At 50.4% G+C, this 56,703-nt stretch carries 60 protein-coding genes and 2 pseudogenes (1 of these 62 only partly in view); 38 read left to right on the top strand and 24 right to left on the bottom strand.

What is annotated here, in order from left to right:
- The 6 genes in view from AB5062_RS04415 to AB5062_RS04390 are tightly spaced (at most 34 nt apart) and all read left to right on the top strand, a layout consistent with a single transcriptional unit that may run on beyond the window.
- Window positions 1–85: the 3' portion of a hypothetical protein gene (locus tag AB5062_RS04415; RefSeq protein ID WP_004293575.1), read on the top strand. 848 nt of this gene lie to the left of the window's left edge; 85 of the gene's 933 nt are visible here — the last part of the coding sequence; the start codon falls outside the window, past its left edge; its stop codon occupies window positions 83–85.
- On the top strand, window positions 82–975 hold the full coding sequence (locus AB5062_RS04410) for a hypothetical protein (RefSeq protein WP_004293574.1): 894 nt from the start codon (window positions 82–84) through the stop codon (window positions 973–975). Before AB5062_RS04415 ends, AB5062_RS04410 begins: the two co-directional genes overlap by 4 nt.
- Entirely contained in the window at window positions 965–1,525 is a 561-nt protein-coding gene (locus AB5062_RS04405) for a hypothetical protein (protein WP_117974423.1), read from the top strand. Before AB5062_RS04410 ends, AB5062_RS04405 begins: the two co-directional genes overlap by 11 nt.
- A 6-nt stretch (window positions 1,526–1,531) precedes the next feature.
- The gene (locus tag AB5062_RS04400; RefSeq protein ID WP_117974425.1) at window positions 1,532–4,114 is read left to right on the top strand and encodes a hypothetical protein; all 2,583 of its coding nucleotides are present in this window, start codon (window positions 1,532–1,534) and stop codon (window positions 4,112–4,114) included.
- Window positions 4,115–4,116: 2 nt separating this feature from the next.
- Window positions 4,117–4,329 carry a hypothetical protein gene (locus AB5062_RS04395; protein ID WP_191835317.1) on the top strand — a complete coding sequence of 71 codons (213 nt, stop codon included), beginning with the start codon at window positions 4,117–4,119 and terminating at the stop codon, window positions 4,327–4,329.
- A gap of 34 nt (window positions 4,330–4,363) precedes the next feature.
- Entirely contained in the window at window positions 4,364–4,723 is a 360-nt protein-coding gene (locus AB5062_RS04390) for a hypothetical protein (RefSeq protein WP_224241394.1), read from the top strand.
- Window positions 4,724–4,831: 108 nt separating this feature from the next.
- Here the strand turns inward: AB5062_RS04390 and AB5062_RS04385 are convergent, their stop codons facing one another.
- A complete protein-coding gene (locus tag AB5062_RS04385) occupies window positions 4,832–4,990 on the bottom strand; it encodes a hypothetical protein (RefSeq protein WP_008672739.1) in 159 nt (52 codons plus the stop codon).
- 14 nt (window positions 4,991–5,004) lie between these two features.
- On the opposite strand from AB5062_RS04385, the gene AB5062_RS04380 reads away from it, so the two are divergent.
- From AB5062_RS04380 to AB5062_RS04290, 19 genes are all read left to right on the top strand, one after another.
- Window positions 5,005–6,264 carry a hypothetical protein gene (locus AB5062_RS04380; RefSeq protein ID WP_004293566.1) on the top strand — a complete coding sequence of 420 codons (1,260 nt, stop codon included), beginning with the start codon at window positions 5,005–5,007 and terminating at the stop codon, window positions 6,262–6,264.
- A gap of 74 nt (window positions 6,265–6,338) precedes the next feature.
- Entirely contained in the window at window positions 6,339–7,406 is a 1,068-nt protein-coding gene (locus tag AB5062_RS04375) for a phosphoesterase (RefSeq protein WP_004293565.1), read from the top strand.
- On the top strand, window positions 7,394–9,718 hold the full coding sequence (locus AB5062_RS04370) for an AAA family ATPase (RefSeq protein WP_117974427.1): 2,325 nt from the start codon (window positions 7,394–7,396) through the stop codon (window positions 9,716–9,718). The genes AB5062_RS04375 and AB5062_RS04370 overlap by 13 nt, the downstream gene beginning before the upstream one ends.
- The gene (locus AB5062_RS04365) at window positions 9,693–10,178 is read left to right on the top strand and encodes a crossover junction endodeoxyribonuclease RuvC (RefSeq protein WP_004293563.1); all 486 of its coding nucleotides are present in this window, start codon (window positions 9,693–9,695) and stop codon (window positions 10,176–10,178) included. The genes AB5062_RS04370 and AB5062_RS04365 overlap by 26 nt, the downstream gene beginning before the upstream one ends.
- A gap of 144 nt (window positions 10,179–10,322) precedes the next feature.
- A complete protein-coding gene (locus AB5062_RS04360) occupies window positions 10,323–10,925 on the top strand; it encodes an RNA polymerase sigma factor (RefSeq protein WP_004322848.1) in 603 nt (200 codons plus the stop codon).
- Window positions 10,903–11,520, top strand: coding sequence for a hypothetical protein (locus AB5062_RS04355; RefSeq protein WP_008672745.1), 618 nt, complete (start codon window positions 10,903–10,905; stop codon window positions 11,518–11,520). Before AB5062_RS04360 ends, AB5062_RS04355 begins: the two co-directional genes overlap by 23 nt.
- A complete protein-coding gene (locus AB5062_RS04350; RefSeq protein WP_004293560.1) occupies window positions 11,517–12,872 on the top strand; it encodes a DnaB-like helicase C-terminal domain-containing protein in 1,356 nt (451 codons plus the stop codon). The genes AB5062_RS04355 and AB5062_RS04350 overlap by 4 nt, the downstream gene beginning before the upstream one ends.
- Before the next feature lie 634 nt (window positions 12,873–13,506).
- On the top strand, window positions 13,507–14,547 hold the full coding sequence (locus AB5062_RS04345; RefSeq protein WP_004293559.1) for a toprim domain-containing protein: 1,041 nt from the start codon (window positions 13,507–13,509) through the stop codon (window positions 14,545–14,547).
- Window positions 14,544–16,301 (top strand): PHP domain-containing protein, encoded by a 1,758-nt coding sequence (locus AB5062_RS04340; protein WP_004293558.1) that lies wholly within the window; start codon window positions 14,544–14,546, stop codon window positions 16,299–16,301. Before AB5062_RS04345 ends, AB5062_RS04340 begins: the two co-directional genes overlap by 4 nt.
- Window positions 16,267–17,034, top strand: a complete 768-nt coding sequence (locus tag AB5062_RS04335; protein ID WP_009316563.1) for a site-specific DNA-methyltransferase — start codon at window positions 16,267–16,269, stop codon at window positions 17,032–17,034. The genes AB5062_RS04340 and AB5062_RS04335 overlap by 35 nt, the downstream gene beginning before the upstream one ends.
- A complete protein-coding gene (locus AB5062_RS04330; RefSeq protein WP_004322855.1) occupies window positions 17,027–17,569 on the top strand; it encodes an HNH endonuclease in 543 nt (180 codons plus the stop codon). Before AB5062_RS04335 ends, AB5062_RS04330 begins: the two co-directional genes overlap by 8 nt.
- Window positions 17,566–19,743 (top strand): DNA polymerase III subunit alpha, encoded by a 2,178-nt coding sequence (locus AB5062_RS04325; protein ID WP_009316564.1) that lies wholly within the window; start codon window positions 17,566–17,568, stop codon window positions 19,741–19,743. The genes AB5062_RS04330 and AB5062_RS04325 overlap by 4 nt, the downstream gene beginning before the upstream one ends.
- Window positions 19,744–19,749: 6 nt before the next feature.
- Window positions 19,750–20,517, top strand: a complete 768-nt coding sequence (locus AB5062_RS04320; protein WP_008860772.1) for a PolC-type DNA polymerase III — start codon at window positions 19,750–19,752, stop codon at window positions 20,515–20,517.
- The gene (locus AB5062_RS04315; RefSeq protein WP_009316565.1) at window positions 20,514–20,873 is read left to right on the top strand and encodes a hypothetical protein; all 360 of its coding nucleotides are present in this window, start codon (window positions 20,514–20,516) and stop codon (window positions 20,871–20,873) included. Before AB5062_RS04320 ends, AB5062_RS04315 begins: the two co-directional genes overlap by 4 nt.
- Window positions 20,842–21,363, top strand: coding sequence for a hypothetical protein (locus tag AB5062_RS04310; protein ID WP_009316566.1), 522 nt, complete (start codon window positions 20,842–20,844; stop codon window positions 21,361–21,363). Before AB5062_RS04315 ends, AB5062_RS04310 begins: the two co-directional genes overlap by 32 nt.
- Entirely contained in the window at window positions 21,344–21,502 is a 159-nt protein-coding gene (locus AB5062_RS04305; RefSeq protein ID WP_008860769.1) for a hypothetical protein, read from the top strand. The genes AB5062_RS04310 and AB5062_RS04305 overlap by 20 nt, the downstream gene beginning before the upstream one ends.
- Window positions 21,503–21,505: 3 nt before the next feature.
- Complete coding sequence (locus AB5062_RS04300) at window positions 21,506–21,805, top strand: hypothetical protein (RefSeq protein ID WP_004322861.1); 300 nt, start codon at window positions 21,506–21,508, stop codon at window positions 21,803–21,805.
- A gap of 7 nt (window positions 21,806–21,812) precedes the next feature.
- Window positions 21,813–22,034: a hypothetical protein gene (locus tag AB5062_RS04295; protein WP_009316567.1), complete on the top strand. Its 222-nt coding sequence runs from the start codon at window positions 21,813–21,815 to the stop codon at window positions 22,032–22,034.
- A complete protein-coding gene (locus AB5062_RS04290) occupies window positions 22,027–22,620 on the top strand; it encodes a DUF6549 family protein (RefSeq protein WP_008860767.1) in 594 nt (197 codons plus the stop codon). Before AB5062_RS04295 ends, AB5062_RS04290 begins: the two co-directional genes overlap by 8 nt.
- A 553-nt stretch (window positions 22,621–23,173) precedes the next feature.
- Here the strand turns inward: AB5062_RS04290 and AB5062_RS04285 are convergent.
- Together AB5062_RS04285 and AB5062_RS04280 are read right to left on the bottom strand one after the other, a co-directional pair.
- On the bottom strand, window positions 23,174–23,524 hold the full coding sequence (locus AB5062_RS04285; protein WP_009316569.1) for a WG repeat-containing protein: 351 nt from the start codon (window positions 23,522–23,524) through the stop codon (window positions 23,174–23,176).
- A 50-nt stretch (window positions 23,525–23,574) separates the two neighbouring features.
- Window positions 23,575–23,970, bottom strand: a complete 396-nt coding sequence (locus AB5062_RS04280; protein ID WP_009316570.1) for a hypothetical protein — start codon at window positions 23,968–23,970, stop codon at window positions 23,575–23,577.
- 135 nt (window positions 23,971–24,105) lie between these two features.
- Here AB5062_RS04280 and AB5062_RS04275 point away from each other — a divergent pair, with 135 nt between their 5' ends.
- From AB5062_RS04275 to AB5062_RS04265, 3 genes are read left to right on the top strand one after another with little or no spacing between them, the layout of a single operon-like run.
- Window positions 24,106–24,714 carry a DUF4948 family protein gene (locus AB5062_RS04275; protein ID WP_009316571.1) on the top strand — a complete coding sequence of 203 codons (609 nt, stop codon included), beginning with the start codon at window positions 24,106–24,108 and terminating at the stop codon, window positions 24,712–24,714.
- 10 nt (window positions 24,715–24,724) lie between these two features.
- Window positions 24,725–25,006 carry an Imm17 family immunity protein gene (locus tag AB5062_RS04270; protein WP_009316572.1) on the top strand — a complete coding sequence of 94 codons (282 nt, stop codon included), beginning with the start codon at window positions 24,725–24,727 and terminating at the stop codon, window positions 25,004–25,006.
- 4 nt (window positions 25,007–25,010) lie between these two features.
- The gene (locus AB5062_RS04265; protein ID WP_018665652.1) at window positions 25,011–25,406 is read left to right on the top strand and encodes a hypothetical protein; all 396 of its coding nucleotides are present in this window, start codon (window positions 25,011–25,013) and stop codon (window positions 25,404–25,406) included.
- On the opposite strand, the gene AB5062_RS04260 is transcribed toward AB5062_RS04265, so the two are convergent.
- Window positions 25,390–25,758 carry a hypothetical protein gene (locus AB5062_RS04260; RefSeq protein WP_018665651.1) on the bottom strand — a complete coding sequence of 123 codons (369 nt, stop codon included), beginning with the start codon at window positions 25,756–25,758 and terminating at the stop codon, window positions 25,390–25,392. The two genes, AB5062_RS04265 and AB5062_RS04260, sit on opposite strands and share 17 nt — an antisense overlap.
- A 61-nt stretch (window positions 25,759–25,819) precedes the next feature.
- Entirely contained in the window at window positions 25,820–26,650 is an 831-nt protein-coding gene (locus tag AB5062_RS04255) for a hypothetical protein (RefSeq protein ID WP_009316574.1), read from the bottom strand.
- Between the two features lie 274 nt (window positions 26,651–26,924).
- Between AB5062_RS04255 and AB5062_RS04250 the strand changes: the two are divergent.
- Window positions 26,925–27,685 (top strand): annotated as a pseudogene (locus AB5062_RS04250) (ParA family protein).
- A 4-nt stretch (window positions 27,686–27,689) separates the two neighbouring features.
- Window positions 27,690–27,947 (top strand): hypothetical protein, encoded by a 258-nt coding sequence (locus AB5062_RS04245; protein ID WP_004328504.1) that lies wholly within the window; start codon window positions 27,690–27,692, stop codon window positions 27,945–27,947.
- A gap of 187 nt (window positions 27,948–28,134) precedes the next feature.
- Here the strand turns inward: AB5062_RS04245 and AB5062_RS04240 are convergent, their stop codons facing one another.
- The 3 genes from AB5062_RS04240 to AB5062_RS04230 are packed head-to-tail and all read right to left on the bottom strand — an operon-like array spanning window position 28,135 to window position 31,466.
- Window positions 28,135–29,274, bottom strand: a complete 1,140-nt coding sequence (locus tag AB5062_RS04240) for a fimbrillin family protein (RefSeq protein ID WP_368326827.1) — start codon at window positions 29,272–29,274, stop codon at window positions 28,135–28,137.
- Between the two features lie 45 nt (window positions 29,275–29,319).
- A complete protein-coding gene (locus AB5062_RS04235; protein WP_004328506.1) occupies window positions 29,320–30,240 on the bottom strand; it encodes a DUF5119 domain-containing protein in 921 nt (306 codons plus the stop codon).
- Window positions 30,237–31,466, bottom strand: coding sequence for a DUF3575 domain-containing protein (locus AB5062_RS04230; protein ID WP_270757165.1), 1,230 nt, complete (start codon window positions 31,464–31,466; stop codon window positions 30,237–30,239). Before AB5062_RS04230 ends, AB5062_RS04235 begins: the two co-directional genes overlap by 4 nt.
- Window positions 31,467–31,760: 294 nt before the next feature.
- On the opposite strand from AB5062_RS04230, the gene AB5062_RS04225 reads away from it, so the two are divergent.
- Entirely contained in the window at window positions 31,761–32,819 is a 1,059-nt protein-coding gene (locus AB5062_RS04225) for a LuxR C-terminal-related transcriptional regulator (protein ID WP_018665648.1), read from the top strand.
- A 218-nt stretch (window positions 32,820–33,037) separates the two neighbouring features.
- Here the strand turns inward: AB5062_RS04225 and AB5062_RS04220 are convergent.
- From AB5062_RS04220 to AB5062_RS04165, 12 genes and pseudogenes are all read right to left on the bottom strand, one after another.
- Window positions 33,038–34,242: pseudogene (locus tag AB5062_RS04220) on the bottom strand (IS256 family transposase).
- A 466-nt stretch (window positions 34,243–34,708) separates the two neighbouring features.
- The gene (locus tag AB5062_RS04215) at window positions 34,709–35,641 is read right to left on the bottom strand and encodes a hypothetical protein (RefSeq protein ID WP_004328511.1); all 933 of its coding nucleotides are present in this window, start codon (window positions 35,639–35,641) and stop codon (window positions 34,709–34,711) included.
- A 6-nt stretch (window positions 35,642–35,647) separates the two neighbouring features.
- On the bottom strand, window positions 35,648–36,388 hold the full coding sequence (locus tag AB5062_RS04210) for a toxin-antitoxin system YwqK family antitoxin (protein ID WP_004328512.1): 741 nt from the start codon (window positions 36,386–36,388) through the stop codon (window positions 35,648–35,650).
- A 151-nt stretch (window positions 36,389–36,539) separates the two neighbouring features.
- On the bottom strand, window positions 36,540–37,163 hold the full coding sequence (locus tag AB5062_RS04205) for a hypothetical protein (RefSeq protein ID WP_004328513.1): 624 nt from the start codon (window positions 37,161–37,163) through the stop codon (window positions 36,540–36,542).
- Window positions 37,164–37,184: 21 nt separating this feature from the next.
- The gene (locus AB5062_RS04200) at window positions 37,185–37,610 is read right to left on the bottom strand and encodes a tol-pal system YbgF family protein (protein ID WP_004328514.1); all 426 of its coding nucleotides are present in this window, start codon (window positions 37,608–37,610) and stop codon (window positions 37,185–37,187) included.
- Between the two features lie 6 nt (window positions 37,611–37,616).
- Window positions 37,617–38,747, bottom strand: a complete 1,131-nt coding sequence (locus tag AB5062_RS04195) for a VWA domain-containing protein (protein ID WP_004328515.1) — start codon at window positions 38,745–38,747, stop codon at window positions 37,617–37,619.
- Between the two features lie 14 nt (window positions 38,748–38,761).
- A complete protein-coding gene (locus tag AB5062_RS04190; RefSeq protein WP_004328516.1) occupies window positions 38,762–40,984 on the bottom strand; it encodes a DUF5682 family protein in 2,223 nt (740 codons plus the stop codon).
- Between the two features lie 28 nt (window positions 40,985–41,012).
- Window positions 41,013–42,092 carry an AAA family ATPase gene (locus AB5062_RS04185; RefSeq protein WP_004328517.1) on the bottom strand — a complete coding sequence of 360 codons (1,080 nt, stop codon included), beginning with the start codon at window positions 42,090–42,092 and terminating at the stop codon, window positions 41,013–41,015.
- Between the two features lie 14 nt (window positions 42,093–42,106).
- A complete protein-coding gene (locus AB5062_RS04180; RefSeq protein ID WP_004328518.1) occupies window positions 42,107–43,582 on the bottom strand; it encodes a DUF5691 domain-containing protein in 1,476 nt (491 codons plus the stop codon).
- Between the two features lie 293 nt (window positions 43,583–43,875).
- On the bottom strand, window positions 43,876–44,895 hold the full coding sequence (locus AB5062_RS04175) for a hypothetical protein (RefSeq protein ID WP_004328553.1): 1,020 nt from the start codon (window positions 44,893–44,895) through the stop codon (window positions 43,876–43,878).
- Window positions 44,896–44,910: 15 nt separating this feature from the next.
- Window positions 44,911–46,500: a phage terminase large subunit gene (locus tag AB5062_RS04170; RefSeq protein ID WP_004303996.1), complete on the bottom strand. Its 1,590-nt coding sequence runs from the start codon at window positions 46,498–46,500 to the stop codon at window positions 44,911–44,913.
- A 5-nt stretch (window positions 46,501–46,505) separates the two neighbouring features.
- Window positions 46,506–46,940, bottom strand: a complete 435-nt coding sequence (locus AB5062_RS04165) for a DUF5675 family protein (protein WP_004293512.1) — start codon at window positions 46,938–46,940, stop codon at window positions 46,506–46,508.
- A 136-nt stretch (window positions 46,941–47,076) separates the two neighbouring features.
- Here AB5062_RS04165 and AB5062_RS04160 point away from each other — a divergent pair, with 136 nt between their 5' ends.
- Complete coding sequence (locus AB5062_RS04160) at window positions 47,077–47,358, top strand: HU family DNA-binding protein (RefSeq protein WP_008142902.1); 282 nt, start codon at window positions 47,077–47,079, stop codon at window positions 47,356–47,358.
- A 23-nt stretch (window positions 47,359–47,381) separates the two neighbouring features.
- On the opposite strand, the gene AB5062_RS04155 is transcribed toward AB5062_RS04160, so the two are convergent.
- The 4 genes from AB5062_RS04155 to AB5062_RS04140 all read right to left on the bottom strand — a co-directional run bounded on the left by AB5062_RS04155 (window position 47,382) and on the right by AB5062_RS04140 (window position 51,173).
- Complete coding sequence (locus AB5062_RS04155; RefSeq protein WP_009316603.1) at window positions 47,382–47,618, bottom strand: hypothetical protein; 237 nt, start codon at window positions 47,616–47,618, stop codon at window positions 47,382–47,384.
- Window positions 47,619–47,914: 296 nt separating this feature from the next.
- Window positions 47,915–48,091 carry a histone H1 gene (locus AB5062_RS04150; protein WP_009316604.1) on the bottom strand — a complete coding sequence of 59 codons (177 nt, stop codon included), beginning with the start codon at window positions 48,089–48,091 and terminating at the stop codon, window positions 47,915–47,917.
- Window positions 48,092–48,269: 178 nt separating this feature from the next.
- Window positions 48,270–49,547 (bottom strand): phage integrase SAM-like domain-containing protein, encoded by a 1,278-nt coding sequence (locus tag AB5062_RS04145; protein ID WP_004293508.1) that lies wholly within the window; start codon window positions 49,545–49,547, stop codon window positions 48,270–48,272.
- Between the two features lie 279 nt (window positions 49,548–49,826).
- Window positions 49,827–51,173 carry a threonine/serine exporter ThrE family protein gene (locus tag AB5062_RS04140; protein WP_005845982.1) on the bottom strand — a complete coding sequence of 449 codons (1,347 nt, stop codon included), beginning with the start codon at window positions 51,171–51,173 and terminating at the stop codon, window positions 49,827–49,829.
- 149 nt (window positions 51,174–51,322) lie between these two features.
- Here AB5062_RS04140 and AB5062_RS04135 point away from each other — a divergent pair, with 149 nt between their 5' ends.
- From AB5062_RS04135 to AB5062_RS04110, 6 genes are read left to right on the top strand one after another with little or no spacing between them, the layout of a single operon-like run.
- Window positions 51,323–51,964: a PASTA domain-containing protein gene (locus tag AB5062_RS04135; protein ID WP_005845984.1), complete on the top strand. Its 642-nt coding sequence runs from the start codon at window positions 51,323–51,325 to the stop codon at window positions 51,962–51,964.
- Between the two features lie 18 nt (window positions 51,965–51,982).
- Window positions 51,983–53,056, top strand: coding sequence for an RluA family pseudouridine synthase (locus AB5062_RS04130; RefSeq protein ID WP_005850827.1), 1,074 nt, complete (start codon window positions 51,983–51,985; stop codon window positions 53,054–53,056).
- Window positions 53,053–54,027, top strand: coding sequence for a D-alanine--D-alanine ligase (locus AB5062_RS04125; protein WP_005845987.1), 975 nt, complete (start codon window positions 53,053–53,055; stop codon window positions 54,025–54,027). Before AB5062_RS04130 ends, AB5062_RS04125 begins: the two co-directional genes overlap by 4 nt.
- Window positions 54,028–54,055: 28 nt before the next feature.
- Complete coding sequence (locus AB5062_RS04120; RefSeq protein ID WP_005845989.1) at window positions 54,056–55,213, top strand: 1-acyl-sn-glycerol-3-phosphate acyltransferase; 1,158 nt, start codon at window positions 54,056–54,058, stop codon at window positions 55,211–55,213.
- Between the two features lie 58 nt (window positions 55,214–55,271).
- Complete coding sequence (locus AB5062_RS04115) at window positions 55,272–55,922, top strand: NigD-like protein (protein ID WP_005850825.1); 651 nt, start codon at window positions 55,272–55,274, stop codon at window positions 55,920–55,922.
- Window positions 55,923–55,951: 29 nt separating this feature from the next.
- Window positions 55,952–56,350, top strand: coding sequence for a rhodanese-like domain-containing protein (locus tag AB5062_RS04110; RefSeq protein ID WP_005845993.1), 399 nt, complete (start codon window positions 55,952–55,954; stop codon window positions 56,348–56,350).
- Window positions 56,351–56,703 lie beyond the last annotated feature (353 nt).

Raw genomic sequence — 56,703 nt, 5'->3', positions numbered from 1 at the left:
ATGGGTCATCCTGCACGAGGAGGCCTGGAATGAGGGTGGCGCGTGGAAATTCATTATCGACGATATAACCTATACAGTGGAATGAGCCGGACGATTAAGGAGATATACAATGAAGCCGTGCAGGAACGCAACCGGCGGCTGGAACTGACGGAGTTCGCCAGCGACTCGAAGCTGTCTGTCATGAACGGTATCCTATGGACCGTAGCCGCTGTCATCTACAGTTTCGAGACGCTGCTTGATGTCTTCGCGGTGGATATCTCGGAAGCCATCAACAACCGGATCAACGGCACGCCGGACTACTACGCCAATGCGCTGCTGCAATACCAGCAGGGCGACGAGCTGACCGTCCGCGAGGACGGACTGGCTTTCGGGTATGCCCAGGTCGATGAGACCAAACGCATCATTACGCAGGTCTCCTATGTGGAGAGCACGGACGACAGCAACCTCGACAGCAAGCTGGTACTGAAAATCGCTACCGGCACGAAAGGACATCTGGAAGCTATTCCCGCCGAGGAGCTGGTGCCCATCAATGCCTATATCGGCAAGCTGAAATTCGCCGGCACACGCATCGAGGTCATCTCGACCAAAGGCGACGTGCTGGTGCCGCGTCTTACGGTCTTCTACGATGGTGCCGTTCCCGAGGCGGAGATGTACGACAGCATCGAGACCCGTATCCGGGACTACATTATGGGCATCGACTTCGACGCTGCGGTCTATGTCTCCCGCCTGACGGATGCCATACGCCGTGCCGAACACGTTACAGACGTCTATATCGACGAGACGGCAATCCCCGAGCAGGGCGTGTTTATTGCTTGCCACGATACGGACGGGCAAATCCAGCCCCTGCAACGTGTCGGCCGCATGACATACACCGCCTCGGGCTACCTGAAAGAGTCCTCGCGCAAGGACGAGGAGTCGGAACTGCCGACCTTCCGGGAAGCCATCACGCTCAAAGTCGAAAACCATGAGATATAAGCTGCCCATAGACCGTTCGGTGAACCGGCTCGTGCCGCACTACCTGTCGGGACGGCGGTTCATCCTCTTCGTGCAGAGCTGCCTCTATCCCTTGCAAAGCCTGAACGAACGGTTCCGTACGTTTGCACGGGAACGGCATATCGAGGCGCGCATGACCTCGCAGGTCATCTACTTCGAGTGGTATTTGAACTACAAATTCGGAAAGTACCTCAAAGACGACAGAGACCGTATCTTCATCCGGGAGAGCGAAAGCATCGGCGTGGATCTTTACCACGAGTATGCCCAGTACCAGCGGCCCTGTACCGTATGGTATAACGGTGAGGAGATCACGGCCACGGACGAGGCGGAACTTCCGCGTCCGTTTTACCGGCTCGCCGAAGAGAAACCAATCAACAAGGTCAGTTTCATGGTCTGCGTGCCGCCGGTCGCGATACCCGCGAGGGAGTTCGTCTACATGCTGTCGTACGTGGTGAACCGTTATAAGATTGCAGGCAAGACCTATCTGATAAAAATCGATAGTGAAGAATATGAACCCAATCACAATGCATAGAATAAGATGAAAGAATATGTAGCCGAAACCGGCGGACGTTATACCTATTCGGACGACATCCTGAACTTGCAGGAGCTTACCCTGAGCCTGAGTGCCATCTTCGACGGCTGCTCGGACTTCATCATCTCCGGATGCGAGATCGAGGGTCCCCGCGTCTCCCCGGGTTATGTCTGGCTCGGCGGAAAGGTACGCCGTTTCGACGGCTGCGCCGATGCTGTCTATCCCTATTATATATACGAAATCAACCGGCATGAATCGGTGGTCTACGCCAATGAGGTCAACAAGCGCGGGCGTACCTGTTATCTCTGTGCCGGAGCCAAGGCTGTCCCGGATACGGTCGATCCGGTTACTGACAAACTGCCGGCGGCCATCGAGGTGACGGAGAGCTATGCACCCCGGTTCATCGACAAGTTCTTCGGCCGCTATGCTGTCCTGCTCGATACACCTTTTGCCCGGCAGACCGTCAAGAAGGATCTGGTGCTGGCCGGAACGTTCACCGGGCAGAAAGAAATCAGCTCCAAGACCGCCGTCTCCGTCAGCGGCGGGAACGGCTACATGCTCAAAGGCATCGTCAAGGCGGACGGCCATGCCGCCATCGGTGCCTACCTGCACGGTCTGCTTGTCAACGAGATTGTCATCCGGACGGACGGCACGTTCAGTTTCATGAAACAAGGCAAGGAACTGGCCAGGGTTACGGAAGACGGCATATCCTGCGGTACTTCGCTGAATGAAAACGCCCGGATCGGGGCTGTCCGCATCAAGGGATACGACATCTATAACACCTCGGATGTGACGGATGAGGGTTGTATCCGTATCAATTACCACGGCACGGAGGGCGGCGGAACAAAATACCGTGACTTTGCCGTGCATGACGGAAAAGCCTGCACCACACCTGTTTTGAAAGTCATCGGGCGTACCGCCACCCTGCAGGTCGGCGGACTGCTCTCCCTGCAAAGCACCGGACGGGGTATCGATATTCAGAATACCGCCTATACGAAAGACAATGCCAGGCTGACAAACCTGATTACCTGGCGCGACAGTGCCGCCGCGCTGCTCGCCACCGTCGGCTTCGACACCGCTGACAGTTTCCGTTTTGCGCTGAGGAACGCTCTGGGCGACATCGTGCTTGCCCCTTTGGGAGCGGTGGATGTGCTCGGTACGCTTAAAATCAACGGAAAATCCGTGTCCGACACCTATGTGACCGTCAGGGCCTTTACGGAGGCGATGGGAAAGAAAGTGGATGTGGTAGAAGGCAAACAGCTCTCTACCGAAGACTTCACGACCGAATACAGGAAGAAACTGGCGGCTATCACTACCGGAGAACTGACGGAGGGCGACGAAGGTTATGTCACATCGGGAACCGTCGCGGCGGCTTTGAAAATGAAACTCTCCGCCGACGGGAACCTTTCCGATGTCATGGACAAGGCTGCCGCCCGGAAGAATATCGATGTCTATTCCAAAGCGGAAGCCGGGGAGGTATTTCTGGAAATCTCCGAAGGATTGAAGGAGCTGGTGCGCCTGACGGCGGACGAGATCAGCGGGCTGACGGCAGAGGAAGCCGCCGAACTGAAAGCAAAGCGGCAGGCGGCCGTCAGGGATACCCTCGATGCCGAAAAGAAAGGTACCGGGGAGCTGAAACTGGCCAAGACCTCGAACCTGTCCGACCTTCCGGACAAGGGCAAGGCACGCAAGAACCTCGAAGTCTATTCCACGGCCGAGATAGACCGGATGATGGACGGCAAGCTCGGGACTGACTCCGCTTACGAGGGCATTGTCTTCACACCCGAACTCAGGGACAAACTGCTGGAAATCAAGACCGGTTCGTTCGCCTACATAGATGAAGGCGGCATTTCGCACGCACAGGTCGAGGGATACGTGATGACCTCGCAGGTTGTCAGGGAACTCAAGAAAAAGGCGGAACGGCTGATGGGCGGCTACAACGCTTCCGAAAAGGATACCATCGCCACCAACCTGAACCTGTATACCAAGGCCGGGGCGGACGCCCGCTTCGCCGCGCTTGAAAACCTGTTCCAGGATTACATCGACTTTTTGACCGGGCAAGGAAAATCCCCCATGGAAGCCCGGCAGCTCCTGCGGAACAAGTTGGACGTGCTGTCCAAAGACGAAATCGTCAAGGACTACCTGCGCAAGGACGGCAAACTTTCCGACCTGTCCTTGCCGACAGCGGAGGCGAAACGGCAGGCCTGCCGCGCTATCGGAGCCGCCTATGCGGAAGAATACCAGCCCCTGCTGGCGGATACGGGATGGATGCACATGGAGAACAGCGGCTCGGGAACAGATACCCAGGGGCTGTTTATCCGCCAGATCGGGAATATCGTGTCCATACAGGGGTATATCAATACCGCACGCAGGGACGGCAGCAACTGGGGCGGCATCGTTGCCGTCATCCCGAACAAGATACAGCCCCCGAGATACAGCGTGCGCTGCAGCGCCGCTGACTGGAACGATGACCACAAGTACAACCGGGGCTCCTCGTTCACCATCTACGGCGGTTCGCGCAGGATACAGCTTTACGAGCGCGGTATGTACAATGTCAATGTAGAACTCAACTTCACCTATTTTGTATAGTCATGAAACATAAACTCAATGTAAACGGCGATATTGAAAGCCGCCGGAGGATTGCGGAGCGCAGGAACGTTCCCGTCCGTGAAACCGTACAGCAAACCATTCAACCGCAACATCATGAAACAGAAGAAAATCAGGCGGCAGCCGCAGAAGAAACCGTCTCCCCGGCAGCAGAAGCCCCGAAAGCGAGAAGACGGAAGACCGCAGGGGACGCTTAAGCGCTTTCCTTTCGACGAGACACGGATAGGCTTCATGCTCCGGTATGAGATGCCGGTAGTCTATCATCTGCTCCGCAGGTTATGCGCCACGCAGCAGCCCTTCGAGCCGGACTGGCAGGTCATACGGTCGGTGGCGGAGGCATCGAAAGACCCTTCCTGCGGCAAGGCGAAGTTCCGCCGCTACCTGGACGAGTACCGCCGGGACGGGGTCTATTGCCGGCGCGGGAAACGGCTCACGCCGGAGCGCAAAGCCTACTATGAAGGCATATGCCGCCGCAAGAGAGAAGAGTATATCCGCCGGAACCGCAGGAGGCTGCTTGCCGAAGCGCGGAACGCGCCGGGCGGCGACAGACTGCTCGGGGAGATTAAAAGCATTCTTAAAATGAAACGGTAATGCGCTGAAGGACAATGCCGGTGAGAAACATTCATGTACATGTATGGCTGTTCCGGGTAATTTGCCTAATTTTGTATTCCACGGTCGCTGCAAGACCTTTCCATATTGTCAAATGAGTATCCTCTTTCGGGATACGGTCAGCGAGACATCCTCTCCCAATTTTATCAGTTGAACGCGGACGGTGCAACCGAACCCGTCCGTCCTGTTACCAGTTTCTTTGCGATGCGGGTATACCGTGTCGCATTCTTCGGGCATTTTTAAATCCATAAAACAAAGCGTTTATGCAAGAAGAAGAAAAGAACAACGGCATGGAAGGCATGTCTGTCGAGGAAATGTTCCTCGGCGTTCAGGAATCTTATCAGGAGGCACAGTTGCGTGCCCAGGAGGAGAACAGGGCGTTCGCCCGTACGGAGTTCTTCCGCATGGACAAGTTCGGGACTTACCGTCTCCGTATCCTGCCCATCGCTCCCAATCCGGACGGCTCGCCGACACGTCCGGGCTATGAGTATCCCGTCCACCAGCTGCTTCTGGAGCTGGAGAAACCCGCTACGGGGAACAAGCCCCAGAAGATGTATGTCACTGTCACCCGCGCTACCGATGCCGGATATAGCGTTGATCCCATCGAGACTTACCGCCGCATGGCCGTCGAAGCCGCAAAAGAGGACGGGGACGACAAACTGGCGGAAAAGATTGCCGGGGGCTCGTTCGGAGGCGGTCTGAAATACAGTTACGGCCACTGTCTCTATGTATTCGACCTGGGTGAACGAGCCAAAGGCGTGCAGATGATGACCCTTTCCCATGCCCAGTTCAAGGATCTGGATGAGAGGAAGTTCAAGCTGTGGAGCAAGAAACTGGCCAAGAATCCGTCTTACCCGTGCCCGATTTCCTCGGTGTATGACGCCTATCCGGTGGAGATTGAAAAGCGCAAGAACGGAGCCAAGACCGAGTATGTCATTTCCATTGACAACGAATCGGAACCGGTACCGTTGACCAAGGAGGAGCTGACCGCCCTGATGGGTGCGCCGCGTATCCCGGAAATCATCTACCGCTACACCCGTTATCATCTGGGAGCCACCGTCGAGTTCCTCAAACAGTGCGACGGTATCTACGGCATGTCGCTCATGGAGACGGATGAAATGAAGACGGTCATCGACACGCTGGACGGTGAACTGCCCAAGGAGGATATATCCGCGTTCTCGTTCGACCGCCGTACGAAAGATAACAGAGAAAACGGGCGTGAAGGTGGAGGCATCTCGCTGGACGACCTTTTCGAACGTTATGACGAGCTTCAGCGGCAGGAACTCGGTGAGAAGACCGAGGAAGGCCAGGAGCTGCGTGCGATGATCCGCGGCTACATCGAGCAGGAAGGGCTCTCCGTGCGTGTTACACGCTCCACGAGCAACCGGGAACTACTCGACCTGATCGAAAGCGAGATGGAGGGTCCGAAGCCCAGTGACGAACCGGAGGATGTCCCCGGGGAGGAAGAAGAGCAGCCGGAGGAAACGGAAGAGCGTGCCGGGCGTCCCCGCCACCGCAGATAAGCCTTTCACAAGTTCTTGAATTCTAATCCGACGGGAGGCATCCGGGCCTCCCGTCCTAATCACAATCACTTAGTATGAAAGAGAACAAACCCTGCCTTTTGTTATTGAATGACATCCACATCTCGAAAGACAACATCCCTGCATTCCAGGCCAACTGGCAGGAGGCCATGGGAATTTGCAGGGAACGGGATATCCGGGAAGTGGTTGTCGGAGGAGACCTGTTCTTTTCCCGTGCCGCCCAGACACTCGATGTCCTGCTGGCCGTCAGGGATATGCTTGTATCCGCCGCGGACCATGACATTCATGTCACGCTGGCGGAAGGGAACCACGACAAGGTGAACCAGGAATCCCTGCGCGGATATTGTCATGTCTTCGACCGGCATCCGAATGTGACTGTCGTGGATGAGTACCTGACCCTGTGCCGCCCGGAATGGAAGTTCGCGCTCCATGTAATGAGCTATTTTCCGGAAGACGGCTCTTTTGCCGAAAGGCTCGGACGATTGGCTGCGGAAGCGCTTTCCGGAGAACCGGAGCACTTCCTCTACATCCATGAGGGTATCAACGGGGCATTGGCACAGCCTTCGGAAAAGGAACTGCCTGCCAGGATATTCTCTCCTTTCGACAAGGTCTTTGTCGGCCATTACCACAACCGTACCGTCATTCCGGGGACGGGAATCGAATATATCGGTTCCTCGCGCCAGCATAACTTCGGGGAGGACGAGGAGAAAGGATACACGGTGCTGTATACGGACGGCACGTACGAGTTTGTCAAGAACCGCGTGAACATGCGGTACCGTGTCATGGATATGCCGGCGGAACGTGCCGGGTTGCACCTGATGGACGAGCTGCGTGAAATGGAGGCCGATGGTCGCTACAAGGTCAAGGTGCGTGTCCATGCACCTGCCGCCGCGATGAAATCGGTGGACAAAGCCGCCTTGCTGGAAGCCGGAGCGGCGAAGGTAGAACTGGTTGCCGATGACGAGCAGCTGCCGGAGGCGGTATCCTCTTCGCTCTTCGAGAAATTCGACAGCCGCCGCATCCGGGAAACCTACGAGGACTTCTGCCGGGAGAAACAGATCGAGGATGTGTCGATGGGATTGGAGTATTTATCTAGAATAGAAAACAGATCATGTGGAAATTAAAGACGATAGAAGCCGAAAATCTCTGCGCCTTCCGTTCGCTGTCCTACATGCTGCGGCAAGGCGTGACGACATTGATTTTCGGCGATAACCGGGACAATGAGTCCCAGCAGTCGAACGGGGCCGGCAAGTCTGCCCTGTTGGAATGCATTGCCGTGGGTATCACGGGCAGCCCGCTTAGAAAGATACGCTCGGAGGAGATTATCAACGATGCAGCGGAAGAATGCCGTATCGCTTTGCGTTTCATCAACGATTCCGCCGCCGAGGAACTGCTCGTCAACCGCCGTATCCCGCGCAAGGGGGCTTCCTCTGTCAGCTGTACGCTTTACCGTGGCGGCAAGCAGGTGGTAACCGATGAAGCGGTACAGCCTTCGGTGGATGCCTATAACCGGTATATTCTTGACAAACTGGGTATCACACGCGACGAGCTGCTCAACAATTTCATCCTTTCCAAATACCGGTATGAGGATTTCCTCTCGTCATCGGACAAGGAGAAGAAAGAGGTCATCAACCGCTTTTCCAACGGTATTCTGGTGGATGAAGCCATCGCCAAAGTGGAGGAAGACATCGTGCCGCTCTCTGAAAAGAAACGGCAGGTGGAACTGGAACTGGCCGGGTTGGACGGGCGTATCGGGATGTTACAGGAGCAGATACGCAAGGAGGAGGAAGCCGGAGCCGAGCGGGGGCGTACCCGTGTGGAACGTATCATGGGACTGGAAACGGCCATAGCGGCCAAGAGGGAGCAGATCCGTACCGGGCACGAGAACGTGGACAGGCTTGAGGAACAGCTTGCCGGAGTGCAGCGGGCGGACGAGGCTTTGCAGGAACTGGAAGCCGGAGATACCGCATTGGAAGCATGTCTGGAAAAGATAGCGGAAATGATGTCCCTCTTTCCCGATGCCCGGCAGACGGACTGGGACAAGGTCATTGCCGAAAAGAAAGGACGGTTACAGACCGCCACAGAGCGGCTGAAGGATTGCGATGCCATCTTGAAGCAGGCGGAACAGGAACTGAAAAACAGGACTGACGGCTGGGAACAGTTCAAGAAGGAGTATGCCGCATTCTGTGAGGCATACAGGGATCAGTCCGATACGACTGCGGAGAGACTGCGGGAAATCGACATCCGTCTGCGCGACCTGTCCGGCAGCATCGAGGAACTGCGTCATAAACGGCGTATCGTTTCTGCCGGTATTGACGGCCTCTCGAACAAACTGGCCGGCTCCATCACCTGTCCTTTCTGCGGGCATGAGTTTCTGGTGGCAGAACCACAGTTCGACATCGAGGCCGGCATGAAGGAACTGAAGCTCCGTCAACGGCAGCTCACGGAAATCAACGGCCGTATCGATGAGAAGCAGGAGGAGACGGATGCCGTGGAGTTGCAGCAGAACCGGCTGAACCATGAGCGCCGGATATTGGAAGGCAGACGCACCGGATGGGAGGAGCAGCTGGCCGGGCACGAACGGGCCATCAGGAATGCCACCCGCCACGTGGAAGAGGTGGAAAGCGGGCATAAACGCATCGCTTCCGAAATTACCGCCCTGCAAAGTGAAATCGAAGGTGTCCGCCGCAAGGTATTCGACGAGGTGTTCGGATTCATAGACGAGCGCAATGCCGCACTGAACCGCGGCATACGGGTAGGCAAGGAAGATATACAGGCTGCGGCCTGCGCCATCGACACTTTGCAGGCCACGATCCGGGAGCTGGATGAGGCGGCTTCACCCGACCTCATACAATCGCTCAAGGACACTCTCCGTGAAACGCGCGGGAAGTCCAGCGAGGCGGCAGGGCGCAAGACGGCCGTCGATGCCCGGGTCCGTGCCCTGGAGATACAGCGGGAACGGTTCGTGCAGTTCAAGACCTATCTGGCCAACACGAAAATCGAGGCGCTCAGCCGTATCACCAACGAGTTCCTGCAAGACATCGGCAGCGACATCCGTATCCGCTTCGACGGGTATACCGTCCTCAAGAGTGGTAAGGTAAGGGAGAAAATCTCCATCTCACTGCTGCGCGACGGCATGGACTGCGGCTCGTTCGGCAAGTTTTCGGCAGGCGAAGCCGCCCGTGTGAATTTGGCGACCATCCTTGCCATGCAGAAACTCGTGAACAGCAACTGCGACGGGGACAAGGGACTGGATCTGCTCGTGCTGGACGAGATACTCGAGGCGGTCGATGAAGCGGGGCTGGCCTCCATGTTCGAGGCGCTGAACTCGCTCGGCGGTACCGTGCTGGTAGTCTCGCACGGGAATGTGGCTGAAGGGTATCCGCATAAACTGGTAATCGTGAAAGAGAATGGCGAATCGAGACTCGGAGAATAGCGTACTGACCCGGGAGCAGGTACTGGCGCTGGACATCGCCACGCATACCGGATACTTCTCCCTGCATGAGGCCGGGACATGGAACTTCACCGAAAGCAAACGGCGCAACGGCAACAAGATGCACGGCGCTTTCAGGACTACGCTGCTCTCGCTGCTCCGTCGTTACGGCATCCGCCGCGTCGTGGCCGAGGATGTGAGCGTGAACCGCCATTTCTACGACATGCGGCGGCTCTCGGAACTCAGGGGTATCCTGCTCGAAGTGTGCGATGAACTGGATATCCCGGAACCGGAGTTCGTCAACCCGGCTGTCCTCAAGAAATGGGCGACGGGAGACGGACACGCCACCAAGACGCAGATGGTCGCGGCCTGCAAGGACAGATACGGTATTGTCCCGGTGGATGACAATGCGGCGGATGCCTGCCACCTCTTCTACTATTACATCCGCAGGCACAGGCTGTGACAAGCCGACAACGGTTTGGATTTTTTCCGGGCGGCGGTAATGCTGCCGCCCGTTTTTTCAATTGACGCTCACGGTAGCTGACAGATTAGGACATGAGATTCATTATCAACCTTTTCAGTCAGTGGAAACGTGGAAAAGAAAGATGTGTTTATTGCGGTTCTCCAGCCTGAAGACGAATCCGCGAGACAGAGGGCGGAACTTCTCAGAAAATATGTGATGCCGCACAAGAATCTGATATACAGCATTTGTATCAAATATACCTATAACCAGGAGGACATCGAGGACAACTACCTCGAGGCGTTGGCCAACTTCTTCAAGTATATGGACAGTTATGACCCGGCCCGTCCGGTAAAGACCTGGATCTATGCCGTGACCAAACGGCTTGTGGCGGACCTGAACAACCGCAACAGGAACCGCATGCCCCCGGACGACAATATCGACATTTCGGAAATATCCTCTTCGCTGTCGGATGAGGACGAACCGTCGGGAAACAGCATGGGGATGGACAACTACCGCGAGTTCTATAACGATGACATCCTCTGGGCACTGGACCGGCTCAAACCGATTTACCGGGAAGCCCTGCTCTTGCAGCAGGCTGGTTACAAACTCGGGGAAATCATGGAAATCACCTATAACAACGGTACTTTGCAGACCAGGAACGTAGAAACGGTAAAAAGCCGCATCTTCCTAGCCAAGACGCAGCTGCGCAAACTATTGACACGCGATGGAGAGAAAAGAATGGATTGACGGATGCCGGAGGCTCTTTACACGGCTGGTCCGCACCACGGTGTGGGCGGATTTTGTGTTCCCTACCGGCGGCAAGTCGGACAGGCAGCTCGGGATGTGTTTCGACGGCTTGTGCCGGGAGGTCGTCTCCGTCAGTGCGGAACGCCTGTCCGACTTCTGTATCTGCCAGACATATGCCATTTCCGGATATGATACCGCGTATCGCAGGAAATGGAACGTCTCCCATTCATTCGGAAAGAAAGCCATCGGCCGCTATCTCCGCTCGGGAAAGGAACGCCGCTACCGGGAGGACCGGTGGCTGAAGAGTTTCGGGCTGTCACGGCATGATTTGGCGCGGGCAGTGGAAGACCGCCGCAGCCATCCGTTCGGGCGTTTTATTTATCCGGAATACGAGGAGACGACCAAGCGGCGACTGCTCTCCACCGAAGCGGGATATCTCGTCTGTGCGCTCTCCACGCTGATGTGGACGCCTTTCTCCCCGTCATGCTCAAAATGTGCGAAAGCGGAGCCATGCCGCAGAAGGACACAGGCGCGCTATCCGGAACTGTACCGTATCCGCTGTGAGGCGTGGCGGAAAAAGGAGGCGAAGCCATGAGTGCCGTCAATCCGCTCAGTGCCGAGTTCCTGTATGAACTCTATGCCACGGCGCTCAGACAGGAACCGTTGTGTGCTGTCCTAGCCCGGCATATGCGTAAGGAATACCTGCCGGACCGTTCGTTCCAGCAGGTACAGGAGGCGATAGCCGTACACTTCAAGACATACAAGACACCGCCGTCGTATGCCGTGCTGGCACAGACCTTCCATGAGGATTACGACGCCATCGAGCTGATAGACACTTTCCGGGAGTATGACGAGGGACAGAGTGCCGAGGTGATGACCGACATGCTGGAGTCCTACATCAAGGGGGTCCGGTTGCAGTCGGTCTATGCGGAGGTCGGGAAACTGTATAACGAGAACAAACAGGACAAGGCGGAGAAGACTCTTCGGGAATATGCCGAGTGGCTGGCAGGGTTCACGCTGAAGAGTTCCTCGTTCGTCGATGTGGCCGCGACTTTCAAGGAGCGTTTCGAGAGGAACCGCCGGCGCGAGGAGGAAGAGGAACGCTCGGCCGCCCCTCGTGTGTCCCGCTTCTACATCCCGTATCTGGATGCGCTCAATGCCGGACGTAACCTGCGAGGTCAGCTGACCTGTTTCCTGGCCAGCACAGGCGTGGGAAAGTCGCACATCGCCAAATGGATCGGTGTCAGGGCGGACATCGATGACGGGCTGCATGTGCTGCATTTCCAGCTGGAAGGTTCGGAAGAAGAGGCGTTGAACGCCTATTCCGGCGGACTGATTTCCAGGAACGCCTACTATTACGAGCGGGGAAAGATTTCGGATACGGAGATGAGACATCTGGAAAAACTGGTCGCCTCGTATGCCGGAAGCATCACGGTGCGCAGTTACCCGCGTTTCAATGCCCAGGTCTCGACACTCGACATCAAGAACGGCATTTCGGAATACAGGAAGCTCAAAGGATATAATCCGGACATCGTGATTGTGGATTCGATGGACTTGCTGACGGATGCCAACCGCCGTTCATGGGGAGCCGACCATGAACGGGCGAAGCGTATCGCGGTGGCTAATGACCTGAAGGACCTGGCGGCGGACGAAAAGGTATGGATGGTGGTGACTTACCAGTCTACCATCGAAGACCGGGAGTGGCTGAATGACGAGCGGAACGTGCTGACCGAGTACAACTGTTCGGAGGCCAAAGGTCTGGCCCGCCCGTGCACGCACCTTGTTTCGCTCAACCAGTCATCGGCTGAAAGAAAGGAGAACGTTATGCGCCTGCACGTGGCCAAAAGCCGGTTCTTCAAGAAAGGAGACACTATCAGGATTGCCACCGACTACGACAATGAGGTGTTCTATGACGGGCAGAGGACACTGAATCTGAACAGGGAATAAAAAGCCATCGATCCGGATGCGGCGTGTCGGTGGCTTTTTGACTTGTAACGACTGGAATGTTGAGAATATATGGCAGCTTACATGCGTAAAACCAATTCCGGACAGATACGATTTTTATTGTATGCCCTTTGTATTCCGCCATATCGTCCGTTCCCCATGTTATCAACAGCAGGTTTTCACATTTCAATTCCTCTGCCGCCTCCAAGACTTTCAGTTTCCGCTCACGGGTCTTGGCGTTCGAGATATCATACGACCTTTGTTCGAGGAAAGTTCGAATGACCTCGCAAATACAAATCCGTTATTTGTAGTAATTGGAAAACGATACTTTTCATTCAGTATGTTTATTGTACTGCACAAAAAATACGCTTTTTTTATGTAGAGAGTGATCATTTTAGAAAAGTACATCTCTACACCTGATAATCAGCCAATGCTGATTATCAATCTCCTTATTTATATATTGTTTTATCGATTAGACAAAAGCAGTCATTTTTTGTCCAGCCGGGAAGACAATTTCTCTTTTCCTTTGGGTGGAAAGACCTTCCATGATTCTGCCGGTCTATTTTTATTGGGCTAATCCGGATTCTTTTTCCAAACATTTCAAACCAACCTGTAGCGGTCACGACTATACCTTAATATGGAACTGTCGGTACAGGAATATCAATATCTGGTTTCGGAGATAACCCGCGAGACGGGTGCCAAACGGGACGGGAGCGGTAAGAACCTTATCGTTCCGCGCTGCCCGTTCTGCGGAAAGTCGGGCGGTAAGTTCGGTATCTACATCGGCAAGGCGACTGCCCACCGCCGGCCTTTCATGGCCCACTGCTTCTCCTGCGGGGCATCCACCCGTACATTGGAGCAACTTCTGGCGGCTATCGGTCGCATGGACCTGATGGTTTTGCAGACAGCTGACATTGCCGCACCGTTGAACCTGCACCTGCTGGAGAAGGACGAGGCGGAAGAAATAGACGACGAACTGGTGCCGGTCGAATTGCCGGACTTTTACAAGCGCACTTTCCGGCATCCGTATTTGCAGCGGCGCGGCTTCTGTTTCGACGATTACGAGTATTTCCCGGTCGGGATAACCGGCAGGCTCAATCCGCGCTACGCGGACTATGTCGTCTTTCCGGTCATCGATGACTGTACGGTTGTCGGCTATGTCTCCCGCCATACCTGGCCGAAAGAGGATATAGACGCCCACAACCGCAAGACCAGACATAGCGGCGGGTACAAGATCCTGCGTTACCGGAACTCCACGGAAAACGACTTTTCCAGACTCCTTTATAACTACGATGCCGTCCGTATGGATGAAACCGATACGGTCATCCTCGCGGAAGGTATTTTCGATGTCATCGCCCTGACCCGCAGACTCGAACTCTATGACAATTCCCATGTCGCAGCCGTGGCCACTTTCGGAAAGAAAATATCCGATGTACAGATCTACAAGCTGCAATCGAAAGGCGTCAGAACCGTAGTCATCGGTTACGATGGTGATGCCGTCGAGTCGGTAAAGCGGACGGCTGAACGGCTGAAACCCTATTTCGAGGTTTTCATCGCGGACATTGCTGATGCCGCCAAAGACTGGGACGAACTCACGGAAGCGGAAATCTACGGGATTTTCGCCTGCCGCCTGCTGTCCGTCCTTGAATACAAACTCAAAAAAGTACAGGAAAGATGATACAGGAACTTTTCTCATGGCTCGATGCACAACGGATAACCTATATCCCGGTCGATACGGAAGTGGTGGATATTCCCGGCTTCGGGCGGCTTTTCACGGCCGACCTGTCGGGAGTGGAATCCATCTTCCGCGGCGACGGGGACAAGCTCGTGTTCAACCTGATGGAAAGTCCGGATGTGCTGATGGAAGAAGGAATCTTCCATGTGGCCTTCCCGTTCGGCAGGAACTGGTACTACTATGACCTGCGGGAAGAATTCCGTTTCAACCTGCTGAAATATATCGGCCGGCCCAAGCCTCCGGTACATGATGTACCTTTCGTGAACCTCGGCATCCATACCTCCTACGAGCTGCTGAACGCCTGCTGCTCGCCGGAAGATTTGTGCCGCAAGGCGAAATGGCTCGGGCATACGGCTGTCGGCATCTGCGACCGCAATACAATGGCCGCCACGCTGAACCTTCAGAAGGAGTGCGCCAATACCGGGCTGAAACATATATTCGGCTACTCGCTGACAATGATGCACGAAGAAGAACGTGTCGGGCTGAAGATTTATGCCTTGGATAACGAGGGGCTGCATAATCTGCTGCGCATCCAACGGGCCGTCATGGTCGATTCGGAAGACAACACCCTCCGCTATGAACAGCTGCTGATGTATGCCGCAGGTTGTGTGGTGGTTTTCGCCATCCGTTCCGTCTACTGGATGGCCGGACACCCCAAACAGGTGAAGCGTATCCGGAAAGGTGCCGAAGCGGTCTATTACCAGGTCGACGCCAACGAATACAAGGCGGACCGCATCGACAGGGAGCAACTAGAAGCCCTGAAATATTATTTCGGCAACTGTTATGATGCCGACACGGATTCATTTACAGTAGAACCAGTCCTGATTCCGGACTGCTACTACATGGACAAGGACGATGCAGGGTACAGAATCGTGGTGAACAAGATTGCCACGGGAGCCGCCCATGAACAGAGCGATGACCAGTATTTCAAGACAGCGGATGAATTGTATGACACGCTCCGTCCTCTGTTCTCCGGGCAATGGGACTTCGATTCCCTGTTTAGGCGCATGTGCCGTCCCACGGTGGAGATTGCCGGACGTGCGGACGCCTCATTCGAGACCGGGCGAATGTTCATGCCGGAATACCGTATGCGACCGGAAGAGCGGGAACGGTATGGTGACCGCCGTACGATGTTCCTCCGACTGCTTGACGACGGGCTGGACCGGAAAGTGCCGGAACCGGAGCGGGAACGCTATCGGGAACGGCTGGACGAGGAAGTCTATATCATTGAATCGACCGACAATGTGGACTATTTCCTGGTGCAGTGGGATATGGTGCGGGAGGCGCACCGGAGAGGCATCGCAACTGGTATAGGTCGCGGTTCCGCCGGGGGCTCGCTGGTTTCCTACTTGCTTGGCATAACCTCCATCGACCCGCTGAAATACGACCTTATCTTCTCGCGCTTCCTCGTGCCGGAACGCTGCGGGCTCAGCTGGAAAGACGAACTGACGGTGCTTGCCCCGGACATCACACTCGGCAAGGGCGAACGCTATGTGGAGATGGAATCTGAAGGCAAGACTTACCGTCTGTGCACGGATGCCCGGATGCGGGTAATCCGTAACGGAGAAGAGCGGACGATATACGCAGATGAATTGATGTGTGGCGACGAAATCCTTTTTGACCGCCGAGATTGCTTGTGGAACCTAAAGGAACTCGAAACCCATGAATCCGACCTACGAACACCACCGTCCCTATGACGGTTGCGACCTTTACCGGGGCGATGCACTCGATGTGCTGCCCCTGCTGGCTGAAGAAGGCATCACTGCCGACATGGTATTGTCAGACCCTCCATACGGTACGACACATTGTCGATGGGACGCCGTGATAGACATCCCCGGGATGTGGAATGCTGTACAGGGCATATCCAGACCTGACACTCCCGTACTGCTGTTCTGCCAGCATCCTTTTACGAGCCTGCTGGGCAGCTCCAATCTCCGCAGGCTGCGGTATGCCTGGGTATGGGAGAAGACGCAGGCGACAGGCTTCCTAAACGCCAGGCGTATGCCGATGAAGGCGCACGAGGACATTCTGGTCTTTTACGACAGGTTGCCGAAGTATCATCCGATCAAGACGGACGGGCACAAGCGCAAGGTCGTGATGGCCGAACATCAGCGGAAATGCGATGCCGGCGAGATATACCGGAAGCACGATAATTTCCGGGATTACATATCCACGGAACGCTATCCGCGCAGTGTGCTGAAATTCAAGACGGACAAGCAGCTCTCCTGCCTGCACGCGACACAGAAACCTGTCGCCCTGCTGGAATACCTGATACGCACCTACACCGACGAAGGAGACATCGTCCTCGACTTTGCGATGGGCAGCGGCAGTACAGCCGTGGCCTGCCGGAATACGGGACGCCGGTTCATCGGCGTGGAGATAGACCTGGGAATTTTTCAGACAGCACTAAACCGTATAACCCATGGCTGACACCCGGGAAATCTGGGTGGATATCAAGAACTATGAAGGAAAGTACAAGATCAGCAACCTCGGGCGTGTCAAGAGTCTGGAACGGCAAGTTTCGCATGACGGTATCACCTGGACACAACCCGAACGTATCATGTGTCATTGGTGTGGGACGACTTCGCTCTATGACTGTGTCCGACTCTACAAGGGCGGTGTCGGAAAGAAGTTCTCCGTGCACCGTCTGGTGGCACAGCACTTCCTGCCCGACTGGAATCCGGGACTGGAGGTGAACCATATCGACGGGAACCGCGACAACAACCGTGCGGATAACCTGGAAATGTGTACGCACCAGCGGAATATGGAACATGCCATAGCGGGTGGCCTCAAACGGGATTACGGCGAGAAAAGCGTGAACGCCAAACTGACCAACGGGCAGGCGGAAGAGATACGGGTGAGGTATTCCTCCGGCCAGGCTTCCCAGAACAGCCTGGCAAAACAGTACGGTGTCAGCCGCCAGACGGTAAGCGCGATAATACGATACAAGAAATATATCAGATGAAAGTAACACATATAAGAATCAGGAAAGCAGACGGACCGCTGACGGTCATGGATGCCTTTGTGGACAAAGGACTGACAGAAGGCGGCCACGCTTCGCTGCCGGACATAGATGTCGACTATGCCTCCGACCGGCGGCAGGAGATCAAGGATTACCTGGAAGAACGGTACAACGCGGACGGCCGCCAGCGTGTCTTTTCCGCCGGCACCTTTACCACGATGAAACTGAAAGCCGCCTTGAAGGACGTGGCACGCGTACACCGCGTGCCTCACTCCATCGTGAACTATATTACCGCCATGATAGATGACGGCACGGACTGGACAGGACTGTTCAGACAGGCTGCCTTCAACAGAAAACTTCGGGACTTTATCCAGACCTATCCGCTGGTCATCGAGGACGTGCAAGGATTGCTCGGACAGCCCAAAGCGGCCTCCATACACGCCTCGGCCATCGTTGTCACACCGGACACGCGGGACGGCAGGCCCGCCGAATGCTTCGATTTCCTGCCGGTCCGTAAGATGGACGGGGCACTGGTATCGGAGTTCGACGGCTATTCGGTCGATGAGATCGGATTGTTGAAGGAGGATGTGCTGGCGACAAAGGAACTTGCCAAACTGAGTGCCGTCATCGCGTTGGTCAACCGGAATTTCGGGCAGGAACTTACTATCGGGCGTATTACGCAGGATATGCTGGAAGACGGGAAGACCTACCGACTGCTCTCGGACGGCAACACGCAGAATGTGTTCCAGTTCTCTTCGCCGGGCATTACCCGGTTTATCCAGGATGTACAGCCGGAGTGTATCGAGGACCTGATCGCCATCAATGCCCTGTACCGTCCCGCCACACTCGACATCGGTGCCACCGATGATTATGTCCGTTTCAGGCGTGGCGAAGTGGCCCCGGTCTATAACTACGGCTGTTATGAAGCAACGAAGAACACTTTCGGAATCATGGTCTACCAGGAGCAGTTCATGTCCGTTGCTCATACGCTCGGGGGATTCGACCTCGGGAAGACCGACTATCTGCGCAAGGCCATAGGAAAGAAGAAAGCCGACCTGATGGCCACGCTGAAGGCGGATTTCATTGCCGGAGCCGTCGGGAACGGATGCCCGGACTATGAGGCGGAGGAAATCTGGCACAAGATAGAGGTAGCCGGGAAATATTCGTTCAACCGTTCCCATGCCGCGGCATACGCCCTTACAGCCTATTGCGGGGCATGGCTCAAGGCCAATTACCCCTCGGCATTCTACACGGTGGCATTGCAATGGGCGGACGACAAGGAGATTCCTTCGTTGATGGCGGAGATGGAACGCTGCTCGTCGGCCAAGATCGTGCCGCCGGACATCAACCGCTCCGGGACGGAGTTCTTCACCGACTATGCCACCGATGAAATCTTCTGGTCGCTTACCCGTATCAAACAGGTCGGTGTCAAGACAGTGGAATACATCGTCACGGAACGCGACCGGGGCGGGGCATATACCGGTATCGAGAACTTCATCCACCGCATATTCCGTTACAAACTCAAGAAATACAGTTACTGGGACGACCCCGACAACGCGGAAGAGGCCGTGAAAGTCCCCGTGAACGCCCGGCATGTCAAGCACATGATCCTTGCCGGATGCTTCGACCGTATCGAAAAAGTCGGGGCGGTTACCGAACGCTGCGCGCTGCTCGAACGCGCAGCACGGGAACTGGGATTCTCCCTTTCTGAAAAAGACTTCCCGCAGGACATGCGCGGGCGGCATTTCTTCTGGTCGCAGCAGCAGATTGCCGTGTCGGGCATAGGCAGCATCGATTATCGCCGCATCTTCAACAATTCGGAAGCCCGCAGGCAGGTCAAGGGAAAAGCCTCTTACCTGACCCTGGACGAGGTGGCACGGGACGAGAACGACGGCAGGCGTGCGACTGTCTGCGCCACGGTGGTGGATGTAACCGAACATACCTACAAGGACAGGGAGACGGGAAGCCGGAAGCGTTTCGCCAAGCTGACACTCTCCCAGAACAACCGTCTGGCGGAATGTGTATGCTGGAACGACTATTACATGGAACACCACACCGTGATCCAGTCGCTCAAAGACCGGGTGGTCATCCTCACTGCCGTCATCCGTTACAGCGACTACAACGGATGCAATACATTACAGACCTATAGGAACTCATTGTTATTCATTCAATCCTGAAAAGATATGGCACCCAAGACAGAACAGAAGATATATGTAGGCATCGGGCTGGACTTCGAGACCGGAGGGCTGGACTGCCGTGAATGCGCCTGTACACAGATCGCCCTGCAAGCCGTCCGTTTCGACACATGGCAGGTATTCGACCGCTATCAGGCGTATATCGCCCCCTACGGGAAACAGGACGCGGGGCTTCCCCGACGCAAGGTGTTGCGTACCCGCCATGAACAGGCGAAAGAACCGGAATATGTCCCGATGAAGTACGAACAGACGGCATTGGACTATTCCGCCATTACCATGGAGATGCTGCGCACACAGGGTGTGGACATGAAGAAAGTCGCCGGAGAAGTCATCGCCTTCGCCAAACGCAGCACCCTCTCGAAGGGCTATCAGTGCAAGCCCGTGCTGGTCGGACAGAACATCGCTTTCGATATCGGATTCCTGCAACAGCTGATGAACTATGCCGGACTGGCCGCCGAGTTTGAAAAGACCTTTTCCGGTACCAAGGACTATTACGGCAACTTCCAGCCGCACTACATCGACACGCTTGTCATGGGACGGTTGGCTTTTGCCGCTGATCCGGAGGTTACTTCGTATAAACTGGAACTGGTAGCCTCAAAATTGGGGGTGGAACTGGACGATGCCCACGATGCGGCTGCGGATGTGACGGCCACGCTTGACATCCTGGGGGTCTATACCTCCCGTCTGCGCCAGACGGAAGGGGCGGCAATCGCTACACAGAAGAAAGAGAAAACCCGTAAATATTTCAAGATATGAGTATGGACACGAATAAGGAAGCCCAAGGCATTGACCGGGAACAGATTCCCGAGACCATTACATTCCGTACGGCGGACCGGATGACCTACGGGGCGCTGGGCTATGACGGGAACGAACTGATGGCGTTCATATCGGGCTACGACCTGGAAATCAAGTTCAACCTGCGGCTCATCAACTCGCTAGCGGATGCGGAGGCGTGTGCCGATGCGTTGGCCCAGGTATTCTATGACGCATTAATGGAGCAGTTGCTCAATGAAAAGGCGGATTTTGTAAAACCTCCGGGATACAAACCCGCTACTCTTTCAGAAAAGGAAGGAAGAACCGATGTCAGACAAGATAACGAACACGCAGGATAGGCCGGAAGAGAAACCGCTCACGGAGCAGGAGCTGCAATTCTGCAACCTCTATGTGAACGGCGGGCTGGAATATGCCGGACGGCCGAAAAAATGCTTTGTGGAGGTATTCGGTGAGGATACGGTGAAGAACCCGTATGCTTCGGCCAATTACCTGATGAACAAACCGCATGTGCTGGCACATATCAAGGCATTGCTCTCCTCGGAACGGTTCGAGATGGAGACGATGGCTGTAAAGCTGCAGGTGACCGAGACTCTCAAGGCAATCATGGACGAGACGGCCACTTCGGACTATACAGACCGTTTCGGTGTGCCGCTCTCTCCGGCACCGCTCAGGGCCGTGTCGGTCAATGCCGCCAAGGCGCTGATGGATATCTTCCCCATCAGGCACAAGGAGGAGAACCGCCTGCGTATCGAAGGCAGCGACGGCAATGTTATCTTCAATGTAATCGTACCCCAAAATCCTGTAAAAGATGGCGAAGCGGAAACGTAAAATCACTAAGGAAGAAATCGCCTGGTGGGTCTATCTGGCGATGATGATCGCGCTTGTCATCTATGGGTTCCGGGATAGTGCGGCAGCCGAGACTCTGCTGAGGGCTATCAGGGACGCATTCTCACTTTTAATGGAATAAGATATGGAACAACTCAAAGAATTTGTAATGAAGTACTTCAAGATCATTGTCGTGGTACTCTCGTTCTCGCTGACACTGTACATACAGCATGTCAACAACACCGCCCAAATTGCAGAACTGGAAACCAAATGTATCGGTTTGGAAGTGGAAATCAAGAACCAGTATGACCGTATCAACGCCATGAAGCTGGACAAGTCCGTGTTCGAGGCAACCATGATGCAGCTCAACACGGTACAGAATGACCTGCACGAAATCCGTGCCGATATCCGTGAACTTCTCAAATGTCAGGGAACGCACAAGTAAAAACATCATGGAAAGACCAGTTATGAAAAAGAATGCATACGTTACCATCATCGCTTCGCCTGAACTCTCCGAAATGAGGTTGGACGAACTGGTCGGTCGCCGTGGACTGGTCGTTGAAGACCTCCCGCAGAACCGAAAAAAGAACCGGGGCGGCCTTGTATTGTTGGAAGAAATCTATATGGATGAATTTCTGTGGTTCATCCCCGAAGAATCAGTATCATATGAGTAGATTAAACAGAATACTTCTGGCAACGGTGTTGCTGCTCTGTAGCATCCTCTGGCTGCAGCACCGGCGGACAATACGCCTCACGGAAGAACGCGACCGATTCCGCATGAACAGCACCGCACTGCTTTCCGATGTGAAGCGGATGCAGATCGATTCAGCGACGATGGTCCTCGATGCCAAGGCATTGCGGCTGACTATAGATGAGTATAAAGAGTTCCGTGCCAAGGATGCCGAGACCATCGAAAGGCTAGGCGTGAAAATCAGGAACCTCGAAGTGGCTGCACGGCATGAAGTCGAAGTGAAAGCCCCGATAGATGCCGCCATCCGTGACACGCTCATTATCCGTGATACCGTTCCACTGCTGCGGCAGAAGGTGGAGATGGTTACACCGTATATCCAACTTACCGGGTTGATCGAGAACAAACGGCTCAAAGGCGACATCAAAGTTCCGGTAACCCTCAATCAGGCGGTTTGGGTAGAATACAAGGGATGGTGGTTCTGGAAGCGTGTAAAGGCTATCCATCAGTCCATTTCCAGTGACAACCCGTATGTGGAAATCAGGTATTCGGAATATATACGCATACAGTGAAAGAACATGTGTCTTTTATATGTGAAAAGTTCCTGTGACGCCGGTGCGCCAAGGGACTTTTTGCTTTTAGATGTGTTAAAGGCAGATGAATATTCATGCAATGGTTTCCCCGGGATTAGTTTTCAGGTGAAAAATTAAATAACAGATATATTCATGGCAACAATAAAAGTTAAATTCCGTGCCTCTTCCGTCGAGATGAAGGAAGGCTCGCTCTACTATCAAGTGATTCACAACCGTCTGGCAAGACAAGTACATACCGGCTACAAGCTTTTTCCCTCGGAATGGGATGCCGGCATTTCCGAGATCGTGATGGATTCCGGCACGGAAGGGGGGGCGCAGGAATTACCTGCTCTCCGTGAAGACTGCCCTAGCAGAAAACTTGTCCCGTTTGAGAAGCATCATCGCACAGCAGGGATGTTTTTAGAAAGCCTTTCAAGCTCCCGTCCGTGTTTCGAAACGATAAATATCTATGTATCTGACGCATGTATTGTCTCGTTCATCCATAAACCCAAATCGGTTTCCCTTGCGGCATTTTCAAGTCTCTCAAGTAAGACTATTGTTGTCTGTTTTCTTCACTTCTATTCCCTTTCTTGTCGATGTAATACCATTCGTCGCTTTTCCAATAGTGGTATTCTCCGTCCGAACCCGGCACTTCTTTCATTTCTCCCTTGTCGGTTACTTTTGCCTTGCCGTTCTCGAATGGGAAGCCGAAGGCGAAGCGGGGCTTGATGACCGTCCTGCCGCTTTCGTCCGCGTACCCGATACGCCCTCGCTTGTCCACGATACGGTACAATCCCTCGCTGACATAATCGTTGCCATTGTCACATTGAAACACGCCGTAGTGTTTCATGGAACTGCAACCGCATAATAACATTATCACAATTATCGTTGGAATTTTGCTCATTGTCTAAATTTTAAAATATCAGAACCATAAACTATTACCATTCTTCCCGCTCATTGATACACAAAGAAAAGCCAATAGGCTATGCCCAAATTAATCAGAAACAGACCAAGCGGCAATAGTAACTGAAGCCAGAAATAGTTTTTATCCTTTCTTTCAGGATAAAGGCGGTAATAGGCACGCTCCCGCGCTTTGGTAAAGTACTTCTTTTCAATCTTTGAATACACCTCTACTGCTGCCCAGACCAAGCCGACAGACAAAGCTGACGGCAGCCACAACGGTATTACCCAGTATAGGAATCTTATTATAAGAAGCGAAGGGACAACAGCGAAAACCCACAAGAAGATAGCATCCAACGGCATAGACCACCTGTTGTGGATGCGTCGTATGCGACCCGCATAATACAGGTGGTCTATTATGCTGAACTTATATTTCCGTTTGAAAGCCATAGCTGATTTCCATTTTTACAAAAATACTGTTTTTACGGCAGACAAAGAGCATCCGGCACATTGTTTTTCGGCATAACGTGGTGATTGAGTGGACGAAAAACATTATTTTTGCGTTCGGAATCACGATTATCGGCTATGGCGAGTAGATTTCTGCAAGTATTATTGTCGGCAACTGTAGTGGCTTTCATTGCCGTAGGGTGTGGCAACAGAGGTTTCAATCCTCCGTCTGACGAGGATATGATTCATAATTTCTATGCCCATGAAGATGCGTTTAATGAAATAACCGAAATTCTGTTGAATTGCCCGTATGGCGACATTTACCCTCCGTTCTATCCAATCGGGAGCGCAACGGATTCATTGTGTTTGTCAAGTCTTGGCAATGAAAAATGCACGCGTCTTGATTCCCTGCTTGCATCGGTGGGTGGTAGGAGATTGTATTTCAAAAGCCGGCATACTTTGTGGCAGATTGAACATGGCGATTTTAGCTCAATTCCTCCCATTGAGGAACTGCCCGACACCATTGTTCCAAGCATCTCTATCATTTACTATTCTGCCGGTTGGTCTGTCGGGCCGAGTGTGGACAAGCAGTATGCTTACAGGTTCGCGGAGGACTCAACCTATGCGGTCAATTGGGAACTGAACGACCTGATTGAGCTTGTTAGGAATGATCCGGATGCACCGGGCGGTATGGCATCAAGACACATTGAGGGCGATTGGTATATTGAATTATGGTATGACAAATGATAATTATGCAATGAAAGTTACCGATATATACGAAGCTATGAACAGCAAGGCGGAAGCGTTTTTCGAGTGGTTGCAGGCTCACCCTAAATACGGGTTGCTGTTTGGTGTCGGGTTGCTTGCCCTATGGCTTGCAGGGTTGCTGTTCCGTTGGAAATGGGCATGTGAGTGGCAGTTTCATGGAAAGCTATGGTTCTTTGATGATTGCAAACCCGAAACACGCCGACGGATTAAGATAGTGCTGGTCAGCGTTCTGATTATCCTCATATTGGTCGATTTCTTTGTATGGAGGTGAGAGCATGGATAAGGACAATCGCAAATACCGGTTCTGCTTCATCGACTATATGTGGTATGTAGCCGAAAAATGGAGCGAGCGAGAGCATAACAATCTCAATGGGAGAATGTTGCTTTTCCTATGCTGGCTGTTTGCCATAACCATACCGCTTGGAATACCGCTACTATTTCGCCTTTTCAGTTGGATAATTGCTTTTGCCATAGTAATGATTCTTTGCTTTCTTCCCGACTTATTTTGCCAGCTCCGTTACACAGCCGGGCGGCGTGAAGCGCTCCGTAAATATTACGGAAAGATGAAACACTCCGGCAGGAAGCTCGCCAAAATAGTCCTTATCGTCATCGCCCTGACCGTAGCGAATTTCCCACTAATGTTTCACTTCGGATTTATACATTGGGCATGACAATGCCTGCCACTACCGCCACTGCAATGACAACGGCATAGTACACCTCTATCGCCTTTTTCCAATATAGAGGACGCAAATCAAGTTCTTCTCGGATTTCCATTCTCCAATCAGAAGGTTTGAACTGAAATCCGGAGATGCACCATGCTGCGACAACCGCCCATCCGATCAATATGCCGGTAACTATTTTCTGACCGTTATTCGGGTCGTCTTTTAGCGTAAGTAATGCCACCAAAATTAATGAGAGATAGGGAAGTCCAATTATCCCACCAGCCCGACGCTCCACCCAATCATGCCCCCCTTTCCTTCGCAGCATATCGTAGGCAAGGATGTATGCGGTTTTATGTATCATCGCAATCAAGCGAAATAAATGAGGTCTTCCTGTTTCTGCTCTTTTCATACTTTTGTAGGTTTTAAAATTCCGTATCTTCCGTCCATTCCAGAGAGTCCACCGGACAAAGCCCGGTGTTTCTCACCTCGTACCACCCGGTCAGCAGTACCCTTATGCTGTCCGGCGTATATCCCTTGACCCATGTACATTCGACAAACTTCTGGCTGCCGTCTTGGATTTCATCAAAGGTGGCATGGTTCAATAGCCCTACACGGAACTCTCCTCCCATATCTTCCTCCCTTACCTGCATGACATAGACCGGTTGCCCGTATCGGGATGTGCGACCGTCCTGATTAATCAGATATTGCAAGGCTTCGCTGGGTACTTCCTGACGGGCTCCTACCGTGATATGCAGCGCAAGGTAATCCCTCCACCTTTGCGGAACTTCCGTCCGTGTGTTCTCCACCGGCTCCGCCTTGCGCCCGTCTATCCGCATCAGTGTGCTTGGCAACAGGTACATTTCGGCAATCATCAGAAAGCCGAGGGAGAACAGGAAGAAGTAACATCTGAAGGGGCTGAACCTGCGTCCCTCATAGTGCTGCATGACCGCTTCCCTTCGTGAAAACGGGTATATCCGACCATTCGATAGATAGTGGAGAATTGCGACGATTCCGGCTATCATGGCGACTGTAAACCACTCAAATACCGTGGAGTCGAAAAGGAAATGAGCGGTTGTAAGGAAGATCGGCTCATAGATAAATATCATGATGCAAAGCATCAGCATGGACTCCCCGTCGGGGCGTCTTGGCTCGCCCTTGTAATGCCTCTGTGCCATTTCTCCCAACCAGAACAGGTAGTCGAAGAAATAATAGCGCCGTTGTCGTTCTTGCTCCTTATAGTCCCGTTTCTTCATTCTAAATATAATATTTGGTGGCTAACCGACCTTTAGGGGAGGTTACGCCGTTTGCTATCTACCGTTGTTTGATTTCTTTCGTTTAATATGTCTTTGATTAATTCCGGTACAGAAACAAAACGTACCGAAAGACGGAAACAGGATTTATTTCGGTACGCTTCCCCGATCGGCACAAAAAACACGCAAAAAACGAAAAATACTACTTTTAGTATTTTAGTATATTAGTATTTTAACTATATTTGCGGACATGACAACCATTTAAAAAACTGAATTTATGAGCAAAGCAAAAGTAATCTCCGTATTGAATCACAAGGGGGGAGTAGGAAAGACCACAACCACGATCAACCTGGGCGGCGCGTTACGTCAAAAAGGGTACAAGGTTCTTTTGATCGACCTTGACGGGCAGGCCAACCTGACCGAATCGCTGGGCTTCTCCGCGGAGCTTCCCCAAACGATCTACGGCGCGATGAAAGGCGAATACGACCTGCCGATCTACGAGCATAAGGACGGTCTTAGCGTCGTTCCCTCCTGCCTGGATCTCTCGGCCGTTGAAACGGAGTTAATCAACGAGGCCGGGCGGGAACTTATCTTAGCCCACCTTATCAAGGGCCAAAAGGAAAAATTCGATTATATCCTGATCGACTGCCCCCCCCCTCGCTGTCGCTGCTCACGCTTAACGCACTGACGGCCTCGGATCGGTTGATTATCCCGGTTCAGGCTCAATTCCTGGCAATGCGTGGAATGGCCAAACTTATGCAGGTCGTCCACAAGGTGCAGCAACGTTTGAACTCGGATCTTTCGATCGCCGGGGTCCTGATAACCCAGTACGACGGAAGAAAGAACCTGAACAAGAGCGTTTCGGAACTGGTACAGGAAACATTCCAGGGCAAAGTGTTCAGCACCCATATACGCAACGCCATTACGCTGGCCGAAGCCCCGACACAAGGGCAGGATATTTTTCACTATGCCCCAAAATCTGCCGGGGCAGAGGACTACGAGAAGGTATGTAACGAACTGCTAACAGAAATAAAGTAACCATATGGCAAAGAAGAACGATTTAAAAAACAGTATGTCGGCCGGGCTGACCGGGGGATTAGACAGCCTGACCCAATCCACGGCCGGGCAAAAAGAGGCTCAAAAGCCGAAGAAAGCGAAAACCGTGCATTGTAATTTTGTCATGGACGAAACCTATCACCAGAACTTAAAGCTGATCGCGATCCGCAAAGGCGATTCGCTAAAATCGGTATTGCAAGAGGCTATATCTGACTACTTGGATAAAAACAGTTCCCTGCTATAACAGCGTATCGGGAATATACAGGGCAAACACTCCACAAAAGAAATTCTCCAGGAAAAAGGTACGCAGAAAAGCAACCCTACACATAAATTACAGATGATAAAAGCAATAAAAAACCCGTTGGCAGGATTAATCTTGCGTATGTTTAACCTGCCAACGGGTACGATATTAATAAACGTTTGGATTAAGGTTAGACGTTTACGTCTTTATCTGCTTTATCTGCATTACCCCAGTCTGTTGTCTCTGCATCAAACTGGATCGGATTCAACACAGCCTCTCCCTGATCATTATAACCACCACCGAAAATCAACGTGTAGATATGACGCTTGCCCGCTACCCATGTATCTCCGAACGGAACATAAATTGTTTTGTATTCGCTTGCTGAACCCAACAGATAAGCTCCGGACTGCCGGATTTTGCAGGCGATCTCCAGATAACATTGCTTCGCATTATCGGCCTCCAACTTGCTTTTGGTGGCTGTTTCGGAAACTTTCCAAGCAGTCAGCTCCTGTGGTCTATTCAGCATAGGAGTAGTTGTGGAAATATCGGTAGCTATAGTATTACTTTTGACCGTGATGTTTACGTCTTTCACTACGGTAAATTTGCCCAGACCTGATACTTCACTTGGTAAATCAGCAGGATCACTCCAACTTCCCGTTCCATCGGCTGTCGCAGGCAATGTGAAGAAGCCGCCCATTTTGACATTATGAATCTTGATCATGTTGATGTCCACCTGCATGTTATCGTATTGGGTCTTTGCTTTGAATACGACCTGTGACAGAATATGTTTGAAATTAAATTTCACTATTCCGTTGTTCATGTCTTTTGTCTGGCCTTTGGCCATGGCATACATCACGTCGTAGTTTGCATGACCCGTGTTGGCTCCATACTCATCGATGCAGGTATAACTTATCTTTTGGACAGTCCCGGAGGCTTCCCACATATAATTCATCATCATGTCTTCACTAACCGTTCCGGGATTGAACGCGTAAAAGTCCAAAGCCCCGGTAGGCCAATAACGAAGGTCGCTCGCATTTTTATAATCCCACTTACCATTATTGTACACGATATTCACTCCGTCATGTCCAAATTCCGTGTCTACCTTTCCCATGAAGGCAGTACCATCCCCCGTAAAAGCGAACACGTCGAAATCGGTGTTCTTCAAGTTGTCGGGGGTAGTAGGGGTAGCCCTCGTTTCCGCCGCATTACTTAACACGTTAAAACCAATCGCATTCCGTGAGGAGGTTTCCACATTCGCAATCTCCTCGTCTGAGCAACCCATCAACAATGTTCCAAAGATTGCCCAAAGCATTACTGTACTTTTTTTCATAAATAAAAACAATTTAAATTGATACATATAATTAACAAACTCGTATTACAACACTATATCCATATTCACATCATCCCAATCATCAACGTCCACATCAAATCCCGCACCGTCACTTCCCGGCTCGGATGGTACCTCATAATCAAAATTCAACACCAGATGCACATCACCGACATGCCCCGCTACCGGGACATCATGCACTTGGTCGCTCACGTCCTGTTCCAATACAGACATGCTGCCGGAACGGTTCTTGAGATACAGCCGGAAAACATTGGGCTCTCCTTCAAGTGCGGAATGTCCAAACGTATAGAATCCGCCTATAATCTGATTCCGTGAAACCATTCCATCAAAGAGCAGGCTCTCCGAAAGACCGGCGGGCAAACTGTCGCCGGACATGTTAAGCGAGCCGGACATGCCGGAAAGAGCAGCCCGCAAATCCGCCACCCTATCCAGTCCCCGAAGACCGTTCACCTCATACGTGTAGTGACATACCATGTTTACGGGAGTTAGCCGTACTATCTCCGCGCTTCCTCCCGGAATGTCCTTGAGGATAACTCTGTCTATATGGTCGCCACACAGCCAGGGTGGGGTGACAGCCATTGTCCGGTTATCCGGCGACTGAACATCACGCGTATCGGCAGTAAAAAGCGTGTAACTGCCGTTTTCTTTCCAAACCATCCCGTCGGTATCGTAGTTGAAGCAAATTACCCGGTAATCATTCTCGGGGAGCTCCACTTCCCCATCCTCTCCTCCGGGGAAATCAAATATCCACGTGTTGCTTTCATCGTCGGTCGGATAAAATACGACCCTCATGCCTTCAGGCTTGTCATGATTGGAAATCTTGGTCCAGTCGAATACTACCCGCACCTTGGCAAAGTGCGGATGATCGTAACATAAATCCTTATGCTCACAAGCCGTCAGTCCTATCCATAAAAATATGAACACCAGACAAAAGCGTATCCGTATCACTGCCTGCCTCCTTTCTTCTCGTTGTAGTTGCCACGGCCGATCAACCACACCAAAGAGATACCCGCCTTGGTCGGGCCGAACCAGCGGCGGTTTTTAGTGGTCTGCCATACATAGTGACCGTCCAAAGGGATGTACTCCTTGTACGATCCTCCAAGGTAGCCGATTCCCAACGTGAAATCCACATTGAACCGATGTCCCACAGGTAACGAGTAGCCGTAAGCCACGCCTCCCCCGTAACTCCATTTATCCCCCAAGTAACCTTTCCCACCCAATTCGAAATCATAGGTGACGATCTGCCCGTACAATCCGACATGATGCCCGGAAAACGGTTTTTCCACCGCTCTCCGACCGAACCAGCGGCGCAACTCCACATCTCCCCCATAGATACGCCAATAATTATGCTTCCGATCACTTTTCCACCAGGCATACATCCAATTCCCGGCCACAGACCAGTTCTTCCCCAAACAGAACTCAACCCCGATGTCAGGTATCAAAACAGCGTCATAAAGCAAGTTTGTTTTCACCGCCATGCAAAACGGCCGTTTCTTTACCGGAGCTATGACGGTAACGGTATCACGGATGCACAACGTATCACGTGTATGTATATATACCGTATCTCTGACGGGATTTATCGGATCACTATCATAGCATATTTTCACCATCGACGAACGAAGTTTCGGAAAATGGAATTTATACAAATATGAGTATGGCCTCCCCCCTTTCAGTCTTTTCAGTTCTCCCCCCAAATAAGGGCTGTCCTGGTTTTCCAAACGGACGATCTTCTCCAACAAACGAAGGACATCCTCCCTCTCCGGAACATTCACATCCGCTCTCACCATCGTTATAAGTCCGTTCCAGTCGCTTCCCGAAAAATGAAAATCCATCTCCAATACCGGAATCTTTATATAAGGTGATATATACCGCCACAAAACCTCTGCTCGTTTTTCAGACAGCCTTCCATTCAACAGCCCCCCTCCTTCCGGGGAAGCTCCTCCTATTATTTGAATTTTCCTGATAAGACGGACGGAGTCGTTCAATGCGGAACAGATTTTAGCAAACCGCTCCATCTCGTTCCCATTGTCAAGTAAACATGTATCTATATTTACCTTTCCTTGATGAAAATAGATCCTTACCGAATCACGCTTCTCCTGAGCGGATATTTCTCCGCTTATACTCAACACGAGCACGAACAATACACATTTAATATAAAAACCTCTTTTCGTCATTTAATCATTTGTTAATATGACAATCCAAACCCAGGCTTTTACACCCCCTTGAATTTCGACCGCAAAAATACACACTTATAAACCAGCTTCCAAAGCAAAAAACAAGTATTTTAAACTTATAAATACTTAAAAAGACAACCACACAACAACTACAACACTTACCACAGCAGCCAATCATGCTTACACAACAACTAAAAATACTTAACATCATAAAGAAAAGTACTTAAACATACAAAAAAACAGTTATCTTTGCAAGAAACATCATACTTAATAACACTTAAAACAATAAAATACATGATATTCAGCACAAAAGCCGCCTCTTTTCTAAGTTCAATAAAAACTCAAACTTACGACAAAAAAGAAAGAGAAATGATAATAACGTATCAACAAAAACGAGTCTTTCATCTATCCCTGCTCATGCTGGTCTTATGCGCACCCATATACATATATTCAGTTCCATTTCCCAATGAACAGTTTTATTATATTAACAGCGTATTATTCCTGTTTATCATTATGTGCACTCTCGCTTATTTTAAAAAGAGAGTAAATCTGACCACGACCTTTTCCATTATACTGATAGCCATACATATCGAGATTTTTATCGAAATAATTTATTGCTCAATATGTAGCGGATATGAATATAGTTATCAAAGAGCATTGATAATGAGTAACATTACTATCTCTCTCTTATTTACCATGCTTTCCATCTGTGCCTATATGAGTAATATCTCCATCCTATTGTCCTCCCTTACCATAGCTTCCTATACAATCTGCACACTTATCACCGACGAACCGTTCCTATACAGTTATCTGCCTTTGATCATCATCATATACACCATGATCCCCTTATTAGGAAGATCCTTACACAGTAATATCAGCAGCTTGCTAAAAAGTAGCAACTTGCTAAAAGAGGAAGAGGAAATGCTTTTGAAACGTCTCCAAATGAAAAAGGAAGAACTATTCGCGTTCGCCGAGTTGTTAAGCGAGAATAACCCGGAAGAAAAGACAAGCTCCCTGTTAAACATAATAGGGGAACAATCCAAAGAAAATCTTTTTACAGCCCTTGCCGCATACCAGAAAAAGGAAAAAAGTAAACTTGATACAATCAGGAGAATATATCCCAATTTATCCCCGTCCGAATTAAACATCTGCCGTTTAATACTGCAAGACAAGACCGTCAGCCAAATATGCGAATTATTACATCGGAGTAGCGGAAACATAACCAGCCAACGAGCGAACATACGTGCCAAACTCGGACTGAAAAAAAGCGACAATTTAAAAGAAGCATTACAAGAACGCATGAGGCTGTATGAAGAAGAACACCGGCAAGAGGACTTTTCAGCCATGCGTTAGGGATTGCAGAGTAAAGCCCACAGCCTTTAGGCGAGGACTTGAAACGTAAAGCCCGACCGTCCCACGGGAACGCCCAAAAGAAAAAAAATCCCCCGAACATTCATCCGGGGGTAGTGTAAACTGAACTGTGTCACGGCTCTGTTTTTTATTCTTTCCCTCTTATTTGTGTGCAGATTTCACATCTGCATACAAATAAGAGGAGCCTTTCACAAGCAAAGTTACATAATCTTGAACCTATCACCAAATTTTATGGCAAGTTGCTGTGATATCAGTGCCCAATTAGACAGTGGCATAGTCCATTTCCCACTAATGTCTCGATAGGCAAGATACACAAGCTTTTCAAGTGCGGTGTCTGACGGGAACACACCTTTGTTCTTCGTTACTTTACGCACCTGACGATGATAGCCCTCAACCGTATTGGTTGTGTAGATAAGTTTGCGGATTGCAGGAGTATACTGAAAATATTCCGTAAGACGCTCCCAGTTGTCGCGCCAGGATTTGATTACTATGGGGTACATCTCACCCCATTTTCATCAACCATGTCAAGCTGTGCTAATGCAGAATCCTTGCTTACAGCACCATATACGGTCTTGAGATCCTTCAGAAACTCTTTCTGATGCTTGCTTCCTACATACTTGATTGAGTTACGGATTTGGTGGACTACACATAGCTGAACGGAGGTTTCCGGGAATACACTTTGGATGGCATCAGGGAATCCCTTAAGACCGTCTACGCAACAAATCAGAATATCACGTACACCACGGTTCTGAAGGTCGGTCATAACATCAAGCCAGAAGTTAGCACCCTCACTCTCAGATATATACATACCAAGAAGATCCTTGTGACCAGACTTGTTTACACCTAGGACATTGTATATTGCACGAGTGACTGCACGACCCTTATCGTCTTTTACCTTGTAGTGAATGGCGTCAAGCCAGCAAATGGCATAGACGGGGTCAAGCATACGGGACTTCCAGGCTGTTATTTCGGGAATAACTCGGTCGGTTATAGCACTGATGGTTTCTGCTGAAAGGGTTGTGTTAAACTCACGCTCAAAGTACTTGCTTATATCACGAGTGCTTGTACCAAGAGCATACATGTTGATGATTTGATCTGCCATACCTTCAGCAAGAATTGTCTCACGTTTCTTAACTGTCTCCGGTTTAAAAGAACCGTCACGGTCACGAGGGGTTTCGACTATCACCTCTCCATACTTTGTCTGTACGGTCTTGCTCATCTTGCCGTTACGACGATTGCCAGAACTGCAGTCAACGCTATTAAGGTGAGCATCCATCTCACCTTCTAAGGCTGCGTTTAGGATACGTTCTAGCATAGGAGCCAAAGCTCCGTCTTTACCGAAGAGTGCTTCACCGCTACGCAGCTGCTGGGCTGCTTTCTTGTAGTCTATTTCCAAATTGGCCATATTATAAAAACTGTGTTAAACTATTATTATTATAGCCTGACACAGTTTATTTTACACTCTCGAACGGGGCATTGAAAGCACTCTTGGAGTTTTTCATTTGTCAACAGGTTATTATCTTTGGATAGGTAGCTTTTTGACTTTGCTATTGGGCGAAATCGCATTGTTTGTATTAAAAAACAAAATAGGATGACTCACTATAATCTACTTCGTATTTTTCCATAAATGCAATCCTTGCCAAAAAGCAGTTTGTTCGGGTGGTTGTTTGGGCGTTCCCCCTTCGGGTCGGGCTTTCCGCTACAAGTCCTCGCTATGCTGTGGCTTTTCCCCTGCAATCCCTAACGTGGGTGAAAGGGTTTTCACTATCTTGCGCTTGCACTTTGACACACGGGGCTTCGGCTGTTCGCCGAAACTTCCCGCGCCCCGTCCCGCCCGAAAGAGTTCCCCGGCGTTTGTCCGGCAGCCGACATTATTCAAGGTAGTATTCTATAATATCTTTTATCAGTAGCTCTTCTCCTTGTTTCCATAATTTCCAGCCTTGTTCACTCTTTATTGTATCGCCTTGTACCTCAAACGGTTTTCGGACTTCTGTATTGTCCTTGAAGCAGACTACCGTCACCATGCGAAGATAGTCTTCCCAAGAGATATAGTAGGTGTCAAAGTCATGCGTTCTTTTCGCTGGAATACCATTTATCCGCATGAGGCTGCGGTTGCGTTGCATCCTGTTTCCATGCATCATAATCTGCCCAGATGAACAGTTGATCCATGCCGTTTTTCCGCTTTCCTCGTTCAGTACAATTTCAGCCCTTCCCGCCATTAAGCCCAACACTCTAAAACGGAGCATGGGAAAAGTGTAGATCAGACTTGCCGTCTCTTCTAAGTATTCATGTATGTTGCTTCCGGATCTCCATGCCAAGGGCATTAACGTATCTGATTCCGAAGAGTAACGATAGTAATATCTGCCATCTTTGCATGAAGCGTTATTCTGTCCGTCCTGCCATTCCTGCGGATTGTCATCCTTCCTTTTCCGCTCGGCAATATCCTTGTCAAACGGATACTGATGCAGTGCAATGCTATCTTCCGGCTCCTTGCACGTTGCTGTCCGGTATAATGGTATGACGGGGTTCTGCTCGGCTATGACCTCCATGAACCCAATACCCAAAGGAGCATATAATCCATTCTTGCGTTGGAACTGGAAATGATTGCCTTGTATGAAAAGGGAGGGAAAATCATCGGAAGCAATCCCCGTTATTATATCCGCTTCGCCAATAACATCCGCTGTCCGTTGGTCTTGTTTGCATGAAGATGTGCAGGCGGACTCATTGTCTGTCGGAGGCATAGGCGGCTTGCAACTCATGACCGATGCAGCCGTCAAAAGTAGTGTTATGATGACGGTTTTCATCTAAGTTTAAGCCCCACCTTCACCATGCCATGTGCAGGTTTGGGTATTATCTTGATAGTTATGCTGTATCCATTGCCCTGATTTCTCACCGTCGGTGTATTGTCCCTCAATGGTTATATAGGGTTTACCCTCCCATGTTGATTCCACACGATACGAACCGTCGAGTTTTCCATTACGGTAGTGGCATGTAGTCTTGCTGCGTATTGCGCGGCCGTCCTCGAAGATTTCCCATTCCTCGCCATCTTTTTTCCCGTCGATATAATGAGATTCAAAAATCTGCTTACCCGTCTTGTTGGCAAAGCGACGTTCCCGCCCGTTCTCCACACTCTGTTTGTACTCCTTTTCTATCTCTATTTTTCCGTTACGGAAATAGGTCTTTACAGTTCCGTCTATCTTGCCTTGTAGTATGGGTGTTTCCTTTCGGGGAGTAACGCCGTCTTGGTAGTATTCCGTGAATGTACCGTTACGCTTGCCCTTGACATATATGCCCGACTCACGCAATACCCCGTCACGGTAGCGATGATAGTCACCGTTTATCATGCCGTCTGAAAGTTTCACGTGTTCTTCGTCAAGCCCTCGTATAATGCGATATTTTCCCTGCAACGGCCGTTTACTGTCTTTTTTATAATATACTGTGCGGTGTGCATCATCCGTCAGGGGCTGCAAATCATTCCATTCTACTGTTTGTTGTGCGGAAACCGTGCCGCAAAGCAACAAAAAAATGTATAGTATCAACATTCTATTCATATGTCGTATATTTTTATTTTTCGAGGTTGATAATGTTCTGTGGCAAACTGATTTTCAGGGGGGGGCAAACCGCTTATTATATTTATTTTGAAGAAATTTCTCCATTCTTATAGCTTTGCTATAAAATAAAGCATTAATCCAACTATTATATTCACTCTTCAAGTTTACTTTTCACCAATTTCAGGAATTCCTCCTTAGTCATGAACCTGTCGAGAAAATCATTCAGTCGTCCCTCATTGGTTACTTCCGTGAAAAATTCCTCATGATCCGTACTCCAGACGACAGGATTCTCAGGGTCGTTATCTGACAGGCAGATGAGATAGTAATTGGGATAACCGTCCGTATAAAGCAGCTCTACAAAATCCGGAGTGGCACAATTTGAATACTTGATGATTTCACCCAGCTCTGCATTATCCGTAAACCAACCATTCCATTCTTCAAAATCCGGTGTCCCTTTTTGGAATGGCGTAAATGGTCTGGCAACCCAAAACAGTTGGCGGCGAGGTTCTTCATCCAAGGTAAAGAACGTATCTGTCATTTCCTTATAGAACGCCTCCCTGTCAGAATTGAACAACTCCATATGCTCATCCACCCAATCGCCCAAACCTTCAATCGGCTCTGTATCTTCGGCAGCCAGCCAGGGCGTGTCCACCGGTTTAAGGAACAAGGCCGTATCGAATGTAATGGCACAGAGATCCTCTTTCAGTGAATTCCCTTTCAGGTTTGCTACGTTGCCGCCCAGTAGCCTGATTCTGTCTGTTATTTCCTTTTTCATGAGTGCCGTATAATTTTGTTATTATTTTTGTTTGAGATTCACATGCCCGGACAGCCATTGGAAATATTTCCAGTCTTCCTTGAAAATCTTTTCCCCTTCGAGCATATAGGCGCGGAGAAGAAATTCAGTTGCATTGGTTTCATCCTCCATTTCCAGATAGTTCTCGCCAAGGCGCAGCAGGATGAAAGGATTGTCTGTCTCTCCGATATTGTAGCATTTGCGGAAAAACTCCAGCGACTTGCCGTAGTTCCCCATCATGAAATGGGCGTCACCGATTGAGCCGACGAGCCAGAGATATGCTTCCCAGTCTTCCTTCGGTTCAGGAAGGATGTCCAGTGCCTCTTGGAAACAGGAGATGGCTTTCGCGTAATCTTCGCTTTCCATCGCCTCATTTCCCGTTTCTGACAGTTCTTCGATTCTGTCGTACAGTTCATCTGAAAGTTCCATATTCCTCTATTTTTCTTTGATATTCTTTGATGCCCACATCCCGATATCCTGCTTGCTCAATGCCGCAGCCATCAGGTCGGGGAATTTGTCAGGCGTACAGGCAAATGTGGGAACACCCAGACCGGCAAGATACTCGGCATTACGCTTGTCGTAGCAGGGCGCCCCGTCATCGTTCAGGGCCGGAAGCACAATCAGCTGCACACCGCTGGCCACAATGGAGGCGAAACGCTTGCGCATCTCCTTCTCGTCACCGCCTTCATAGAGGTCGGTCACCAGTACCAGCACAGTGTCCTGCGGCCGTGTGATCACACCCTGACAGTAAGTCAGGGCCCTGGCTATGTCGGTTCCTCCGCCGAGCTGGACACCGAACAACAGGTCAACCGGGTCCTGCAGGTCATCGGTAAGGTCAACGACCGAAGTGTCGAACACCACCATACGCGTATTGACGGACGGCAGGGAGGCCAGTACCGAACCGAAGATGCCGGAATATACGACAGAGGTTCCCATCGAACCGCTCTGGTCGAGACAGAGAATGATGTCCTTCAGAGCCTTGCATTTTCTGCCGTAGCCTATCCTGACTTCCGGAATGACGGTCTTGTACTGGGGCTGGTAGTTCTTCAGGTTCTTTATGATGGTCGTCTTCCAGTCTATCTCGTTGTAACGGGGATTGCGCCTTCTCGCCGAACGGTTCAAAGCACCGGTGACGGCCTGCTGGGTCGGGGAAGAGAGCTTCCGCAGCAGGTCATCCACGACCTTGCGTACAACCTGACGGGCCATGTCCTTGTTCTTTTCGGGAATGGCCCTGCCGAGTGACATCAGTGTAGCTACCAGATGTACGTCAGGGACAACTGTTGCCAGCATCTCCTTCTCGGTAAGCAGCGAATCGATATGCAGACGCTTGATGGCATCCCTCTGGATGACCTGCACGACGGTCTGTGGGAAAAACTCCCGGATATCGCCAAGCCAGCGGCTTACCTTTGGGGCCGACGACCCGAGTCCGCCGCGGCGGTCACTGTCATAGACGGCTTCCAGCGAACTGTCAAGGCGCTGTTCTTCCACCGTCAGCGTTACACCCGTCCCGTCAGCGGCATTCCCGCCGAGAGCCATACGCCATCTTTTCAAATATTCTGTTTCCATGTTCTGTTCCTTTTTTATCCGATTCCCAGAAGTCTGCCGAGCAGGGGTATTACTTTGGATGCATCCCCGTCATTGCAGGAATGTTCCCCGGAGGCGATTCCGGTATCGGTTCCGTTCAATTCGAATCCTTTGGCCTTCTCGCCGAGTTTGCGGCGCTCGGCTGTAGTGAAATTGCTGAATGTACGTCTGATCACCGGCAGCAGTTCTATGAAATTTGCGTCGCTCAAACCGCAGAGCCAGCCGTTCACGAGCTGCCACAGGTTGTCGTCCAGCAGCAGTACCGAACCTGATGCACGCAGGAATCCCTCAAACCAGTATGCGATGTCGGAAGGTGCGTTGCCCACCGATGAATAGAAGCTCAAGGTGTCACGCATCTCTTCACGCGATATCCTGCCCTTGTCGTAGAGTATGCGTGCCGCGTACCCGGAGAGCAGCGGATGCGCTCCTGATGAATTGCGGATCTGCTGCACGAACCCATACCACATGCCGTTCAGCTCTTCGTCATCAAGCGTGGATACGGCATAGTTGGTAGCCGACAGGTGTTCAAGAAGTTCTCCGGCTGCCTCCTCGTCGATGTTGATGCAGACGAGCAGACCTCCTGCAAGGATACGTGCCACCATGGCCCGGAGCATGTTGCCCACCTTGCTGAAATCCAGATTGCGGACATCGCCGTAACGGACGATGTTCACCAGGTCGGGAACCGCTTCCATCATCTCCACAATGTCTGTGGATGCCGCCGACAGACGGTCAAGACGGATGGTCATCGCTTCCACAAGCTCCGGAAGGTTGGCCGGAATGACCCGGTCAAGAAGTCCCGTCAGTTCGGGGATTCTGGTGATTCCGGTCATGCGGTCGGAGACGTACTTCTGCACGGCTTCCTCCACGGTATTGCCCCAGACTGCCCGTTCTATGATGCAGACAATCTGTTCCGGTCTATGGTAAAGACTCCATTTTTCCTTGAAAGTACCCTTGCCGCCTGCGGTTTCCGGCTTGGCCCAGTCTATGTCAAGCAGGGCCAGGCGGTGGAAGAACAGGCTGCGTTCCAGGTCGGTCTCCTTGCGCAGGTCAAGTGTCATCTCCTTTATTTCCGCCGTGAAAGGAACACGCAAGCGTTTCTGCTGCCGTTCCACGTCAATCAGGAGAGGGACTTTGGGTACCGCTTCCGGCACTTTGCCCAGACAGTTGCCCACGATGAGCGATTCCCTGACGAGCTGCAGCAGCATATCGTCCCCGAAGCCCATTACGGTGGTCACCGCCTCGTTGTATTCCTCAAGCGTCGGGGCGGGCAATCCACGCAACGCAGCTGTCGTCTGCGCCAGACGGACTGTCTCGATTACGTGGGCCACCGAGATGTCCATGTCCTTCTTCCTCAGAAGGGCCGCTATACGGCTGACCCACCAGGTGCCGTCATCTTCCGGATGATGCCACAGGTAATGATACCATCCCGGAGAGTCTATGCCGGCCCCGTAACCGCTGCGGAAGGTGAGCCTGTCATACGTCCACGGAATCCACGTGCATTCCGCCTTTACCTTCGGGAGCCCTTTCAGCAGCTCGTTGTCATCCTTCACCTTCGGCATATTCTCCAGTGCCGGGACATGCCATGCCCCGCAGATTACGGCTATGCACCCGAAAGGTTCCTTCTGGGCCGCTCGTATCATGCGACGCATCCACGCTTCACGGACAAGGTTCCTGCGGGAGGTATGTTCCGGGAGGGCTTCCCTGAGCGCGGTCACAGCTTCCTTGACGGCCTCGAAGATGCCGCTGCCGTCTCTGCGCTGTTCTATGTTCATGTTCCACCACGATTCACCGTCAGTATAGCCGGCAGCTTCTGCCAGCAGGTCAAACGGATCACCCGGCTGTTTAATAGCTTCATCATCCGCTTCTACAGGCTCGTTGCCATCCTTCCTTTCCGCTTCGAAGGCAAGGGAATGGGCAAGCGGGAGATCGAAGAAGCGTAAGGTGACATTCTCCCGGAGAGCATAGCGCAAAGCCTGCCATTCCGGCGAGAAGTCGGCAAACGGATAGAATACGGCATTCTGCGGCACATCGGGTTGATAGCCGAGCAGGGCTACCGGAGGCTTCATCTGCCCGTAGGAGACGAACGGCATGAGAGCCTCGGCCTCCGCCGGTCCCTCAAGCAGTATGAGGTCGGGACGGATACGCTCAAGTTCCTGCAGGATGTTCCGGCAGGAGCCCGGCCCGTGATGACGTATTCCCAATAGATGAATGTCTGTCATATTACTTGTCTCATGCAAAATACGTCAATCAAATCATATCTCTTGAAGCCCTGTAGATGTCTTTCCAGCCCTCACGGTTCTTGACCACTGTCTCCATGTATTCCTGCCATACCACTTTGTCCTGTACAGGGTCTTTCACCACGGCACCGAGGATGCCTGAAACGAGGTCCTCCGCATGGATCTGGCCGTCACCGAAATAGCCGGCCATGGCAAGGCCGTTGTTCACCACGGATATGGCTTCTGCCGTACTCAGTGTGCCGCTCGGGCTCTTGAGCTTCGTCTTGCCGTCGCCGGTGGCTCCCTGACGCAGCTCACGGAAAATGGTGACGACACGACGGATTTCATCAAGGGCAGGTTTCTCTGCCGGCAGCTGCATCACTTTCTCGAAGCTCTCCACGCGGCGGCGGACAATGTCAACTTCTTCCTCAAGCGTGTCGGGCAACGGGAGGATGACCGTGTTGAAACGGCGTTTCAGTGCGCTTGAAAGGTCATTCACACCTTTATCCCTATTGTTGGCCGTGGCTATGATGTTGAATCCGCGGATGGCCTGCACCTCCTTGTTCAGCTCGGGGATGGGCAGGGTCTTCTCCGAAAGGATGGTGATGAGCGTATCCTGCACGTCAGAACCGATACGGGTAAGCTCCTCAATGCGGCCGATCTTGCCTTCCTGCATCGCCTTCATCACCGGGGTCTGTACCAGGGCACCCTCACTCGGCCCCTCGGCGAGAAGACGGGCATAGTTCCAGCCATAGCGGATGGCCTCTTCTCCCGTTCCGGCGGTACCCTGTACTATCAGCGTCGAATCGCCTGATATGGCTGCCGCCATGTGCTCGCTGACCCAGCTCTTGGCCGTACCGGGAAGACCGTACAGAAGCAGCGCCCGGTCGGTGACAAGGGTGGCCACGGCAATCTCCATCAGGCGGCGGTTGCCTATGTATTTCGGTGAAACCTCAAAACCGTTCTTCAGTATCCCTCCCATGAGGTAGGTGACCACGGATTGGGGTGACATCTCCCAGTTTTCGGGAATCGGGTTGGTCTCGTTCTTTTTCAGTTCATGAAGTTCCTCTGCAAACTGTTGCTCGGCATGTTGTCTCAGTAAAGTGCTCATATGAATATCAATATTTATTTTTCATTTAACAAAGTGTCTATTTCAGATTTAAGATCCATGAATTCCAGCATCTTCGAGCAGAACTCGTTCATGGACGGCGAAGCCTCCGCCGAAGAGGCGGCCTTGGCCTTGATCAGGTTCCTTAGATGTGACGGGATATGCATGGCAAGCCGTTCCGCCATGTCTGCGGCATAGTACAGGTAATCCTTTTTCAGAATCCAAGACATGACGCTGGAAGAGAATTTCGGGCCCCATGCCTCGTAGTCGTTGCCGTACCATGAGTCGGGTATGAATCCGAAATCCCGGACCGTTTCCGGCCAGCTGATTTCCTCCCGCTGGGAGGGAGTGAGCATCGCCACGAGTTCCGGCTTGCGCAGATAGGAAGGGTCTTCCTTCAGGGTGTGGAAAGCCCACAGCCCGTCCGAGAAGTTGAGTATCGGGTCCTCCAGCTCCAGGAACTTCCTGAAAGGGGGATGCTTGGCGAATTTTCTCGCGGCCTCTTCCTTACCGCAGCCATATACCTCGCACCAGAAACTCAAAGGCACCCGTTCGGCGAGCTGCCTCAGGATGAATTCGGAATCGCCCTCTTTCTTGTTGGAGCTTACCTCGGACAGCCCCATGGCCTTCATCTCCGGGGTGTATCCGATCTCGTCGTATGACCATCCGGTAAGCATGTTGTGTCTGATATGTCCACGCAGGAGTTCGCAGCAGCGCATCACCATGGCTGAATCGGGAATCATGCACAGAAGTTTCCGTGCCGTTTCCTTGACAATGGAGCTGCGGTCCGACTCCAGCACTTCCTGTATGAAGAGCTCGTCGGCCTTGCTGATGTTTATCCGGAGACATTCAAGCAGCTCGTTGCGCTGGTTGGCCGGTTCGCTCTTCCAGTCTTTCCGCAGCAGTTCAAGGGCTGCGGCAGAATCCTGCTGCCTGAATCTGGCAAGCATCTCCTTACGCTCGCCGTGGGTGGCCGTATCCCAAGAATCGGTGATCCCGCATTCCTCTCCGACAAGGCCCATCTGCCTGATCAGCCATAAGCCTCTGTTCCCGACGAGATTTTTCAGCAGCCTGCGTTCTTCAAACCGCAACGGATTGTTGCGGTCATAGGCACGCCGGATAAGCGGCTGGAGGTATTCGGGCGAAATGATTTTTCCCGACCCCTGCGCCAGACGGTAGGCGTAGGCTAGCATATAGCGTGTACCGTGGAGTCTGGAAAAGAGTTGACTCCGGTCCTTGTCGAAATACGGCAGTTCCTCTTCCGGGGCTGTTTTCACGGGGACAATGCCTTCCGCTCCGGCCGGTTCCCATCCGGCACGCCTGTAGGCGAAGGCGGATGCGGCTGTCATGTACAGGAACGATTCCGTGTCTTCGGCTTTCCCGTGGATCCCGTCAACCAGAGTCTGAAGGGACTCGGGAAAGGCTCCGGGAACGAATTCACGGTTGGCTGTTCCAAGCAGTGCAGCCTGTATGATAGGTTCAGTTACGTTCATCTCTCCAAGTATGATATTCTTTGTTGTACCAAATTCCAACGGGCACAAAAACAAGTAAGTAATTATTCAATGTCTTGAGATCATTAAATACCGCAAAGGCAGTAAGGAATATAGCAGATTGGATTATTCTAAAAGGCCAAATTTATATCTTCTTTTGGCGGCATATTACAAGGAACTTGCCACCCGATCAGGGGGGCTCTTGTGGAAACGGAACTAACAAACAAGCAGTAATTTCGTTTCTTGTTCATGGTAAAGACTACGACAACAAATCCGGTAGCGGTATTTACTGTTATTTAGGTCAGCCACGGGTTTCGATACGGGTCATAATCTGTTTGGAAAGTAGCCAGTTGCCAATCGGTAACCGGCTTTTTCGTGTCATCGACTTTACGGGGGATTTGTGGATTAAGTCGCAATTTGGCGGCATCATTAAGCCATTTCATGCTATCCTCGTAATCGCGCATACGGACAACACTGACATTATTCGGGGCAATGAGTTTCGTGAGCTCGTAGATAGCCAATCGAACCATATGCTTCTTGAGGTTGTAGTTTCGTGGATCGTGTAATGATAGGTTTAGACCGACTTGCGGCGTGTCCGCGTTCACATCCGTTTCCGGGTAAAATACCCGTCCGTCATAAACTACATATTCGTGTTCCGACAATTCGTAGGCATTGTATGATGAATCGTAATCGGCTATGGCTCCCCAACAGTCGGACACCATAGGGTCAAGATTGCAATCGAAACAGTCAAGCGTCATCAAAGTATAGAACGCCCCTTCATATTCAACGACTGACCACAGAGGATACTCGACAGGCTGCCATAACGTGACTTCCGTCTCGATCCAACCGCCGACCATCGGGATACGGATATCATCGAACTTGTACCCGTTTTCGGCAAGGCAAATATAGACAACACCGTTGTAGTTTACTTTATCACCCGGATAATAGGTGTTGAACTGGGAATAATTTACAACTTGTCCCGCATCGACGTGGATATCGGAACACTCTTCCCAATAGATTGCCGTTGCCGGCTTGCGATAGCCGCTGACGGAGCGTGTCACCTCATGGATTTGTCCCTCGAAATAGACATGCACACCCACGGGATAGGTAATTCGACGGTCGTATTCGGCGATATATTTTCCTTTTGCAAGTTCCTTTTCAATCTCGTAGTTCTCCGACAAATATTCCACAATGCTCATCTCCGCCGATTCTTCCGCCTGGATGAATCGTGCATCATTGCCCCGCGTGAGTTGTGCTAGTGCTTCCGGAGTAATTATCCCAAGATAGTCGTCATTATTGAGAAACCGTCTGTACATATCCTTGTTCCGTTATTAGTATGAAAATCCTTCCTGAATTACCGATGTGGAGACCACATACCCGTTCCCGTCGCCTCCGCTCTTGAACTTGTACCAGCTGTCGCGCAGGTAGTAACAGAGCAGGTAGTCAAGGCAGTCGGACAAGTGCCCGTACCGTTCATATTTGACACCGGTTTTCGGGTCGGTGGTCTTCTGTTTGCTCTTGGTACCGTCCTCGTTACGAAGCTGGTAAATCAGATCCTGGGTAAGTTTGCGACATTTGATATCGATTTGTATCTCCCAGCCTTCATAGCCCCCGAATACCTCGTTGACGAACTCGCACCGTGTAGCCTGCGGAGGCTGCTTGCGTAACAGCTTTACCTTCGGTCGCAGGATTCCTCTGCCGAAAGTGTCCGTGATGATGGTATAGTTGTTGATGCCGTCCTCGTTGGTGGTGGAGCGTTGTAACCCGGAAGGGTCACCGGTCACATCCACTCCGCCGATATGCTTGTCCCGGTAAAGTTTTAAGCGTACTTTCCGTGCCAACGCAGGTGTGTTGTTCTCCTTTTCCTCCGGCTTGCCGAGTATCTCTTCCAGTATATAGACCTTCCTGTTTTCATAGTCTATTTGTGCGGAGAGCACCGACATTTGGGGGGCAACATTGAAGTCCCACACCGTGATGAGCGGCTTGGTCGGATCGTATGCTTTTTCTTTCAGTCCGGTAACGAGATGCCGGGAGCCGTCGAAACTGTTATAAATCGCCATATCGTTGGCTTCCACGAAATCCCAGTTGCCATAGAGCAGGCGTTCCTTTGTCGCCTGATCCCGGATCTTGTTCAGGGCCGCCTCGTACACCTGACGGAAAGCGATATTCGGGTTGTCAAACACGGAAAAAGGTATATACGCTTCACCCTCGCGGCAGATGACCTTGTCTCCGTTTTCGTCCTGCACGAAGCGGGAACGCACCCAGTTAATCGTCGGATTGGTGGTGAGTAGCATTCTCGGAGTCTTGAATGTCTCATGGGTTCTCCAGCGGAGACGGGAGAACAGCACTTCGACGGCCCGTTCCGAGATTTCCGACACCTCGTCCACCATGGCGATGGTGTATTCCGAAGAGCCGAAACGCTCGAAGTTGGGGTCGCTGGGGATATCCGCCATCTCCTTCATGATGATGACCGAGTCATTCCAGAATGTGAGCGTGCCTTCGAGGTTGTTTATCTTGTAGTTTGTATCCTCTTTCAGTCCCCAATCCTTCAGAATCGACTTGATGGTATTCCATGTCGATTCCTTCAACGACTTGAGTGTCTTACGGGCCACCACCGCACGGATATTCTCGAACCGGATACATGAAGACACCAGCCAAACGCTGCCGATATACGATTTTCCGCCGCCGGCCGCTCCGCCTCCCAGTATCAGCTGCGGCAGGTTCTGCGACTTGCAATGCCTGCATTGGGGCCTGTACTGAGGGTTGCCTTGCTGGTCATAGCCGATAAGGATTTGCTCGATCTCCCCGCCACAATGGGGACAATAGTTCGGTTGCAACAGTTTCCAGAGTTCATACTGCCGTGGGGACGGTTTGAACTCGATGCGCAGGTTTCTGGGTGGTTTGAGCCTGTTGACCGCCATTAGATTTATACAATCTGAATGGTTATGTCCCTTTCGGACTCGAGTATAGCATACAGTTTTTGGAATGTAGTACGGGATTCCAAAACTTTTCCCTTGACCGTATTCTTTCCCACGATGATACAGCCGGCGGAATCGACTTCGGTATTGCCGGAATGGATCAGGATGCCGAGGAAATGCGGCACATCATGCAGATATGGCATTTTCTTCTTGTACCTGGGACTGTACTGAAGAGTGACTTTATAAGTCCCGGCAGGAATGGCAGTCTTGGCATAGACCTTTTCCTTGCAGGTACAGGAACGGCCGCGAGGAGTATCCGGACAGGTTGCCGGAAGTTCCCTCACGGCATCTTCGATGGTATTACAGAAAAATTTGCCGTCGATGGACAGGTCGCCTATGGTATAGGTCTGACCTTTGAATTTGCGGTTGAGTGTCAGCTTCATACTTCGATACTATTTGTATCGAAAGAGTAGAGACGGACGCCGGCTAATGTTTATTATATGTGTTTGTAAAAGGAGGATATTTCAGGAAATGATGTATCTTTGTGAACGGATTGACAGTATTTAATCAAGAGTTAATATGACAAAAGCGGATATCGTCAGGGAAATAGCAACGCAGACCGGTCTGGAGAAGCAGGTCGTGTTACAAGTTGTCGAAGGATTCATGGATAGCGTAAAGTCTTCCATGATAAACGGCGAGGAGGTTTATCTTCGCGGCTTCGGTTCTTTTATCATCAAACACCGTGCGGAAAAGACAGCACGCAACATAAGCAGGAATACCACGATAATAGTGCCTGCCCACAATATCCCGGCATTCAAACCGTCAAAAGCCTTTGCAGGAAGGATGAAATCAGACAAATAAGGTGATTATATGCAACAGGAGCGTTATTCAGATGCTCCTGTTACTTTATACAGGGCAACGAGGTTGGTATTGTCCGATTGGAACAGGAAACGGCCGTTGCTTAAAAGGCATTCGTGGATGGTGTTGTCATTAGGATCCGACTCCAATAAAGCCCCCGCCTTGTTTTCATCGATAAGCAGCATTTCTATGCCTTGTACGGTGGCGGCAGTTGCATCAGCAGGAATTTTCAAAAGTTCATCCATCAGATTCATGTCGTTCATAATATCTCCGTATTTGGCTTGAGTCCCGTCAAGCATTCAATGTACCAAGACCAAAAAGCGTGGGACATAACCCGTAGCACCGAGGTTCTGGTAAACCTATCCGCAAACAAGTTAAGCCCACGCAAAAGCATAGGCGAAAACTGTTTGTCCTGCGGATAAGTGAAATTTACCAGATTTCGGTGCATGACAAAAGCTAACGCTTTCCGTATTTTATTATGTCGTTCTGCCAATATGGTTTTTATGCCGCATCTGCAGAAGAACCGGCCATTATGTGATAACGACCGGACGTGTAAAGGTTATTTTTTAGACTCTTCCAAGGAAAGCTTACGAAACTCTTTCATCAGTTTTTCCAGTTCCAACGAGGTCTTACGGGCACGGGTCCCTGCGGCCTTGTTGCCTTTTTCAATCTGAAGTGCCGCATCCGTGGAGAATGTAGCATATACTTCCTGTATTTTTGAAACCAATTCTTTCATATAAATTCTATTTAAGTTATTGACCACAAAGGTAATGAAAATAATCGAGAATAAGAGCGATTTTGTCAATATTGCAAATATCACATTGGTAATCAATGACTTTTAACAGCCATTACACCGTATGATTTATCCATCAGAGAAATTGTCAAGGTGTTTACAACTTTATGGATATGTCTGGTCAGAACATTTCTTCCATCTGCCGCTTGATTTCTTCCCGCTTTGTATTCTTGTAGTAATGCTTATAGATGGTCAATGGGCTGTTACCAGCCATCTCTGCAACCACATACGGATTATTACCGGCATCTACCATCTTCGATATGAAAGAGCCACGGGCGGAATACCATGTGATGTTTTCTTTAATGCGCAGCATCTTGCATGCTTTCGTCAAGGTTTGTGAAAGGCGTGTGGAAATTTGCTTGACACGTGTAGTCTTCTTGGAAGTGGTCGTGTGTTTATGAGTAAAAACAGGAAATACATAATTTCCATAACTTTGCCCACGGTATTTATTCATGATGGCTTTTGCTTTACTGAGTAATTCCGGTTTGGCTGTTTTGGGAAACTTGATACGTTCATAGACGATGCGGTCTTCCTGGACCAAATCCCATGTCAGGTTACATACATCGACATTCGCCATACCTCCGGTATAGTAGCTGAACAGGAACAAATCAAGATGCAACTGCTCTTTTTTCGTAAACAAGGTACGGTCAACATTTGCGATTTTAGCTATGACTGTTTCCGGAACTGCTCTTGAAGTGGTTTCCGGCCAATTAATATCATCACCGAGACAGAGGAAGTTATCCATATTCACCCCGTACATCTCTTTCTTTTCTGCCTGCCTGCATACGGCACGGAGCAACCTTAGTTTGTGTGTAAGTCCGGCCTTGTTGCCATTTCTGATACCTCTTTCTTTAAGCCAAAACGCAAAGTCAAGAAGAAACTCTTCTGTAATATCCGTAAAGAAATAAGAGGAAAAGGCTTTTTCATATTTTTCCTTTGTAAACGCCTGCAGTTCACGCTTGAGATAGACATACCGTTTAGCATTGGTCGTGCTGTCGACAATCTGACCGTTCTTGATGCGTTTCTTGTTTTTGAATGTCTCTTCAAGATAATCGATCATCTGCTGGACACTCTTTACTTTGACCTCGGGTTTGGCCGCCTTGATTTCATCGAAGCAATGTGATAGCTGGACGGGCGACCAGTTCCTGCCTTCCATCTCCCAGGTATCGGCGACATGCAGATATTTGGTTCGCAAATCGAAAAGCAGTTTGTTCTTGGTAGTGGCCTCCGCACTCCCTACACGGAAACTCTGAGACTTGACATCCCAGTCTTTTAATAGCCCTGTGATGTTTATAACCTTCGGCACACGGGCGTAACCGGTCTTGAAGAAAATTATCTCCAGCTTGACCATCTTGGTGTCTTTCGGGTTCTGCTTACCCCTGATGTTAATCGTGTACATAGACTGATAACGAGTTAGTTAATGACTTATTATTAATTCGCATTAGTAGGAATCAATTGGTATTAATTAACCTACATAGAAACCTACATGAAAAGAGTAGTTTCCTTAGCGAAATAATGTTTATACGGATAAATCCGTACTTGTGTCATTTACTAACTCGTTATCAATCAACTATTTTTCCTAATCACAAAAGTTGTGTCCGAAAAAAGGGTGTGCCTGCATGGAAAATCCTTTTTCTTTGTCTATCAAGTTTTAATGAATACTGCTTACATACACCAGCTACCACTCTATAAATTTACCACGAGCTCTGCGTTCCGCCAACATCTGTGTAAGAAAACGCTGGCGGTCCTTGGCTATGTAACGCCGGGCAAAAATATTAGGAACAGCTACCCCCAAGGCTATACAGAAAATGATAAGCGCCGAGTTAATACCATTGGAAAAAGCAAGTGTCACTTCTCCTACCACTCCACGCATATTGATAAGCGCCAGCAACGAACGATACATCAAGACACCGGGAACCATCGGAATGACAGAAGGAATAGTCAGCACATGATTAGGAACATGAAACCAATGAACGGCTTTGACAGCTATCAAACTCACAACAAAGCTTCCCATAAACGAACCGATCACCGGACCATATCCTAATTCAAAGTTTACAAAGTTACGGGTACATACTGCAATTATTCCACCTACAGCCACCACCCACAACAAACGTCTCTGCACATTAAATATAGTGGCGAATCCCATAGCCGCAATAGCAGCCGCAACAGCATATACCCAATAAGCATCGTGCGGCACCATGCTCAGTTCACTGAACTTCTGGTCGATAGTCACATCACTCATCACCAGCAGCCTCAAGGCAAAAGCGATACCAAACGCCATGCCTCCTACCATCATTACCGTGTTGGCTGCACGCGTAATACCTACCAACAAGTGATTGTCAATCATATCGTCCACAAAATTTATCAGCGGCACACCGGGAACTATATATAAAGTACAGGCCAGCAACGGATGATACGGAGTGGAAGATAAACCTGAAAAAGAAAACGCATAAGCCAGACAAGTACATAAAAATGCAGAGATCGCAATACTCATATATACATTGATACCGAACTCAATGCAACGGGCACGGGTACGGAACCCCACAAAAGTACAAATAGCCGTAATCAGAAAAGCAATCCAGTCACCACCAAACAGCTTGCAGAACCCTCCACAGGCAAACCCGGTACAGATTGCCACGACATAGGGGGTATAATTACGCTCCTGACGAGCAATCTTCTCCAGTTCTTCCTCGTATTTATCCAATGAATAATCCTGCTCAATGGCACGCCACGAAAGTTTACTGATTTTTGAAATGGCTTCCATATTGATGCCATGTTTCTCGCATTTCTGAAACTTGGAAAAAGAGTGCTTCTCGTCACTCACATTGACCATCAGCATCGTCCACCGGATATCAATATGCAGTTTCTCTTCCGGAATGCCCAGATAAGCGGCCACGCGCTTCATGTTTCTTTCAATCCGGTTAGTGTCTGCCGCACTCTCCATCAGCAGCTTGCCGGTACGTAATAAAAGGTCTAGTTTACGGCGCAATAGCAGCACCTCTTGTTCATTTGTTGTCTCGTTCATCTTCTTTTTACCTCAATTTTGTTTACTCTGACAGGAAACAGGTTGTTTTTTCGGGGTGCAAAGGTACAAAAAGTATATGATATTCATAACTAAATGTAGGAACAGAAATGAAATTGTCGTATCTTTGACCCGAAATAATTAAGTTAGATATGGTAACATTCAAAGAATTCTTTTCATTCAAGAATAACCGCTTCTTCTGGCTCAATCTGATAGCGATGGTAGTGGTCATTGTGGCAGCAGCCTGGGGAACCCTTCAATGGCTGGACAGCTATACACGCCACGGCGAAGCAGTGGTAGTGCCCGATGTAAAAGGAATGAATCTGCGGATCGCAGAAAATGAACTCGACAAGCAGTCACTAAAATCAATCGTCATAGACTCCAGCTATGTAAAAGGAATAGCCCCCGGTGCTATTCTGGAACAGAATCCCGCCGGTGGCTCCAAGGTGAAGTCGGGCAGAACCGTCTATCTGACCGTCAATGCAGACAGCGCCCCCAAGGTAGCCATTCCCGATGTCATGGATAATAGTTCTCTCCGCCAGGCCGAAGCCAAATTACGTGCATTAGGTTTTAAAATAACCGAACCCGAATATATCAGCGGCGAAAAAGACTGGGTATACAGCATAAAATACCGAGGACGCGACTTGAAAGCCGGAGAAAAGGTTCCTCACGAAGCCGTACTGACACTCACGGTAGGCAACGGCAATGAAACCATGCCCGAAGATTCTGCATTGGTAAATGAATCCGGAACTGCGAACGATGACAAACCGGTGGTAGACGAATCCTGGTTTTAAACTTAACACACAGTGATGATGAAAGAAGAATATGTGGATGAACTGGACGACACACTGGATGATGTGGAACCGGTAGTGGACAACCCTGCCGAACTGTATGAACATTTCCGTGTAGTAGTAGACAAAGGACAGTCACAGGTGCGCGTGGACAAATATTTGTTCGAACGGCTTGTCAACTCTTCGCGCAACCGTATTCAGAAGGCTGCCGACGCCGGTCTTATCATGGCGAACGGCAAACCGGTGAAAAGCAGTTATAAAGTAAAGCCTTGCGACGTGCTGACGGTGATGATGGACCGTCCACGTTATGATAATGATATCATTCCCGAAGATATTCCATTGGATATAGTCTATGAGGACAACGATTTGATGGTAGTCAACAAACCGGCCGGACTGGTAGTGCATCCGGGATGCGGAAACTACCACGGCACGCTGGTCAACGCCATAGCATGGCATCTGAAAGACAATCCCAAATACGACCCTAATGATCCGCAAGTGGGATTAGTCCACCGTATAGACAAAGATACCTCAGGCCTGCTCGTGGTAGCCAAGACCCCCGATGCCAAGACTCATTTGGGACTTCAGTTCTACAACAAGACCACCAAACGTAAATACAATGCTCTGGTATGGGGTGTCGTAGAAAATAACGAAGGAACCATAGAAGGGAATATAGGGCGAAACCCCAAAGACCGCATGCAAATGGCCGTACTGAGTGACCCCGCCCAAGGAAAGCACGCCGTCACCCACTATCGGGTACTGGAACGTCTGGGCTATGTCACGCTGGTAGAGTGTGTACTTGAAACGGGACGCACCCACCAGATACGTGTCCACATGAAGCACATCGGACACACGCTGTTCAACGATGAGCGTTATGGCGGAAACGAAATTTTAAAAGGAACTCATTTTAGTAAATACAAACAATTCGTAAACAACTGTTTCGAGACCTGCCCCCGCCAGGCATTACACGCCATGACGCTGGGCTTTGTCCATCCCCGTACAGGCGAAGAGATGTTCTTCACCTCTCCGCTGCCCGAGGATATGACAAACCTGATAGACAAGTGGAGAAACTATATCAGTAACAGAGAAGAACTATGAAACGTACTATTGCCATAGTAGCCGGAGGAGATTCCAGCGAACTTGTCGTTTCCTTGCGCAGTGCACAGGGACTTTACTCTTTCATTGACAAAGAGCGTTATAACCTATATATAGTAGAGATGGAAGGGCATCGGTGGGAAGTAGTCCTTCCGGACGGCTCCAAAACCCCGATAGACCGTAATGACTTCAGTTTCATGGAGAACGGCGAAAAGAAACAATTCGACTTCGCCTACATCACCATCCACGGAACTCCGGGGGAAAACGGTATCCTGCAAGGTTACTTCGACCTGTTAGGAATCCCCTACTCCAGTTGTAACGTACTGGTATCGGCCATGACTTTCAATAAATTCACCTGCAACCAATACCTGAAAGGCTTCGGTATCCGCGTAGCCGAATCACTGATCCTGCGTAAAGGATTTGAAATTACAGACGAAGAAGTAATCAACAAAATCGGTCTGCCTTGTTTCATCAAGCCCAACGCCGGCGGTTCCAGCTTCGGTGTCACCAAAGTAAAGACTAAGGAAGATATACAACCCGCCATCGAAAAAGCTTTCGAGGAAAGTGACGAAGTAATGATTGAAGCCTTTATGAAAGGAACGGAAATCACATGCGGCTGTTACAAAACCTCGGACAAGGAAGTGGTATTCCCCATCACCGAGGTGGTAAGTGCCAACGAATTCTTTGACTATGGAGCCAAATACAACGGCGAGTCACAGGAAATCACACCTGCCCGCCTGCCCGAAGATACAGCCGAGCGTGTACGTCTGCTCACCTCGGCCATTTATGACATTCTGGGGTGCTCCGGCCTTATCCGCATTGACTATATCATTACCGAAGGCGAAAAAGTAAACTTGCTCGAAATCAATACCACTCCGGGCATGACAGCTACCAGCTTCATTCCCCAACAGGTGCGTGCAGCAGGATTGGATATAAAAGATGTGATGACTGACATTATAGAAAATAAATTTTAGTGATATCACTGACTAACCTTTATAAATTATGAACATACCAGCTGAATTTAACGAGATTCGTCCGTACACTCCCGAAGAGTTGCCGCAAATCTATGAAGAATTAATCGCTGATCCCGCTTTCCGGACAGTGGTAGAGTCTGTTATGCCGGGCGTACCTTTCGAAGGTCTTGCCATGAAGATGCGTCAATGCAAAACAAACCTGGAATTCCAAAAAGCGTTCTTTTACGGACTATTATGGGATTTAGTGAAAAAAACAGCCAACGGACTGACATTCGACTGTTCCGCCTTGTCCGACTTAACCCGGAACTACACTTTCATCTCCAATCATCGTGATATTATTCTGGACTCGGCTTTTCTATCTATCCTACTGATAGACAACGGAATGACAACCGTAGAGATCGCCATCGGCGACAACCTGCTCATCTACCCATGGATTCATAAGCTGGTACGTGTCAATAAATCATTCATCGTGAAACGCGGCCTCAACATGCGGCAGAAACTGGAAGCATCTGCCTTGATGTCGCGCTACATGCATTTCGCCATGAAGGAAAAACATGAGAATTTATGGATAGCGCAACGTCAGGGACGTGCCAAAGATTCCAATGACCGTACCCAGGACAGTGTATTGAAAATGATGGCCATGGCAGGTGAAGGCGATGTTACCGAAAGACTGAAAGAACTGAACATCGTTCCGCTAGCCATTTCTTACGAATACGACCCGTGTGACTTCCTGAAAGCAAAAGAGTTGCAGCAAAAACGCGACGACGAACATTTCCAGAAAAGTCCCGAAGACGACCTGATCAATATGCAGACCGGCCTTTACGGATACAAGGGACGCATCCATTTCCAGACTTCCGCCTGTCTGAATCATGAACTGGACGAACTGAAAGAACTCAATTTGCCGAAATGTGATTTGTTTACCGCCATATCGGAAACCATAGACCGGCATATACACAGCAGTTACCGCCTGTTTGCAGGTAATTATGTGGCGTGTGACCTCTTGATGGGAGACAACCGTTTCACGGCCGAGTACACAGAAGAAGAAAAAGAGCACTTTGAAAAATATCTGGAACAGCAGATTGCCAAAGTCGATCTTCCCAACAAAGACACCGCCTTCCTGCGTCATGCTTTGCTGACTATGTATGCCAATCCGCTCATCAATTACCTGAAAGCGGCAAAAGGATAAGAACGTTTACCGTAAAGGGTGGATGTTACAGTCCACCCTGAAAAAGAAAATAATAAACATGAGGAAAGTCGTTATTTTATCTTTTCTAACCTCTTTGCTTCTCGGCGCGTGCGGTGAAGACGACTATGTATATCCTAATGTTCTGACAGATATGATCGACTTGAAAACCGACCATACAGGAACCGGACGGTATCTGATAACGGATGAAGGGACAGAGTGGCGCATCCAGTCACGTACCGGTCTTGACGGACTGGCACCAGACACCACGTACCGCACGGTTACCATGTACGCTCCATTGACAGACTCGGAAGAAGCAGAAAAAGAAGCCATGCTTTACAATACCCAACTGGTTATTTCTCCTGTTCCCTTGTCCGAATCTAAATTCAAGGAGATAAAGACCGACCCGGTAGCCATTCAAAGCATTTGGCGGGGTGGGAATTACCTGAACCTGATTTTACAAGTCAAAGTCAAAGACCAGAAACACGGTTATCACTTTATTGAGAACAAACTGGAGAACAAAGACGGAGAACAAACATTATACTTGACACTCTATCATGACAGGAATAATGACATCGAAGGTTTCAACCGTAAAGTCTATCTGTCTGTTCCCTTGTGGGCATACGCCGGCAAACTGCATAAAGGCGATAAGATTGTATTCAACATCCGTACTTACAAAGAAGGTATGACCAGTCGTATCTTTTATTTTTAGCAAACAAAAACATCAAAACATTCCATTTTATGATAAAGACCATCTATTTTGTATTCTTCATCTGCGCATTCTCACTAGGATTATGGGCATGTACCGGCAAAGACAGTGACAAATTCAAGAATCTTTCCTCCGACCAGTTTGAGGAAATGATACAGGACAAGACCATCCAACTGGTTGATGTACGCACGGTAGCCGAATATTCCGAAGGCCATATACCGGGCAGCATCAATATCAATGTATTGGACAATGAGTTTGGCACAAACATCGAGGAGCTTCTTCAAAAAGACCGCCCCGTAGCCGTTTACTGCAAAAGTGGAAGACGCAGCCGCAATGCCGCCAACATTCTGGTAAAAAAAGGATTCAAGGTGTATAATCTGGATAAGGGTATCCTGGACTGGAAGGAATTAGGGAAGGAAATAAGTTTTTAACCGTTTTTTCCTTCAAATCCTTCATTATGGCTTAGCAAGTTGATTTACTGCCACTTATTATGAAGGATTTTTTTTCAATCCTTCATAAATTCTTCATCTCTGTAAGTTTGTCCCAGACTCCCCCCGCCCGGTCTTCTATTTCCGAAGCGAGACCTTTTCCTCTTGAATGGTAATCTTGCCACGCGCTATCTTATATAGTCAAGCCAAGGATACACACAGTTTTTCGTCCGATAGAAATCGTTGCGCTGCCCTTTCCTGTTTATCGTTTCACCTTAGGTATTTACAACCGATTATTACTCAATATTTTATAGATAATAAGTCAGAAATATGGTTGTTATTTTTAATTGCACATT

This window comes from Phocaeicola sp. RTP21359st1_B8_RTP21360_211022 (assembly GCF_040911965.1).
GTDB lineage: Bacteria > Bacteroidota > Bacteroidia > Bacteroidales > Bacteroidaceae > Phocaeicola > Phocaeicola vulgatus.
The sequence above is the reverse complement of the archived record's forward strand: the minus strand, read 5'-3'. Positions and strand labels throughout refer to the sequence as shown.

Excerpts from the sequence above, each read along its gene's own strand:
- AB5062_RS04265 (WP_018665652.1), top strand. The coding sequence starts at position 25,011 with ATGGATAAGGACAATCGCAAATACCGGTTCTGCTTCATCGACTATATG.
- AB5062_RS04365 (WP_004293563.1), top strand. The coding sequence starts at position 9,693 with ATGGCGAATCGAGACTCGGAGAATAGCGTACTGACCCGGGAGCAGGTA.
- AB5062_RS04385 (WP_008672739.1), bottom strand. The coding sequence starts at position 4,990 with ATGGATTTAAAAATGCCCGAAGAATGCGACACGGTATACCCGCATCGC.
- AB5062_RS04145 (WP_004293508.1), bottom strand. The coding sequence starts at position 49,547 with ATGTACACGATTAACATCAGGGGTAAGCAGAACCCGAAAGACACCAAG.
- AB5062_RS04160 (WP_008142902.1), top strand. The coding sequence starts at position 47,077 with ATGACAAAAGCGGATATCGTCAGGGAAATAGCAACGCAGACCGGTCTG.
- AB5062_RS04305 (WP_008860769.1), top strand. The coding sequence starts at position 21,344 with ATGGCGAAGCGGAAACGTAAAATCACTAAGGAAGAAATCGCCTGGTGG.
- AB5062_RS04270 (WP_009316572.1), top strand. The coding sequence starts at position 24,725 with ATGAAAGTTACCGATATATACGAAGCTATGAACAGCAAGGCGGAAGCG.
- AB5062_RS04170 (WP_004303996.1), bottom strand. The coding sequence starts at position 46,500 with ATGGCGGTCAACAGGCTCAAACCACCCAGAAACCTGCGCATCGAGTTC.
- AB5062_RS04135 (WP_005845984.1), top strand. The coding sequence starts at position 51,323 with ATGGTAACATTCAAAGAATTCTTTTCATTCAAGAATAACCGCTTCTTC.
- AB5062_RS04130 (WP_005850827.1), top strand. The coding sequence starts at position 51,983 with ATGAAAGAAGAATATGTGGATGAACTGGACGACACACTGGATGATGTG.
- AB5062_RS04295 (WP_009316567.1), top strand. The coding sequence starts at position 21,813 with ATGGAAAGACCAGTTATGAAAAAGAATGCATACGTTACCATCATCGCT.
- AB5062_RS04300 (WP_004322861.1), top strand. The coding sequence starts at position 21,506 with ATGGAACAACTCAAAGAATTTGTAATGAAGTACTTCAAGATCATTGTC.
- AB5062_RS04290 (WP_008860767.1), top strand. The coding sequence starts at position 22,027 with ATGAGTAGATTAAACAGAATACTTCTGGCAACGGTGTTGCTGCTCTGT.
- AB5062_RS04375 (WP_004293565.1), top strand. The coding sequence starts at position 6,339 with ATGAAAGAGAACAAACCCTGCCTTTTGTTATTGAATGACATCCACATC.
- AB5062_RS04410 (WP_004293574.1), top strand. The coding sequence starts at position 82 with ATGAGCCGGACGATTAAGGAGATATACAATGAAGCCGTGCAGGAACGC.
- AB5062_RS04335 (WP_009316563.1), top strand. The coding sequence starts at position 16,267 with ATGAATCCGACCTACGAACACCACCGTCCCTATGACGGTTGCGACCTT.
- AB5062_RS04310 (WP_009316566.1), top strand. The coding sequence starts at position 20,842 with ATGTCAGACAAGATAACGAACACGCAGGATAGGCCGGAAGAGAAACCG.
- AB5062_RS04320 (WP_008860772.1), top strand. The coding sequence starts at position 19,750 with ATGGCACCCAAGACAGAACAGAAGATATATGTAGGCATCGGGCTGGAC.
- AB5062_RS04155 (WP_009316603.1), bottom strand. The coding sequence starts at position 47,618 with ATGAACGACATGAATCTGATGGATGAACTTTTGAAAATTCCTGCTGAT.
- AB5062_RS04380 (WP_004293566.1), top strand. The coding sequence starts at position 5,005 with ATGCAAGAAGAAGAAAAGAACAACGGCATGGAAGGCATGTCTGTCGAG.
- AB5062_RS04195 (WP_004328515.1), bottom strand. The coding sequence starts at position 38,747 with ATGGAAACAGAATATTTGAAAAGATGGCGTATGGCTCTCGGCGGGAAT.
- AB5062_RS04225 (WP_018665648.1), top strand. The coding sequence starts at position 31,761 with ATGATATTCAGCACAAAAGCCGCCTCTTTTCTAAGTTCAATAAAAACT.
- AB5062_RS04345 (WP_004293559.1), top strand. The coding sequence starts at position 13,507 with ATGGAACTGTCGGTACAGGAATATCAATATCTGGTTTCGGAGATAACC.
- AB5062_RS04110 (WP_005845993.1), top strand. The coding sequence starts at position 55,952 with ATGATAAAGACCATCTATTTTGTATTCTTCATCTGCGCATTCTCACTA.
- AB5062_RS04205 (WP_004328513.1), bottom strand. The coding sequence starts at position 37,163 with ATGAAAAAGGAAATAACAGACAGAATCAGGCTACTGGGCGGCAACGTA.
- AB5062_RS04370 (WP_117974427.1), top strand. The coding sequence starts at position 7,394 with ATGTGGAAATTAAAGACGATAGAAGCCGAAAATCTCTGCGCCTTCCGT.
- AB5062_RS04260 (WP_018665651.1), bottom strand. The coding sequence starts at position 25,758 with ATGATACATAAAACCGCATACATCCTTGCCTACGATATGCTGCGAAGG.
- AB5062_RS04255 (WP_009316574.1), bottom strand. The coding sequence starts at position 26,650 with ATGAAGAAACGGGACTATAAGGAGCAAGAACGACAACGGCGCTATTAT.
- AB5062_RS04165 (WP_004293512.1), bottom strand. The coding sequence starts at position 46,940 with ATGAAGCTGACACTCAACCGCAAATTCAAAGGTCAGACCTATACCATA.
- AB5062_RS04285 (WP_009316569.1), bottom strand. The coding sequence starts at position 23,524 with ATGAGCAAAATTCCAACGATAATTGTGATAATGTTATTATGCGGTTGC.
- AB5062_RS04210 (WP_004328512.1), bottom strand. The coding sequence starts at position 36,388 with ATGAATAGAATGTTGATACTATACATTTTTTTGTTGCTTTGCGGCACG.
- AB5062_RS04400 (WP_117974425.1), top strand. The coding sequence starts at position 1,532 with ATGAAAGAATATGTAGCCGAAACCGGCGGACGTTATACCTATTCGGAC.
- AB5062_RS04200 (WP_004328514.1), bottom strand. The coding sequence starts at position 37,610 with ATGGAACTTTCAGATGAACTGTACGACAGAATCGAAGAACTGTCAGAA.
- AB5062_RS04115 (WP_005850825.1), top strand. The coding sequence starts at position 55,272 with ATGAGGAAAGTCGTTATTTTATCTTTTCTAACCTCTTTGCTTCTCGGC.
- AB5062_RS04280 (WP_009316570.1), bottom strand. The coding sequence starts at position 23,970 with ATGGCTTTCAAACGGAAATATAAGTTCAGCATAATAGACCACCTGTAT.
- AB5062_RS04150 (WP_009316604.1), bottom strand. The coding sequence starts at position 48,091 with ATGAAAGAATTGGTTTCAAAAATACAGGAAGTATATGCTACATTCTCC.
- AB5062_RS04395 (WP_191835317.1), top strand. The coding sequence starts at position 4,117 with ATGAAACATAAACTCAATGTAAACGGCGATATTGAAAGCCGCCGGAGG.
- AB5062_RS04275 (WP_009316571.1), top strand. The coding sequence starts at position 24,106 with ATGGCGAGTAGATTTCTGCAAGTATTATTGTCGGCAACTGTAGTGGCT.
- AB5062_RS04185 (WP_004328517.1), bottom strand. The coding sequence starts at position 42,092 with ATGAGCACTTTACTGAGACAACATGCCGAGCAACAGTTTGCAGAGGAA.
- AB5062_RS04180 (WP_004328518.1), bottom strand. The coding sequence starts at position 43,582 with ATGAACGTAACTGAACCTATCATACAGGCTGCACTGCTTGGAACAGCC.
- AB5062_RS04240 (WP_368326827.1), bottom strand. The coding sequence starts at position 29,274 with ATGAAAAAAAGTACAGTAATGCTTTGGGCAATCTTTGGAACATTGTTG.
- AB5062_RS04350 (WP_004293560.1), top strand. The coding sequence starts at position 11,517 with ATGAGTGCCGTCAATCCGCTCAGTGCCGAGTTCCTGTATGAACTCTAT.
- AB5062_RS04325 (WP_009316564.1), top strand. The coding sequence starts at position 17,566 with ATGAAAGTAACACATATAAGAATCAGGAAAGCAGACGGACCGCTGACG.
- AB5062_RS04215 (WP_004328511.1), bottom strand. The coding sequence starts at position 35,641 with ATGAAAACCGTCATCATAACACTACTTTTGACGGCTGCATCGGTCATG.
- AB5062_RS04355 (WP_008672745.1), top strand. The coding sequence starts at position 10,903 with ATGGAGAGAAAAGAATGGATTGACGGATGCCGGAGGCTCTTTACACGG.
- AB5062_RS04140 (WP_005845982.1), bottom strand. The coding sequence starts at position 51,173 with ATGAACGAGACAACAAATGAACAAGAGGTGCTGCTATTGCGCCGTAAA.
- AB5062_RS04340 (WP_004293558.1), top strand. The coding sequence starts at position 14,544 with ATGATACAGGAACTTTTCTCATGGCTCGATGCACAACGGATAACCTAT.
- AB5062_RS04190 (WP_004328516.1), bottom strand. The coding sequence starts at position 40,984 with ATGACAGACATTCATCTATTGGGAATACGTCATCACGGGCCGGGCTCC.
- AB5062_RS04175 (WP_004328553.1), bottom strand. The coding sequence starts at position 44,895 with ATGTACAGACGGTTTCTCAATAATGACGACTATCTTGGGATAATTACT.
- AB5062_RS04245 (WP_004328504.1), top strand. The coding sequence starts at position 27,690 with ATGGCAAAGAAGAACGATTTAAAAAACAGTATGTCGGCCGGGCTGACC.
- AB5062_RS04405 (WP_117974423.1), top strand. The coding sequence starts at position 965 with ATGAGATATAAGCTGCCCATAGACCGTTCGGTGAACCGGCTCGTGCCG.
- AB5062_RS04120 (WP_005845989.1), top strand. The coding sequence starts at position 54,056 with ATGAACATACCAGCTGAATTTAACGAGATTCGTCCGTACACTCCCGAA.
- AB5062_RS04230 (WP_270757165.1), bottom strand. The coding sequence starts at position 31,466 with ATGACGAAAAGAGGTTTTTATATTAAATGTGTATTGTTCGTGCTCGTG.
- AB5062_RS04315 (WP_009316565.1), top strand. The coding sequence starts at position 20,514 with ATGAGTATGGACACGAATAAGGAAGCCCAAGGCATTGACCGGGAACAG.
- AB5062_RS04390 (WP_224241394.1), top strand. The coding sequence starts at position 4,364 with ATGCTCCGGTATGAGATGCCGGTAGTCTATCATCTGCTCCGCAGGTTA.
- AB5062_RS04330 (WP_004322855.1), top strand. The coding sequence starts at position 17,027 with ATGGCTGACACCCGGGAAATCTGGGTGGATATCAAGAACTATGAAGGA.
- AB5062_RS04125 (WP_005845987.1), top strand. The coding sequence starts at position 53,053 with ATGAAACGTACTATTGCCATAGTAGCCGGAGGAGATTCCAGCGAACTT.